Consider the following 56819-nt stretch of genomic DNA (forward strand, 5'->3'; position numbering starts at 1 on the left):
CCTTCTGAATTTCATGGTTAGTCGTCCAACGGCAAGCAGAGCACCGTCATCACCGCTTCGCCGTTGTCGCCCGGGCCGATTGTCGCCACGCACCGGACCTTTTCGATAATCCGTGGACGCATCAAGAAAACGCAGTCGACCTCTATCCTCATGCCATCCCAGCGTTTTACGGCGGCTGCCTGCACCATCTTCAGCAGGTCATGCAATCAGCCTTAAATTCATATACAGATACAAAGGTTACCGACTTGTGCGGTGATGCTCCGTAGTCATTTCCCTAAAACCCTTCACATATCCCAAGGAGATGCAATGCTCCTCGACTACCTGAAGGCGGGCGCCCCGCCTTGTGCATCGTCACGTCCGACCCCGACCGGGACGAAGGCGTCATCAAATGTCCTGGCTGGAAATTCTTCAGCTGGGACTGCCGCGGCGGCATCCGCGAGACTGCGAACCTCAAACCCATCGAAAAGGTCCGTGATCCCGTGGAAGCCATTCGGTGGCTCGAAGGTTACAAGGACTCGGTCCTTGTCTACATTAGCCTTCAGCTGTCTCTGGACATCCCGGAGAGGCAAGTCAACTCCGAAAAACAGATTTACAACGCCCCTCCATGTGGCATAGTGTAGCCACACGCAGGAGGCAGCATGCAGGAAACCATCCGGGCGCGCGTCGATACCGCCCTCAAGAACAAGTTCGAGGCCATCGCCAAAAGCCAGGGCAAGAACTCCAGCCATCTATTACGCGAATTCATGGTCGATTTCATCAACAGACACGAAGAACGGGAGAAGCGCCGCACCGAGACCCTGCTGGCCATCGAGAGCATTGAGGCTGGCCGGTACATTGACGGCGAGGAGGTCTTCGCCTGGCTGGACAGCTGGGGATCAGAAACAGAGTCGGATGCGCCTGAATGCGGATAAGGTTCTCGCCGGAGTCAGTTGAGGATCTGAAACGGCTGCACGACTTTCTGGCGCTGCATGATCCAGAGATGGCCCGTTCCACGGTGCTGAACCTCAAATCGGCCATCATCCGCTTTGCTGAAATGCCCCACATCGGGCGTCCTCTTGAAGACATTGAAGGCGTGCGGGAGTTCGTGTTCGGTCGCTATGTAGTCCGTTACCTCGTCAAACCCGAGGTGGTCTATATCCTGCGGTTCTGGCACTCGAAAGAGTCACGATAACTGTCGTTTCGCACAAACACAGGGGCGGATCGCCATGGCGGGTCTAGCAAGTATGGTTCACAATCTGGACTGGACCCAACTGTTTGCCGACACGTTATGCCTCAGGCTCTGGATAAATTGAAAACGAGATTGGACTGTTTCAGAAATTCGACTCAATAATTCTTCCGAAGTAGAGCTGCAAGGCATCCATTCGCATCAACACTCCCTCCTCAGACAATTTGAACAGGGCATAACACGCTGACTCTTCTCCCTCTCGTCGCTCGTTTTACTGTTTCTGCACAGCTTCTGAGAGCTTTAGAAAGCCTCCCTGGAGCACTCTGGGGAGGCTTTTTTATATTCTGCGTCAAACGCACAGTCGACATGCTGCTCAGATCAAATCGAAATAACTTTCGATTTTCTCTCTTCTGTAAATTAAAGCCAGCTTGATGTGTTGCAGAACAGAACTTTTTCAAATCCAAGGAGTAGACTCGGTGCTATTAGGTAATATCAAATACTCAAATATAACAATCAATCCCAATTCATAGTATGGACACAGCAAGTTACTTTTAATTTTATTCAACATATTATGAATAAAAGGGAGGCTTCAAGTGAACTATAAGCAAACGACAAATGGAAATCACTACTCGGAACAACCAATCAACACGGGTGTTTTTGGTCAGTATTACTGCTACAATGATATCCTACAAAAGCTCTACGAACGGATGAATTTCATGACCAGCAAGCATGCAAGGGTTCTGTTTGTTCGGTTTGATATCCGATTTCCTCATGGGTACGAAACGTCTGGGCGGAACGTGGAAATTGGCTGGCTTTTCAAAGTATTACAAGAGAATGCCAACAACAATGGCATTCATCTGGCCTATGTCTGGGTTCGAGAATGCAAATCAAGCAGCCTCCCCCACTACCATGCCGTCCTGATGGTCGATGGCCGAAAAGTTCGGAATTACCGGAACCTTCTTATGGAGGTTGAACGCATCTGGGGACGAGTGCTTGGAACAAACGCCAAAGGCCTGATCGACTGGTGCGACAAGCCGCATGGCATCCACTCAGGAGAAAACGGCGTCATGCTTCAGCAGCCATTACGAGATGCTACCCGGATTGAACAGGATCACCAGCAACAGGAATTTGATCATAATTACAAGCGTTGTTTCGAAAGGGCCAGCTACTTGGCCAAAGTCAGCCAAAAGGAAGACACCCCGCATGGGGTTCGTCGCTTCGGATGTTCTCAACTCCGCTAGGGCAGGAGCTGTAAAGGGTAAGGGCTGAGCGAGATGCCCAGCCCTTATTCAGAAGCTACACGAGAAGTGGTTGCATCAGGTGAGGTGGCATCGTAGCCACCTTCGCGGTAAAGCCTCTAATCAATCTGTCCCATCCACCAGTCCACAAATAAATCCCGAACAACTAGTACCTTGCGGCTCCCCTGGCGCACAAAACACTCTCCGGGAATTTTCTTTTGGGATCGAAGATTCTGAATGGTTCGCCAGCGGAGGGCATCACCGGTCAATCTATCCAAGGACGTACCAGCAAATAATGGCGGAAGATGCTTAATCAATTCTTGTCTAATATTTTCCATAGGGACCTCCAACTTTGCCTTGTAGCTTCATAGGATGTCACCTGTCGGTAAAAAATGTCTACATTTCGTTCGTTCAGGGATAAAAACGTTGCCACGCCCGTTGCGTGAGTTTATTTGTGATGATCCCTTGAGATCGGAGACCAAGACATGACCTCCAATGCAAGATTTCGATATGCGCTTATGGATGACAATAGTATCATATGGTTCACACCCTTCTCCAATGACAATTACGATCGCCGCAACACACCTTGGTTAGGAGTTTCAGCTCTGAGCGTGCACTCCTATTCGCAAAAATTGAAATACTATCCGAAGCCAACACGAATATGGGGAGATCTCCAGCTAATATTTCATTGCCGACATGAAATGCAACCAGAAGAAATCGGAAGCCTGGACCGTTATCCCGACATCCCTCTCCCGTTGAAAGCAACTAATTTTTTCCGTTATTATCGAATACCATTGAACTGTCTGACTGCTTATTTCCAACCTGGAAAGGTGACAATTCTCATTCCTGAAAAGCTGTTTCGGGGAGATATCGGTGCACCCTGGCGGCTTGATTTTGACCGTGCCATTCAACGACGCCTTGGTGCTGTCGAAGATGTAGAAAACCACATGAATCCGTCTTCTATCCTCTTCAGCAAGGCAGCTTTATTGGCCCAAAAGCTTCAGCATCCTAAAGTGCCAATATCTCCTATGGCTGAACTATACTTTGATTGGATCCAAAAAGCCCAAGGGAGAAGCGACTATTTCCTGCCGGCGCCAGCTTTCATATTGAAATGTAGCGTGTTTTCATCCCTCGTCTCCCAACATTCCGTAACGGAGGAAGATCTCGCCAAAGTTTGCACGCTGTCCGGGATGGAGCCAGACCTCTTTCTGAAGCTGATTGTACAATGCGGGAGCTCCCATCTGTTGAGCAGTCTCGACAGAACACGCTTCAATACGGCCCTGCAAGCCCTCACGACACTTCACTCATGTGCCGATATCATGAAACTCCTGACGCAATTCGACAAGAAATATCCATGTAAGGAGAATTGTGGGGTAACGAGTCCACACGCTCTCGCATACACGTGCGCGTACGATCTGACGCAAGCGACTTCGCATTTGAATCTATACTTCGATCTACATCGTGATGGGGTATATTCGTTTGGCAGGACAAGAAAACGGGTACGGGTTATGGACCCGATCTGGGCAGAGGATGTCTTGGGTGCGGACTCTGATTTGGTTCAGGCAAAACGAATTCATTGTTATGACAGAGTGGGGTTCAAGAAAGCTGTCACTATCAGCGTCGAAGGCATTCGTTCGCCGCAATTGTTCAACATTCTCAGCCGCCATGACATTCATCTCCCCTCTGACAAATACGAGAAGGGACTGTTACGAAGATACTTGCTGAGCCTTCTTGGCAATCGGAACAAATCAGAAACCCCGCCCAGGTTTTCCGTGTCCAGAGGCTGGCAGGCTGACGGTAGCTTTGTCTTCCCTTGTCAGGACAACGATTCATCAAACCGATCTCTTGCTTCAAGTTTAACGCTCCCGAAAGGCGAGAATCTCCTATGCCGGATACCCCCTTTTGGCGACATGAGTTCGACAGCTGATCCCTATGTCTTATTAGCTATCACCGCAGCTCTGGCCGCCCCATTTCTAAAGCCGCACAAACTATCCGGCGTGGCGGTCCATTTCTATGGAGGAACGCAAGCTAAGCGACTGTCCGCTGTGCTTGCCGCAAGTTCTGTTTGGTCCGGAACCGCCTATTCTTTCCGACAAGCTCATGACCATCTGCGCGAACTCAAGCAACACTACAAGGACACGGCGCTGTGTATATACGAAGTGCCGCAACCGGACATAAAGTCCATGCGGAGTCTGGTTCGCCGATTTTTCAATGGCAGAAAGGGGGCGGAGGAAGGAGTTGTTGCCGTTATCGTGTCCAGCGGAGAATCACCGCTGGGACAAACAAAGAACCACCAAGAAAGCGCATCCACGTTCGTTGATCGCGACAAACTTCTTGGGATTGACATCAAAATCACTGACAGATTCATTCAGGCTTTTATCTTTGATGCTCATTTAACAAATTCGCTCGTAGAAAGTGCAAAAGGACAGCAGGGAGAGTCGACCAAGGCCATCCAAGCCTATTTAGAGGAAGGCAAAACCTATTGGCCGAGCGCGCCAAACCCTACCCCCATAAAACAGGCTCAAAAATTCCTGTCTCTTTGCTTTGCAATCGGTCGTCTTGCCCAAGCAAAACAGCCCGATTGGTGGCACGGAGGTCCTCTTTCGGAGATTTTTAATGATTTCATGATAGACATCAGCCATCATCATTTTAACATGCTGAATATGCTTCAAAAACTAAAGATGCATTTCCCCTCGAACCTGCTGTCACCTAAAATCGAATCCCGCATTGCAAGGCCATTAATCCAACTTTCCAAGAGATTCTTCCTTGTTCGTACCGACATAATGACACAAATAGCACAGGCCAAATCCACACGCTTGGAATTCACTCGTTGGCTTGAAAAAGAGAAGATCCTCCTTCCAAAGCGCTCTGGAATTTTGTGCGGCGAGTACTATTCCCCGAAACACAAGAAGACCATACGGGCTTACAAAGTAGACCGCAGCCGCCTATACAAGGTTCTTGCTCAGTTAGACAAATACCACGTCAAAAGGCGATAATCTTATCTTAAAAAAGAAGCGTAAGCGTAATATGTTATTATAGATATAGCAAGCATGTTTCAAACTTTGAACTCTGCCTGATGGACCTATTCTGCGGATACGCTCGCCAAGAGAGTTCATCCGCCTGTCATTAACGGCAGTATGTCCGGTTTTATAGGGGCAACTCCAGGCGTCGAAAACTCGGCCTGCTGGGCGTCCGACGGCTGGTGGATTCGGCCACGGCCCTGGCCCAAGGATCCCTGCCTATTCGACGCCCCCTGGACCCTGCCTTCGCCACCTGGGAACCGGCCCTCACCCGGATCACCCTGGCCACGCGCGCACGCGCTTAGAAGCCTCCGTGCCAACTAAAAACGGGGGACCCGGCGTTTCTCATGTCAGGTGACCCGTTTTCTCAACTTACGTTTCTGGATTACAGCCGCATAGCTACTGTTCGTTGCACAATTCGCCTGCTTGCTGAAGTGGGGAGTGTCATCCTGAAAAGTTGTACAGGGGTTGTACAGAATGGCAAAAAAGAAAAACCCTTTCGGCTAACTAGCTGAAAGGGCTTTGTGTTCTTGGTGGAGACGAAGAGATTTGAACTCTCGACTTCTGCCTTGCGAAGGCAGCGCTCTCCCAACTGAGCTACGTCCCCACGTGGTAAGGGCGATTGATTACCGTTTTTCGTTCCGGGGCACAAGTGTTTTTTCGCGTTATCCGCAGCGGCTTGCCGTTGCCGGATTTCCCGCCAAGAAATGCCCGCAGGAAAGCGCCCGCGACTCATGCCTTCTGCCTTGCGAAGGCAGCGCTCGTCAGTTTGATGGACAGAAGTCGCGTTTTTTCTCTCCAAACGGCATGAACCGGGCCAAAGCACCTTGCGCAGCCGCGGCTCGCCTGCGCAGGTGCCGTGGCGCAATCCCGCTTAATGTAAGTTCATTGTTCACCAATTTGACAACCAGAACCCGTAGCTCTATTGATCCGTCACGGCTTGACGCGAGCCGCCGCACGAACGGCCGGCGCGAGCGGCAGCAGGCGGATGCGCCCCAGCCGCGCAACCGACGAACCGGCAGTGCGGATTGCGACAACCAGACCGGCGCATCCCCCCTCCATTCCGCGCAAGCGCAGCATCGCGCCGCAGAACGCGCAATATGCAACATACGCCGCCCTGGCGAAGGCATCCCGCAGATGAAGATCACAAAACGAATTGTCGTCGCCGTATTGGGACTGTTTTGCATGGCGCTGGGCGTGGCCCTATCCGTCAAAGCAAATCTCGGCGTCTCGCCGATCTCCTGCATTCCCTACATCTACAGTTTGAGCTTTGATTTCACCCTGGGCCAGTTGACGATCCTCATGAACACGCTGTTCGTCATCGCCGAGTTCCTAATTCTGCGGAAGCGATTCACGCTTCTGCATCTCTCGCAGCTCGCCGCAGTTTCCGTGTTCGGGTTCTGCATCGACCTCGCCATGTATCTGCTCCAGGGGCTCAACGTCTCGTCCTATGTCTGGCAGGTGTCCTGGTGTCTGCTCAGTTGCGCGGTCATTGCCTTTGGAATTTTCCTGCTGGTCAAGGCGAATCTGACGTATCTTCCCGGCGATGGGCTGGTGGTCGTCCTCGCCGATACCTTCAAGAAGGAATTCGGCAAGCTGAAGGTCGGGCTCGACAGCTCCATGGTCATCATCGGCGTGGCCAGCTCGTTCATCCTCCTGAACCGATTGGAAGGCGTGCGCGAAGGAACCGTCTTCGCCGCCCTGCTGGTCGGCATGCTCGTCAAGTTCTACAACAGCAGATTGCCCTGGCTCGGCTCCTGGTTGAGCGCCGGGATTCCGGAAGAAGTAGGGCGCGAGCTCCAGCCGGACGCCCAGAACAAATTCCTCGTGGTCACGATCTCCCGCGAATACGGCAGCGGCGGGCATCGGATCGGCCAGGCCATGGCCAGAAAACTGGGCATCGCTTTTTATGACAAGGAAATCATCGACATCACCGCGAAGGAAAGCGGATTCACCGAGGAGTACATTCAGGAAAACGAGCAAAAGCTGGCGGGAACGCTGCTCAATGAACTGTTCATGCAGAACTATGCCTATGTGAACGACCAGCTTCCTCCGTCCGACATCCTCTTCCTGGTCCAAAGCAAGATCATCCGCGACATCAGCAGCAAAGGGCCCTGCGTCATTGTGGGCCGCTGCGCGAATTTCATTCTGAAGGACCACCCGCACTGCTTCAGCGTCTTCATCCATGCCGGCGAGGAATACCGCAAGGCGAAGATCGCCGAGGAATACGGCGTTGAATCCGCTGTTTCGTCCGAGGAAATACAGAAGCTCGACCGCGAGCGGGCCTATTATTGCCGGAAGTACACCGGCGCGGACTGGAAGGATTCCGGCAATTATCACATCACGATAGACAGTTCGCTGTATGCCGAAAGCGAGCAACTGGCCGATGCGCTGATCGGGATTCTGCGGGGCGCCGCATTGCAGCCGTGAACCTGCTGCGGCTGCGGCCTGCGCCCGATAGCCCTCACAGCCCCTTACAGCCCCACAGTTTTGAGCACCTTGCGCACGCGCTGGGTGTAGGTGTGTTCCGCGAGGATCAGGTCGCGCCAGGCACGGGCCAGTCCGGAGCGGGCCGCTGCCGAGCGGTGCCGCGCGAACAGCGCCGGGATTTCCGAAGGCTTGTGGAAGGACACCTCGCGCACCAGCTCGGTCGGAAAGATCTTCAGTCCGGGCGTGTCGTCCGTGAGCAGGAACCCGCCCACGGCCCAGACGTCGAAGTGCCGCTGGGTCAGGCCGCTGGGCAGAAGCGGGCTGGTCATGTTCAAGCAGGCCGAGGCCCTGGCGTAGATCGAGGGCAGCGCGCCGTAGTAGTCCACCGGAGGCCGCACGTCCACGCCGCTTTCCAGCAGCGCCCGCCAGTTCGCGTCTCCGTAGACCACGATGCCGCTCCCCGCCGCGATGAGGCAGAGGGAGCGCCAGCGGCGCCCGGTCTCCTCGGCCATGAACCCGGCGCGGCGCACGTCGTTGCCCGGCCAGGGCGGGTCGATGCCCAGACGCTTCAGCCACCAGCCGAAGTCGGGCCGCTCGCCCTGCGCGAGCTTGGCGCGCGCCTCGGGCCAGAGCGTCTCGTCGCGGCGGATGCCCGCGAAAAATTCCTTTTTCTGCGGGAATTCGGAGCGCCCCACGAACACAAGCCTGTCTTCCAGCCCGTGGGCCGAGGGGGCGTCCTTGTCCTTGAACAGCGCGGGGCTGGCGGCCAGCGGCAGATGGTGCACGCTCTTCGCGCCCAGCCGCCTCAGCGGCTCGATGAACCAGTCGTCCGTGACGAAGAGGTCCAGCTCCGTCCAGTAGCGCGACTTGATGCCCGTGAGCAGGTGGAAGGGGTTGTCCACGCACCAGACCGCCACCCGCGCCCCGGCTTGGCGCAGCAGGTAATACAGGCCGCCGAAGGAATCGAGTCCCTTGAAATTGACGGAAAAAAACAGGTGTGGCCGCTCCTTGGTCAGACGCCAGGGCAGGTCCATGCTGCTGGCCTCGCGGTCGAGCCGGGGCCGGACCACCTCGTAGCCTTCGGAACGGAAGGCGAGGTCCAGCTCGCGCATGAGCAGGTCCGAGCCCTCGCCCGGCAGCCAGACAACGTCCTTTTCCGGCCGGGGCATTCCCTCGAGGTGGGGCAGGCCGCAAAGCGCCCAGAGCGGCCCCCAGAACGAGGGGAACAGCCGGATGTTGCGCAGGTAGCGCCGGGTGGTGCAGGACCGGGCCAGGGCCGGGGTCAGCTCCTGCGGCCTAATGCGCGTAAACCCTTCGGGAATGGATTTTTTCCAGTCCGGCGGCATCTGCCGCTCGAATTCCGGACATTCCACATAAAGCGCCTCCTTGACGGAGGGAAAATATTCGGACAGTTTGCCGGGCTCCGGGCCGAGTCCGAGGAAGAGTTCCTTGCGGCCCTGGCCCAGGCGGTCGAAGTGGGCCGGACCGGACGGCAGGCTTTGCGTCAGCCCGATCTCCGTGACCACCTGAACGCGGCGCGGCCGGATTTGCATGCTTCCTCCATGTGACGTAGAATGTTCGCCGGGCTGTATCACCTTCTTTTCGACGGTTTATGAAAAAATATCAAGACTACTACTTCAAGCGCGCCAAGCAGGAAAACTACCCTGCCCGCAGCGTCTACAAGCTCCAGGAAATCGAAAAGAAATTCTGCGTGTTCCGGCGCGGGCAAAACGTGCTGGAACTGGGCGCGGCTCCCGGCTCCTGGAGCCTTTTCGCCGCCAAGAAGGTCGGCCCGGAGGGCCATGTGCTCGGCGTCGACCTCCAGACCACGGACACGGAATTCCCGCCCAACGTGGAATTCTTCCACGGCGACGCCTTCGAGGAGGACGGCCCCTTTGCCGCGCGCCGGGCCGAGCTCGCCCCCTACGACATGGTCATCTCGGACATGGCCCCCAAGACCACGGGGGTGAAATTCGCGGACCAGGCCCGCAGCCTGGACCTCTGCGAGATGGCCCGCGACCTGGCAGTACAGGTTCTCAAGCCGGGCGGGCACTTCGTCATCAAGATTTTCGACGGGCCGGACATGCGCGCCTATACGGATTCGCTGCGGCCCCTGTTCGACAAGGTCAAAACGTGCAAGCCGAAAAGCTCCAGGGCCGAGTCCAAGGAAATGTTCGTTGTGGGACTTGGCTTTCGGGACACGGCACGGTAAATACGCTCCACATCGCCGACAACAACACTTTCGCCATATACGGAGGTTTCCATGGCCGGACACAGTAAATGGGCCAACATCCAGCACCGCAAGGGTCGCCAGGATGCCAAAAAGGCCAAGTTCTTCACCAAAGCCGCCAAAGACATCATCCTCGCCGCCAAGGCGGGCGGCGGCAACCCTGAGGACAACTCCACGCTGCGCCTCGCCATCCAGAAGGCCAAGGCCGTGAACCTGCCCAAGGACAAGATCGAGAACGCGATCAAGAAAGGCACGGGCGAGCTGGCCGGCGGCGACATCTGGGAATTCATGTATGAAGGATACGCGCCCGGCGGCGTGGCCGTGCTCATCGAAGTGGCCACGGACAACAAGAACCGCACCGTGGCCGAGGTGCGCCACATCCTCGGCAAGCACGGCGGCAGCATGGGCGAGGCCGGATGCGTGGCCTGGATGTTCGACAAGAAGGGCGTGCTCGTCTTCAACGGCGAGAAATACACCGAGGACGACGTCATGGAGATCGGTCTGGAGGCCGGAGCCGAGGACGTGCTCGACGAGGACGGCACCCTGACCGTGCACACCGCCCCCAGCGACTTCATGGCCGTGCAGAAGGCCTTCGAGGACGCGGGCTACGAATTCGAGAGCGCCGAAGTGACCTGGGTTCCGCAAAACCTCATCGAGGTGGACGTGGATACGGCCCGCAAGGTCATCCGGCTCATGGACGCCCTGGAAGACAACGAGGACGTGCAGAACATCCACGTCACCGCCGACTTCCCGGACGAAGCCCTGGAAGGGATGGACTAGCGCGTGGTCGTGGTTCTCGGCCTCGATCCCGGCTCCCGCGTCACCGGGTACGGCATCGTGGCCGAGACTTCGGGCTGCCTCAGCCTCGTGGAGGCGGGCACCATCCGCCCCCCCGCCAAAAAAGACATGCCCTTTCGTCTGGGCGTGATCTACACGGACCTCGCGGAAATCATCCGCCGCCATGCGCCGGACGAGAGCGCCTTCGAGAACGTCTTCGTCTCCAAGAACGCGCTCAGCGCGCTCAAGCTGGGCCAGGCGCGCGGCGCGGCCCTGGCCGCGTGCAGCGTGGCCGGGCTCAGCGTGGCCGAATACGAGCCGAGCAAGGTCAAGAAGAGCATCGTGGGCGTGGGCAACGCGCCCAAGGACCAAGTCGCCTTCATGGTCGCCCAGGTGCTGGGCATGAAGAATCCCGGCTGGGCCGAGGACGCCTCCGACGCCCTGGCCGTGGCCATCTGCCACCTGAACCAGCGGCGCATGAAACGATTGGCGGGACTCTGATCGTTTGCCTTGCCTTGCGGGCGGCTGCGCGGGTAAGGTGCCCGAAATCGGCGGCCCCCCGAATCGCAACCCGGCCCAAGGAAGCAGCATGATCGCCTACCTCAAGGGAACCCTGGTCGAGAAGGACGAAGCGAGCCTGACCCTGCTCACTGCGGGCGGCGTGGGCTACCATGTGGCCGCGCCCACCTCGGTGATCGCTGCCCTGCCCGGTTCCGGCGGCGAGGCGGAACTCTTCGTGCACACCATCGTGGGCGAAAAGGCCATCGATCTCTACGGCTTTCTCGACGCCGAGGAACGCCGCCTCTTCCGCACGCTCATCTCCATCGACAAGCTCGGCCCCAAAAAGGCCCTGGCCATCCTCTCGCACTTCGACGCGGAGCGCCTGCGCGAGATCGCCTTCCGCGAGGACGACAAGGCCCTGGCCACGGTGCCGGGCATCGGTCCCAAGTCGGCCAAGCAGATTCTCTGGTTTCTCAAGGACAAGGTGGGCGGCCTGGGCGAATTCAAGGCCCGCGTGGGCGCGCCCGAAGGCGTTTCCGGTTCGGAGTTCATGGACGCCCTTGCGGGCCTGGGCAACCTGGGCTACTCCGACGAGGAGGCCCGTCCCCTGCTCAAGGAGATCTTCGAGGCCGAGCCCGACCTGGACGCGGCGGGAGCCATCCGCCAGACACTGCGGCGCATTGCCTCGGCGCGCTGACGAGAAGCCATGACCACATGCACCGTTGACGAAAACGTACGCCCCCGACGCCTCGCGGACTTCATCGGCCAGGACGAGCTGCGCGCCAACCTGGAAGTTTTTCTGCGCGCGGCGCGCGAGCGCCGAAGAGCCGCCGACCATACCCTCTTCTACGGCAACCCCGGCCTGGGCAAAACCACCCTGGCCAAGATCATCGCCTCGGAAATGGGCGTGAACCTCGTGTCCACCTCCGGCCCGGTCATGGAACGGTCCGGCGACCTCGCGGCCATTCTGACCAATCTCCAGGCCCACGACATCCTCTTCATCGACGAGATCCACCGCATGCCCGCCAACGTGGAGGAAGTGCTCTACCCCGCGCTGGAGGACTTCAAGCTCGACCTGATCATCGGCCAGGGACCGGGCGCCCGCACGGTCAAGATCGACCTGGAGCCCTTCACCCTCGTGGGCGCGACCACCCGCCTCGGCCTGCTGACCTCGCCCCTGCGCGACCGCTTCGGCTGCATCTTCCGCATCGACTTCTACTCGCCCGAGGAACTCGCCCGCATCGTCCAGCGCGCGAGCGGCATCCTCGGCGTGACGCTCACGGACGAAGGCGCCCTGGCCATCGGACGCCGCTCGCGGGGCACCCCGCGCATCGCCAACCGGCTGCTGCGGCGCGTGCGCGACTACATGGTCGTGGCCGGAAAAGAGGAAGTAGACATGGAACTGGCGGAAATGGCGCTGGAGCGGCTGGACGTGGACCCGCACGGCCTGGACCAGATGGACCGCAAGATCCTCGACGTGGTGGTCAACCAGTTCGGCGGCGGCCCCGTGGGCGTGAAGACCCTGGCCGTGGCCTGCGCCGAGGAGGTCCGGACCATAGAGGACATCTACGAACCCTACCTGATCCAGTGCGGCTTTCTCAAGCGCACCTCCCGCGGCCGGGTGGCCACTGCCAAGGCCTACCGCCATCTCAAGGCCGACCCGGCGGATTCCGTCCTGCTGTAGACCGCGCGCCCCGCGGCGACCGAACTCCTGCCCGTCTCGCCCGGTCTTGCCATTGGGCACGTTGCATGCGAAAAATAGAAATCATGAATCGAGTTCTTCTTGTAGACAATTCGAAAAGCCTGCTCATGGCGCTTTCGGAGATGATCCGCTCGCGCCTCGGCATGGAGGTGGTCTGTAGCCTGAGCCTTGCGGACGCGATGCACGCCGTGAAGGAGGAAGGCCCCTTTCTCGCGGGGATTTTCGGGACGGTGCTCGTGGACGCGGAAGCCGAGGAAATCGTGCGGACCGCCGCACAGCGCGTGCCCACCGTGATCTTCACGGCGCGGCTCGACGCCGCCACCCAGATCATGCTCTGGGAGCGCGGGATCGTGGACTACGTGGCCAAGGAGAGCATGGAGAGCTTCGAGCACGTCGTGTCGCTGCTGGACCGCCTTGAACGCAACCCCGGCGTGGGCGTGCTCGTGGCCCACAACGACGCCGCGTTTCGCCGACGGGTCGCGGGCTTGCTCGCCCGACACAACTTCGCCGTGCACGAGGCCGCCTCGCCCGACGAAATGCTCCTGGCGGTGCAAAACGTTCCCGACCTGCGGCTGATCCTGCTGGACGCCCGGCTGGACGGCGCCGCCACCACCAAACGGCTCAACCAGGTCCGCAAGATCCGCTCCAAGGAAGAACTGGCCGTGATCGTCCTGGCCAAGCCGGAGGATCGCCACAGCGTCGCCCGCCTGATCAAGTTCGGAGCCAGCGGATCCATGTCCGACGATTTTTCCCTGGAGGAATTCTACAGCCGCGTGGCCCTGAACCTGGAAAACATCGAAACCCTGAACCGCCTGCGGGAGAGCGCCATTCGGGACTTGCTCACCGGAGCCTACAACCGCCGCCACCTTCTGGAACGGGGCGGCGAGGAATTCTCGCAACACCAGCGCGGCAATCAGCGCCTTTCCCTGATCATGCTCGACGCGGACCATTTCAAGGCCGTGAACGACAATTACGGGCACGAAACCGGCGATGAAGTGCTGCGCCGCATTTCGGACACGGTGCGCAAGGCGCTGCGCCAGAGCGACCTCTTCGCCCGCATCGGCGGCGAGGAATTCGTCGTTCTCGCCCCTGGAACGGATGGTCGCGGCGCGCAGGAACTGGCCGAACGCATCCGCGAGGCCATTGAAGACCTCCGCATCCCCCTGAACAAGGGGGAACTGCGCGTGACCGCGAGCCTGGGAGTCGCCGAGGCGGCAAGCTCGGACAGGAGCGTGGAAGACCTGCTCCGGCGCGCGGACCTCGCCCTGTACGAGGCCAAGCAGCAAGGCCGCAACCGGGTCCGCTCGGCCTGATCCTGCCCGGACGCCCCTGTCCGTCCGGTTTTTCCCGGCTTCCTTTCCGGAAACCACCTCTTCCCATGTCCGCGCAGGCTTGTTCTGCTTGCCCGTCCGCCCCCTGTCTTCCCGTATTCCCTCCTGCCCCTCTTGATTTCCCATGCCGGACGCGCCGGCGCATCCTGAGCGCGCCGCCCCCCTTCTCCCAGCAGGCGCACCCGGCGCTGTCATTTCCCCGTCACCACGCTTCCCATCGGCTGAAAATCCTTTTTTTCAAGATGGTTACAGCAAGAACCGCTCGCCACGCCGAAACCGCGAAAAACGATGCTTTTTTGAGAAAATCGACAGAAAACAGAGAAAAACAAAGGATGAACCTCACAAGGGACTCCAATCGCCGGAGAACGTCTCCAAATATCTTCAATATCTTGCAATGAAAAAATAATAGCGTAGTTGACAAAATGAATTCATTTATGTAGGACAATTAAAGAATAACAGCTTCAGCAAAATGATGTTGCGGCCATTTCACGCCTTTTTTTTATTCAAATGTAATACATGACTCAACAGTATCGATTTACATCCTGTTCACAAGATAGATCGGTTATTGTTCTTGTACTACATCTTTGACTTTGTTTTACTGCTATGAAAATTTATTGCATTTTGGGATATTGTATTTTTAAAAATCTGCACTCCTTTTGCGCGGCGGCCGCTTCAGGCCCCCCCAATCCAGCGACGATCTCCGCTTTGCCCTGCGGATTGCGCGACCGCTACCCTCTCCTCCCGAACTGACCCTCTCGCACACGTTGCGAGCAGCTCGTTCTCGCGGTCCGGCCCGCGACGGCCAGGCGCAATTCCCGAAAGCGGATTTTCCTTTCACCCTTCAATGAGACCGGCTCTGCCCCGGAGGAAACATGGCAAAAATCGAGGTCGAGAACCTCTACAAAATCTTCGGCCCCCACCCGAAACGCACTCTTGAATTCGTCAAGAAGGGGGCCTCCAAAGCGGAAGTGATGGAGAAGCACAAGCACGGCATCGGCGTGAACAACGCCTCCTTCCAGGTGGAAGAGGGCGAAATCGTCGTGGTCATGGGTCTTTCCGGATCCGGAAAGTCCACCCTTGTGCGCTGCATCAACAGGCTCATCGAGCCCACGGCGGGCAGCGTGCGCATCGACGGCCAGGACGTGACCAAACTGGACCCCAAGGCCCTGCGCGAACTGCGGCTGAGCAAGCTGGGCATGGTCTTCCAGAACTTCGCGCTCTTCCCCCACCGCAGCGTGGCGGACAACGCGGCCTACGGCCTTGAAATCAAGGGCGTGGACCTCCAGACCAGGCGCAAGAAAGCCCAGGAAGCGCTGGAACTCGTCGGACTCGGCGGCTGGGAGAATTCCAGCCCCGGCCAGCTTTCCGGCGGCATGCAGCAGCGCGTCGGCCTGGCCCGCGCCCTGGCCCTCGACGCGGACATCCTGCTCATGGACGAAGCCTTCTCCGCTCTGGACCCGCTGATCCGATCGGACATGCAGGACGAGCTGATCAATCTCCAGGAGCGCATGCAGAAGACCATCCTCTTCATCAGCCACGACCTGGACGAGGCCATCAAGCTCGGCGACCGCATCGTGCTCATGAAGGACGGGGCCATCGTGCAGATCGGCACGGCCGAGGACATCCTGACCAACCCCGCCAACGACTACGTGGCCAGGTTCGTGGAAAACGTGGACATCACCAAGGTGCTCACCGCGGACAGCGTCATGAAGAAGGCCAAGGCCCTCGGCTACATCGACACGGACGGCCCGCGCGCCTCCCTGCGCAAGATGAAGAAGGAAGGCATTTCCAGCCTCTTCGTCATCAACAAGGGGCACCGACTCCAGGGCATCATCTACGCGGAAGACGCCTCCGAGGCCGCCGGACGAGGCGAACGGGACATCAAGTCCATCCTCAAGTCCGACATTGAAACCGTGCGCGCGGACACCCCCGCCATGGACCTCATCAACCTGCTGCACAACCTGCCCTACCCGCTCGCCGTGGTGGACGATGAAAACCGCATCCTGGGCGTCATCAACCGAGGCGCGCTCCTGGGCGCCATCGCTGAAAGGGGAGGCAACTAACCAATGAATATTCCTCGCATACCTCTCGGACAGGGCATCGAAGCCCTGATCGGCTGGCTCGTGGACCACTTCGCGTTCGCCACCAAAGCATTTTCAAAAGTCATGGAGACCGGGCTCACCGGGCTGCAAACCGCCTTGCAGTTTCCGCCGCCGTGGCTCTTCATCATCGTCGCGGCCGGCCTGACCTGGTGGCTGACGCGCAAACGCGGCGTCACCCTGCTGACCCTGTTCGGCCTTGCCCTGGTCTGGAACATGGAACTCTGGGCCGCGACCACGAGCACCATCGCCCTGGTGATCATCTCCACGCTGGTGGCCATCCTCATCGGCGTGCCGGTGGGCATCATGGCCGCCATGTACAAGCCCGTGGACAAGACCGTGACGCCCATTCTGGACGTGATGCAGACCATGCCCGCATTCGTCTATCTCATCCCGGCCATTCCCTTTTTCGGTCTGGGCAAGGTGGCTGCCATCTTCTCGACCGTGGTCTTCGCCGTGCCCCCGGCGATCCGCCTGACCAGCCTGGGCATCAAGCAGGTGCCGCGCGAGCTGGTGGAATGCGCCGAGGCCTTCGGCTCGAACCGCTGGCAGCGGCTGATCAAGCTGGAGCTGCCCCTGGCCACCCCGACCATCATGGCCGGAGTGAACCAGACCGTCATGCTGGCCCTGTCCATGGTCGTCATCGCGGCCATGATCGGCGCAAAGGGCCTTGGCGGCGAAGTCTGGAAGGCCATCCAGCGCCTTGAGATGGGCAACGGGTTCGAGGCCGGCATCGGCATCGTCATCGTGGCAATGATTCTGGACCGCGTGCTCCAGAAAGTCGGATCTAGAAGCAAACGTAAATAACCCAAGGAGGAAATGTAATGAAACGTACCTTAACATTGTTGGCGGTTCTGGCCCTGTGCCTGTCCCTGGCCGTTCCCGCGTTCGCGGGCAAGGGCAAGGTCCGCCTCGCCTATGTCGAGTGGGATTGCGCCGTGGCCAGCACCAACGTGGTCAAGGCCGTGCTCCAGGAAAAGATGGGCTACGAGGTGGAGGTTCTGCCCGTGGCCGCCGCGGCCATGTGGCAGGCGACCGCCACCGGCGACGTTGACGGCTTCGTCACCGCCTGGCTGCCCGTGACCCACGCCGACTACCTCAAGAAGGTCGAAGGCAAAGTCGAAAACCTCGGCCCCATCACCGGCGGCGCGCGCCTCGGCTGGGCCGTTCCTTCCTACGTGACCATCGACTCCATCGCCGAACTGAACCAGTACAAGGACAAGTTCGACGGCAAGATCATCGGCATCGACCCCGGCGCGGGCCTGATGAAGCTCTCCGAGCAGGCCGTCAAGGACTACGGTCTGGACCTCGAGCTGATGGAAGGCTCCGGCGCGACCATGACCGCCGCGCTCCAGAACGCCATCAAGAACAAGGAATGGGTCGTGGTCACCGCCTGGTCCCCGCACTGGATGTTCGGCAAGTGGGACCTCAAGTACCTCAAGGATCCCAAGGGCGTCCTCGGCGGCGAGGAAACCATCAACACCATCGTGCGCAAGGGCCTCAAGGCCGACATGCCCGACGTCTACAAGTTCCTGGACAACTTCTCCTGGAAGGACGCGAACCAGCTCCAGATGGTCATGGCCTGGAACCAGGACAACGGCAAAGTCTACGAGAACGCCGTGAAGTTCATCAACGAGAACCCCGAGCAGGTCGCCGGCTGGCTGAAATAGCCGCCCGACCCGCAGAATTGAAAAGGCCGCCTTCCGGAAACGGAGGGCGGCCTTGCCGTTTTATTCTCCTTCCGCCTTGCGGACCTTCTTGATCTTCCGGTCCACCTCCGAGCCGACATACGGGCAATAATCCATGCCCCCGAACCACGGCGAGCAGCGCACGGTGATCAGCAGCCCGTCGTCGCGGTAGCGAATCTCGTGCATGTCCTGGCGGTCGCCGCGCACCAGAATGTAGCCGCCCTGGCCGAAATCGAAATCCTGGATGCGCCTGATGCCGGACAGCTCTCCGGTCTTGTCGCCGGCCTCGAACCGCGCTTCCAGCTCGGCCCGGTGCGCGGCGAAGTCCCGCTCGATGGCCGCGGCGTCTCCCCGCGCGATGCTGATGTAGGTTTCATAAAGATCCTTGCCTTCCTCGTCGATGGTCCCCTCCACGAGCGCGGTGTATTTCCAGGTCAGGGTTTCAAGGCCCGTCTTCGGATTGCGCGCCTCGAAGAGCGGGTAGCGCTCATCGTCGGTCACGCTCCAGACGCGGGGATTGTCCCCCCGGAACATGGGCAGGGGAAACTCGCCGCGCAAGGGCATGAACCGCTCCAGATAGGCGGAATCGCCCCCTCTGAACGGCGGGGGAGGCGGTGTTTTGCGCTGGCCCGGCATCGGCGCGGACGCCGGTGCGGACGCCGATGCGGATGTCGATGCGGACGCCGGTGCGGATGTCGGTGCGGCTGCGGCTGGCGCGTCCTTTTTCGGCGCGGCCGCCGCGCCGCCGGTTCCCGCAGCTGGGTCGGAAGACGCTTGCGGCATGGCCGCCGGTTGCGGTTCGGCGGCTGCCTGGCCCGCCGGTTCCGTGGCCGCGACGCTTTTCGGAGCCTGAGCGGCCTCCGCCTGGTTTTGCTGCGCGCCCAGGTCCGCATCCAGGGGCAACACGCTCAGCCTGCGCCCCGTAAAGGCCGTGGGCACATCGCCGCACGCGCTCCAGGAGCCGCTGAGCTCGCCCGCCCCGAAATGAATCTCCACCTCGCCCCAATAGGCCTTGCCCTCGTGTGACGAGGCACAGGGCTTGCCGTCCTTTGGCGTCGCGCTCCAGATGGCGTTCAGCCGCGTCCCCTCCAGCCTGCCCTGAAAGCTGCCGTGACCGCCCGCGCCGAACGCGCCGCGCACGGTCCCGTCCGCGCCCTGGCGGAGCAGCATGTCCACCCAGTTCGTGCGCCAGACCCCGCCCACATTGCCGTCGGCGTCCCCGGCAAACGCGCCGCGCACCCCCATGAGACAGCCCGCCGACCACAACGAAACCGCAACAAGAAGCAACAGGCGCCCGGCGCGGGGGCGATCCTTGGTTCCGACCATACGGCGCACTCCATCTCGTTCCATATGAATCTCCGGCAACAGCGCTGTTCGTTTTCGATGCACGGGGGACAACCGACCGGCAATCCCGCCTACTTGAGCTTCGCGGCCACGGCGGCGGCGGCCTTCTTGCCCACGTCCAGCCCCCCTGCCCAGGGCGAGGAGCGAATCTCGACCATGATCCCGCCCTTGTAGAAGATGATCGAGTGGTTCATTCCCCCGCTGCGCTTCGCGGCCATGACATGGCCCCCCTGCCCCAGCTTGAGGTCCGCTATGGTTTCGTAGTCGTTCAGGTTTCCGGCCTGCTGCATCTGCGTGATGAAGGCGCGGTTCTGCTCGTAGGACGTGCGGATCGCCTCGGGCGTGCCCCGATACAGATGCACGTAGACGTCGTAGCTGTATTCCTGCTCCGGATCCGTGGTCTGGCTCACGTGTGTATAATAGCTGTAGGTCAGTTCCTCGAATCCGGTATACTTGTCATGGGCATTGTAGTGCGGGAAAGGTTGCCCCCCGTCCGAAATAGTCCATTGCTTGTTGGGTTCGCCCGCCGCGTTCTTGGAGGGCGGCATGGGAATTTCTCCGGCTCCGGGCATGAGGCTCTCCAGGTAGGCCCGGTCGCCCCCGGCTGCCGGGGAAGCGGGCTTCGGGATCTGCTCCTCCAGCTTGGCGGCCACCTCCAGCAAGGTCCGACGCTGCTCGCGCAGGGAGGCCAGCTCCCGGTCCATGACTGCCACGAGCTTCTCGCTGAGATTCTTGACCACGTTCAGCTTGCGGGTCACCAACTCGATCTCGTCGTCCGCCTTGCCGTCGCCGGGATACCGCCACCAGCCCTTGGCCGAGCGCATCGGCGGCTGGTCGTCGTCGAACCGGCTCAGGGGCGCGCGCATGATCGCGCCCAGGTCGCCGAGATAGAGGCTGATGCGCCCGCCGGAGCGCAGGGCGTCGGCGTTCAGCCCGGCGAGCCTTGCCCGTTCCGTGGAGTTCGGCTGCCGCAGCATGGAGCCGTAAAGCCCCGGATCGACCCAGAGGTTCTGCACGGTTTCCAGCGCGAGGTTGACCCCGTCCACCCAGCCGCCGGGCGCGCTGACCCTGCCGTACACGTCCACGATGCCCTTCATGTAGACCTTGTAGGCGTTGTTCTGAAAATTGACCGTGCTCACGTGCCGGACGTTCTCGACCTCGTCGCGCATGGCCTGGAGTTCGTCGTGGGCCGCGCGCAGCTCTTCCGCGGCCTTGCGCAGGCGCAGCGCGGATTCCTTGTCCCCGTCCGGATTGAGCGAGGCCGCCGAAACGGGCAGCGCGGCGAGGCAAAGCAGCGCCAAGATGGTGATGATGCGTATCTTCATGCTTCCCCCAGCGTCATCGGGCCTGAAGGACCAGTTTCGCAAGCTGGTCCGCGAGCCCGGCTTCCGGCGCGGAAACCCGCACCAGGGCCTGCGCCGTGCGGAACCAGAGCACGGAGCGGCCGTTCTCCCGCCCCCGGATCGCTCCGGGAGCCAAGTCCGGAGCCGGGGAAACCCCTTCCAGCCCCTCGCCCGCGGAGCTCTCCAGCATCTTCAGGGCGGGCTCCTGCCCGGTGAACACGCGCACGTCCAGCAGGGGGCCGCTTTCGTTCAGGGGCAGATAGGAGGCATAGGCCGTGCGGTAGGTCCAGCCCACGGGCAGGGCCTTTTCCGGGGCGCGGTCCAGCAGGGCGTCCGTTTCCCAGACCTTGCCGAGCAAGACGTTGTCCAGGGCCGTGTCCGGCGGAAGCAGGCTCGCGGGGTCCGCATGGGCGCTGCCGACCTGGAAGGAATTGGGCATTTTCGGGAAGTCGGTCGGCGGCGATTCCGGGCCGGGGTCCACTGCGGGCTGCGCTCCGGGCGCTGATCCGGGGAGTGCGTCTTGCGCCGCGTCCGCCCGCAGGCCCGGCGCGGAAGGGTCCGGGGCGGAGGGAAGGGTCTTCCCGGCGGGCATGCCGATCTCCGCGTTCATGTCCAGCGGGCTCAGGCGGCGGCCCGTGAACGGTTTGTCCGGAGCCTGTCCGCAGGCCCCCCAGACGCCGCTGAGCTGCCCGGCTCCGTCGGCGAAATCCATGACCACCTCGCCCCAATAGGGGCTGCCCCAGCGGGGCTCGGCGCAACGGGTCTCTCCCTGGTCCGCGGCCCAGTTCGCCCGCAGCCGCTGCACCCGGACCGTGCCCGCGAAGCGGCCGTTCATTCCCGGACCATACACGCCGCGCACGCCCCCCTCGTAATCCATGCTGAACATCACGTCCTCCCAGCCTGTACGCCAGATGCCCCCGTAATTGTCCTCGTAGGGCGGCGACTCCGCATGGGCGGAAGCGGCCGGAAAAAGACAGAGAATGCCCGTCAGGACAAAGGACATGAAACGATTCTGCATGGATGCGGAAAACACATGTAGCACGAAGCCCCCTCCCACCCCGGCGCACAACAATGCGGATAGCCCGCATTCCATTCGGCGCAACAGTGGTTCTCGCCTTGGCTCATACCAGAAGCAGGGATTCGCGTACAGGATTATGGAGCCCTTCGGAACGCAACAGTCCAGCCGGAAATAACGGCTTCGAACCTTGCCAAAATCGATTTCGGCGATTACCCAACGGGGAGGAACACGATGATCAACAAGGAATATACATATTCGGTCTGGTGGAACCTGCTGCTGCTGACGACGGGCAGCGTGGTCTTCGCCATCGGGGCCCAGGGTGTGGCCGTGCACCACGAATTCATCACCGGCGGGCTGTTCGGCCTGGCGCTGTTCATCAGCTACTCCGCCAAAGCCCTGAGCGCGGGAATCTGGTACGCGCTGCTCAGCATTCCCCTGTTCGTGCTCGGCTGGGTCTACGTCAGCCGCCGTTTTTTCTGGTACTCGCTCTACTCGACCGTCATCACCATCCTCGCCTTCGACTTCATCAAGCTGGATTTCGGAGTGCACAACCAGCTGTATGCGGCCGTGGCCGCGGGGGTGATCTGCGGCACGGGGGGCGGCATCATGCTGCGGTCCCTGGGCTCGGCGGGCGGCCTGGACGTGCTCGCGGTGCTCCTGAACCGCAAGTACAACATCGGCGTGGGCAAGACCTACATCTTCTTCAACGGCCTGCTCTTCATGCTCATGCTCACGCGCATGGAGGCCGACCTGGTCATCGCCTCGCTGATCCTGGTCTTCATCTCCTCGCTGACCGTGGAGTACGTGCTTTCCATGTTCTCGCAGCGAAAGATCGTCTTCATCATCGCGAAGGAGCCGGAAGAGCTGGCCCAGACCATCCTCAAGAAGCTGCGCATCGGCGCGACCTTCCTGCGGGGGCGCGGAGCCTACACGGGCTGCGACCGCGACATCCTCATGTCCGTGATCAACAACATCCAGCTCAAGCGCCTGGAAGAGATCGTCTTCACGCACGACGCCGGAGCCCTGTTCATCGTGGAGAACACCTTCAACGTGCTCGGAGCCAGCTTCTCGCGCCGCAAGATCTACTAGTCGGCCCTGTTCGCCTCAGCGCAGCAGGAAGTAGTAGAGATACCCGGCGGCGAAGACCACGGACGCGGGCAGCACGAGGCGTCGCCAGACCCCGCCCAGATCCGTGGCGAAATACTGGCAGGTGAGCACGAGGCAGATGTGCAGGGGCGAGGCCAGCACGCCCGCGTAGCCGGAAAACATCCCCAGGACCACGCAGGGCAGCGGATCCACTCCCGCATTGGCGGCCATGCCCAATATCAGCGGGAAGGTCGCGCCCACGAAGGCCACGGTGATGCCGGTGACGAGCCCCACCAGGAGCGGCAGCAGGCCCGTGGTCAGCGCCAGGGCCGCCGCGCCGCCCGTCAGCTCCGCGATGCGGGCCACGGCTCCGGACTGCTCCAGCACGTCCTGATATCCGAAGATGCCCACGATGACGAAGAGCATGGACAGGAAGGCGCGGCCCGTAAGCGCGGCCAGGAGCAGCCGGAACCCGCCCGGATTCTGGGCCAGGGCCACGGCGATGGAAAGCGCCAGCGCCGCGCACATGCCCGCCTCGAAAGGCAGCTCCGGCCAGAGCGCGCCGATGAGCATCTCCAGCCCCACCGCCCCCAGAATGGCCACGAGAAGCGGCAGGCCCTCGCGCAGGATGTCCCGCCAGCAGGCCTTTCCCGCGACCTCGGCCACGAGCCGGGGCAAAGGCAGCACGCCGGGCCGCAGGATCAGCAGCCAGCCCAGCCCCAGGCTCAGGAGCAGCCCCGGGAAGGTCAGGGCGATCAGGGAGCTGATGGGCAGGCCGGCCAGCGATGCCGCGAGGATCACGCCGGGATACAGCGGCCAGGCCACCTCCCAGACATGGCGGAACCAATAGTTCACCAGGGAAAGCTGGCCCGGCGTCGCGTCCAGCCCTTCGGCCGCGCCCTTGACCAGCGGCGCGGAAAAAATCGCCCCTCCCGGCATGGGCAACAGCCCGATCAGCGAGGTGAAGAAAGCCATGCGCAGGCGCGGATTGGTGATCAGCCCGGCCACCGCGCGCATCAATCGGCGGGTCTGCCCGCTTTTCTCCAGAAGATGGCTCAAAGCCATGATCAGAGCGATGATGGCCGTGAGGAAGAGCGGTTTTTCCTTGAACGGGGCGGCCAGCACCGCCGCGCCCCAGTCGGGCAGAGGCAGTCCGAAGAGCAGCCCCAGGGCCAGGCTGCCCGCGAGGATGGCCGCTCCCAGGGGAGCGCGCAGGCGCACCAGCAGCAGCATGGCCCCGAAGGAGAGGAGCACCTTGCCAAGAGGAATGGCGGAGGGGGAAATGAGCGTCATCGACGGGCAGTTACATCATTTCCGATGCGCTGAGAAGCGCTTTGACGGGGTCCGTCTCCGGCGGATTCCGCAATAAACCGCGAGCTTCAGGATTCTTGCCCGGCGGACGTACGCCCGGACAGGAAGCCTCCGCAGGTCTTGGCCTCCGCAAGGGTTTCCTCCAGGCGGGCGGGCAGGGTCTGCGCGTCGTCGTCCAGGGCCAGCATGCGCACTCCCACGAGGACGGAAACGCGGATGCCGCCGTGAAAACGGTTGGCCTGAATCAGACAGGCGAGCTTGTCCGCGAGGGCCGTTGCTCCCGCGCGGTCCGTGCTCGGCGCCAGGACGGCGAAGCGGCTGCCGTCGTAGCGGAAAACGTAATCAGAAATCCTCACGTTGTTCAGCAGCAATTGGGCGACTTCTTCGAGGAGGCGGTCCCCGGAGGGCGCGCCCCGGTCCCGGTTGACCTCCGCCAGCCCCTGAATGTCGAGCAGCAGCGCGGAAAGCGGATTGCCGTGCCGCCGGGAAAAGGCGAGCTCGCGCGCGACCAGCTCGCCGAACATGCGTCTGTTGAGCACGTGGGTCAGAGGATCGCGCGATGCGGAATCCTCCAGCTCGCGGCGCAGGCCGGACATTTCCTCGGCATCGCTGCGGACCCGGCGCAGCAGCGGACGGAAGACCAGCAAGCCGTCCAGGGCCAGCAGCAGGTAGATGGCCCCCAGGATGCCGAGCCTGAGGTATTGCAGCCAGCGCAGACGCCCGGCCACTTCCTTCTGGTATTCCTTGACCGCCAGGGCCAGTCCCTCGGTGAAGTTGCCCTGGGACAGACGCAGCAGGTTCTGCTCGTAGCTGGCGCGGGCGTGATCGTCCTTGGCCGCGAGCAGGTTCTCCGCATCCTGGAGATATTTCCTGATCCGCACGTCCAGATGGTACGGCGCGGCGAAATAAAGGCGTTGGAGGGTTTCCGAGTCGCGGAAGAGGTCGGCCAGGGGGCCTCGGCTGGAGGTCAGCAGGGAATGCGAGTTGCGCATCACGTCCACGGACTGGCGCAGCAGGGCCGCTGCCGAGGTGCGGTTCTCCGGCAGGTCCGCGTCCACCAGGGCGACGGCGGATGTCGCTATGCGCTGGGCGTGCAGAAGCTGGCTGCCGCTGATGCCCACGACCTCGGCCATGTCCTCCTGGGCCACGATGAGCCGCTGCACCGCGAAGTACGCGCCGGTGCTGAGAATGGCCAGCAGGCTCACGAGTATGAAAAAGCGGGCGGTCAGGCTTTGCGCCATGGTTCGTCTCCGGTAAAAAGGGCCGGAGCCACGCTACCCGATCAACGGGGAAACGACAACGTCCCGGTCTTGCCCCGGCCCAAGGCTTCGGCTACCTTGCGCCCAAAACATGAACCGGAGGAAGCATGGCCGACAGGAATCTATTGCGGGAACAGCTGTACGGAGTGATCATGGAGCGCGTGGACCAGGACGCGGAGCGCCGCAAGGAAGCCCTGACCGAGTATCTGCTGGTCACGGGCTCCGCCGCCGAGGGAGCGGCCGAGCAGGTCGCCGAGCTGGTGCCCCCGGTTCTGCCGGAGCTGTACGCCAAGTGGGTGAACATGTTCCTGGACCGGCTCTTCGAGACCGTGCCCGTGGAACAGATCGAAATACTCGCGGACGGCAGCGAGCAGAACAACGCCGCCGCGATCATGGCCTACCTGATGTTTCTGGAGTCCGAACGCATGGAAAAGCAGGTGGCCGAGGATCTCGCAGGCTGCGGCCTGAGCGCGGGCGGCCAGGGGCAGGACGGCGCGGGCGGCATTTCCGCGGAGTTCATCCGCACCCGCATGGCCGAAGTCGCCGAGGACATGCACCGCAAGCGGGTGGCCAAGGCCGAGGAATACAAGCGGCGCAAGGCCAACTGAGGCGCTCAGCCCGCCTGTCGGGCGCTCCATTCCTCCATGGCGGCCTCCACGGCGTCGGCCATGGCGTTCCCGTCCGGCGCGTCCAGGTCGTCGGATTCGAGGAAGGCGAGCTGGACGTTGATTTCGCGCTGCACGGGAATGGCTTCCGGGTCGAAGTACATCTGCCAGATCACGGCGGCCTTGCCCGGCTTGTTCAGGCGGGCCAGGGCAAGTCCCAGGAAGAGCATGGCCTGCTTGTCGTCCCGGCGCTCGCGCAGCACCCGCTCGAACTCGACCTTGGCCTGGATGTGCTTGCCGAGCTTGTAGAGGCAGCGGCCCAGGCGAAGGCGGGCGTCCGCGTTTCGGGTCTCCGTGGCGAGGAATTCCTTGTACAGGGCGTGGGCCTTTTCGTAGTCTTGGTCCCGGAAGGCGAGGTTGGCGTCCCGAAGCACGTTGAACGTCTCGTCCAGGGAGGCCTGGGGGGCCTTGTCCTCTTCGGGTTCCTTCTTCACGATGCGGCGAAAGCCCGTCAGGAAATTGCGGCGGGAAAGGTCGATGCGGTCTTCTTTCTTGGCCATGCTGCTCTGGTGCTCCCCTGTTTTGCTCCGGCGCGGCGGGCGGCTGCCCCCGGTCCGAAGGATTGGGGCAAGATGTAGACAAGATCGGGGTGCGGCGTCAACCGGCGACCGCACATCGGACGGGGACATGCGCGAATCGAACGATTTTTTCGGCTGGACGGGCCGCCTGCTCCATGTGGACCTGACCAGGGGCCGCTGCGAAGCCCGCGCTCTCGACGCGGAGACTCTGCGCGCCTGGCTGGGCGGGCGCGGCCTGGGCGGCCATTTCCTGCGCCCGGCCTGCACCCTGGCCTGGAACGATCCGGAAATGCCCGTGGCCCTCTGCGCAGGGCCGCTGGTGGGAACGGTCTCGCCCACGTCGGGCCGCGCGCACCTGACCAGCCGCTCGCCCCTGACCGGGGCCGTGGGCGACTCGTCCGTGGGCGGCAGGCTCGGCACCCAGCTCAAGCGCGCCGGGTGGGACGCGGTGCTCGTCACGGGCCGGAGCGCGCAGCCCTGCGGACTGGAAATCACGGACAGCGACGCCCGCATCGTGGCCGCCGGCGCGCTTTCCGGCCTGCGCACGGGCGAGGTCTTTTCCCGGCTCGCGCACTTCCGCTCCGTGGCCTGCGTCGGCCCGGCCGCGGAAAACGGCTCGGCCCTGGCCTGCGTGGCCGTGGACAGCCACCACGCGGCCGGGCGCACGGGCCTGGGGCTGGTTCTTGCCGCGAAGAATCTCAAATACCTGGCCGTGCGCGGCTCCGGCAAGGTCCGCGTCGCGGACAAGCCCGCCCTGCTCAGGGCGCGCGAGTCCATCATCCGGCTGACCAACGCCTCGCCCGTGCTCATGGGCCAGCAGGGCATCGGCTGCTTCGGCACGGCCTCGCTCTACGACCTCATGGACGCCCGGCGCATGATGCCCACGGACAACTTCCGGCGCACCCGCTTCGAGCGCGCGTCCGAGCTGAACGCCTTCGCCTACCGCGAACGCTACCATCCGGAGCGGCACGGCTGCGCGGGCTGCCACGTGCAGTGCAAGAAGACGGCGCACGGCTCCGCCCTGCCGGAATTCGAAGCCATGAGCCATTTCACCGCCCTGATCGGCAACGCCGACCTGGATCTCGTGGTCCGGGCCAACGCGCTCTGCAACGCTCTCGGCCTGGATTCCATTTCCGCCGCCTCGACCCTGGCCTGCCTGCGCGAGCTGCGCGGCCGCGACTTCGCTCCCGGCGAGGTCGAGAGGCTCCTGGAGGACATGGGCGAGGGCAAGGGCGCCCTGGCCCAGGGAGCCTCGGCCCTGGCCGGCGAAGCGAGCCGACCGGAGCTGGCCATGACCGCCAAGAACCTGGAGCTGGCCGCCTACGACCCGCGCGGAGCCTACGGCATGGCCCTGGCCTATGCCGTGTCCACGCGGGGAGGCTGCCACCTGCGGGCCTACCCGGTGAGCCATGAGATTTTGCGCAAGCCCGTGGCCACGGACCGTTTTTCGTTCTCCGGCAAGGCGCGCATGGTCAAGCTCGCCGAGGACCAGAACGCGGCTGTGGACTCGCTGACGGCCTGCAAATTCCTCTTTTTCGCCGCGACCCTGGAGGAATACGCCAGGGCCTATGCGGCGGCGACGGGCCTGGACGGGGCCGAAGCCACGGCCCAGGGGCTGATGCGCGCGGGCGAACGCATCGTCTACAACGAACGGATCATGAACGCGCTGAACGGATTCGCCGCCGGGGACGACGACCTACCCGACCGCTTTTTCCGGGAAGCGGGCACGGGCGGCGAAGGCATCGACGTGCCGCCCCTGGACCGGGCCGCCTTTCTTGAAGCGCGGGCGCGCTACTACCGCATTCGCGGACTGGACGAAAACGGCCTGCCCACGCGGGAAAAAACCTTGGAGCTGGGACTGGAATGCAGCGACTCGTAGCCAAATACGAAGCCAAGCTCCTGCGCGCCGGACTGGCCGACCCCGAACGCCCACCGCTCGTCGCGGGCCTGGACGACGAACTTGTCTGGAACCCCGCCGCCCTGGCTCCGGACGCCGCTCCGCTGCGCGCCGCGCTGGAACCCCTTTTCGATGCGCTGAGCATCAACTCCCTGGTCCTTCTGCGGCCTGCCGAACCCTACGCCACGATCATGGACCTGCTGGCCCGCGAGGCGCTGGACGGACCAGGAGCCGCAGAGAAGGCGTGCATCACCCCGGAAGACTGCGAAACGCGGACCTTCCTGCACGATCTGCCCGTGCGCGCCAAGACGGACGCCATCCCCCTGGCGCAGGCGCTCGGCACCCGCAAATGCTGCGTCGTTCCCGGCCTGGGCGTGCTGGCCACGGGCACGGTCAGCCCGGAACAAGGCTTCGTCACGGTCAGCTCGGCCTGCTTCGCCTGTTTCGTGCTCTTCTTCTCCCGCTATCTGCGCGACCTGCGCGCCGATTCCCTCCGGCCCGGCTGGCGCTCCGCGTTTTCGCGGGTCCGCGCCCTGCTCCCCCCCCTGCGCACGGTCTTGCCCGACCTCGCCCCCGGTCCCTTCGACGACCGCGAAAGCGCGCTGGCCGCCATGGCCGAGGCAGGGCGAGCCACCGTGGACTACGGGCTGGTGGATTCCTATTTCGGCAACGTCTCCTGCCTGCTCCCGCAGGACAGCGGCGGACTGCTGCTCATCTCCCAGACCGGCAGCTCCCTGGACGAACTGGAAGGCCACATCGATCCCTGCCCCCTGGACGGCTCGTCCACGGCCTGCCTGACCGCCTCCAGCGAACTCTCGGCCCACCAGCGCAGCTATGCGGCGGATGCGGCGATCCGCACCATCCTGCACGGCCATCCCCGCTTCGCGGTGATCCTTTCCATGGACTGCGCCCGCGCGGATGCGGACGACTGCGCGGTGCGCCGGGCCGGGCAGTGCCACATCCGCTGCCCGGAGCCCCGGACGCTGGACGCCCCGGACGCAATGGGTGTACGCATAGTACCGGGCGAAGTGGGCACCGGCCCCACCGGACTCTGCAACACCCTGCCCCCGGCCCTGGCCGGGCGCGGCAGCGCCGTTGTCCACGGCCACGGCGTGTTCGCAGCGGGCAAGATCGACTTCCGGGAAGCCTTCGCCGGCCTGCTGCACATCGAAAACGCCTGCCGCCGCGCGTACTTCGCAAAGATCGAAACCGCCCTGGCAACGCGGCCCAGCAAGGAAGACACATGAAGATCAAAACCCTGATGCACGTTCCCTTCGAAGGCCCGGCAGCCATAGCCGACTGGGCCGCCGAGGGCGGACACTCCCTGGACGAGACGCACCTCTTCGACGGGGCGCGCCTGCCGGAACAAGGCGAATTCGACCTGCTCGTGTGCATGGGCGGCCCCATGGGCGCTGCGGACGACGAGCAATACCCCTTTTTGCCGCCGGAGCGCGCCCTCCTGGCCGAAACGGTCCGCCTGGGCAAGCCCGTGCTCGGCATCTGCCTGGGCGCGCAGCTGCTCTCCCTGGCGCTGGGCGGCGCGCTCAGCCGCAACCGCATGCCGGAAATCGGGGTCTTCCCAGTGCAGCTCAGCGAAAAAGCGCAGGAACTGGAACTCTTCAAAGGCTTTCCGGAATCCTTCGACGTCCTGCACTGGCACGGCGACACCTTTTCCATTCCGGCAGGGGCCACGCTGGCGGCCTCTTCCGTGGCCTGCGCCCACCAGGCGTTCGTCCACGGCAAAAACGCCGTGGGGCTGCAATTTCACATCGAGGCCACCCCGGCCAGTCTGGAACGCATGATCGAGCACTGCTGCGACGAGCTGCAGGAAGCGGACTTCGTGCAGAGCGCCGAAACCCTGCGAGCCCACGCACCGGCCCTGGCCGCCATGAACCCGCTGCTCTTCGGCCTGCTCGACCGGCTGGCCGCCACGGCGAAACAGGGCTGATCCGACGGGCCGCGCCGCGCCCCATTCCAACGGCAGTTTCAGACCGCGGCCCCGGCGGGCGACGCTTCGCCCGCCGGACCGAATTTCCCCCGGCCCCGCCGCCCTGTTCGGCGGTCCGCCGCACACAGCAACCCACGGACTCCCATGACCGAATCCCATATCAACCGCATGGCCGGGGAGCTTTCGCTTCCCGAAGCCGGGGTGCGCGCCGTTCTCCGCCTGCTGGAGGACAGAGCCACCATCCCGTTCATCGCCCGCTACCGCAAGGAGGCCACTGGCTCGCTGGACGAGGTGGCCGTAGCCGCCGTGCGCGACCGCAACGAGCAGCTCGTGGAGCTGGATAAACGCCGCGCCGCCGTGCTCAAATCCCTGGACGAGCGCGAACTGCTCACGGACGAGCTGCGCGGAGCCGTGGAAGCCGCGCCGGACCTGCCCGCGCTGGAAGACATCTACCTGCCCTACCGCCCCAAACGGCGCACCCGCGCTACCATGGCCCGCGAACGCGGCCTGGAACCGCTGGCCGCGCGCCTCTTCCGGCAGGAGGAGTTCGACCCCGCGGCAGAGGCCGAAAAGCATGTCTCCCCGGACCGGGACGTGCCCGACGTCGAGGCCGCCCTGGCCGGAGCGCGGGACATCGTGGCCGAATGGCTCAGCGAAGACGCCCGCGTGCGCAAGGCGCTGCGCGCCCTGTATGAACGCCGGGCCGCCCTGCGCACGGCCCTGGCGCGCGGAAAAAAGGCCGAAGACCCGGAATGCGCCCGCTTTCGCGATTATTTCGAATACGAGGAGCCGCTTTCGCGCATTCCCTCGCACCGCGCCCTGGCGGCCTTTCGCGGCGAGGCCGAAGGCGCGCTCTCGCTGAGCCTGCGGCCCGGCGACGAGGAAGCCGTGGAACTGCTGCGCCGGGGCGTGCTCAAGAAGCGCAACAAGGCCGCCGCCCAGGTGGACGCGGCCATTGCCGACGCCTGGAAGCGTCTGCTCGGCCCCTCCCTGGAAAACGAGTTTCGCAAGGAACTCAAGGAACGCGCGGACCGCCAGGCCATCGCGGTGTTCGCCTCCAACCTGCGCGAGCTGCTCCTGGCCGCGCCCCTGGGACCGCGCCGCGTGCTGGCCCTGGACCCCGGCTTCCGCACGGGAGCCAAGGTCGCCGCGCTCGACGCGCAAGGCTCGCTGCTGGAACACGCCACAGTCTACCCCACGCGGGGCCGGGCCGACGCCGAACGCGCCGCCGAGGCCCTGCGCGCCCTCGCGGCCAGGTGCCGCATCGACGCGGTGGCCATCGGCAACGGCACGGCCTCGCGCGAGACCGAGGAATTCGTGCGCGGACTGGACCTGCGCACCCCGGAAGGCCGCGCCGTGGACGTCATCGTGGTCAACGAGGCGGGCGCGTCCGTCTATTCCGCGTCCGAAACCGCCCGCAAGGAATTTCCGGACCTGGACCTGACCGTGCGCGGCGCCGTGTCCATCGGCAGGCGGCTCATGGATCCGCTCGCCGAGCTGGTCAAGATCGACCCCAAGTCCATCGGCGTGGGCCAGTATCAGCACGACGTGGACCAGCCCGCCCTGCGCCGCGCCCTGGACGAGGTGGTCCAGAGCTGCGTCGGCGCCGTGGGCGCGGAAGCCAACACGGCCAGCCCGGACCTGCTGCGGGCCGTGCCCGGCATCGGCCCGGCCGTGGCCGACAACATCGTGGCCCACCGCGAGGCGAACGGCCCCTTCAAGACACGCCGCGAGCTGCTCAAGGTCAAGGGCCTCGGCCCCAAGGCGTTCGAGCAGTGCGCGGGCTTCGTGCGCGTTGGCGGCGGACCGGAACCGCTGGACGCCAGCGCCGTGCACCCGGAGCGCTACGGCCTGGTGCGGGAGATGGCCGCGCGCCTGGGCTGCACTGTTGAACAATTGATGAACAATGCTGAACAACGAAAAAAGATCCGCATCGAGGATTTCGTGGACGGCGACGTGGGCCTGCCCACCCTGCGCGACATCCTGGCCGAGCTGGAAAAGCCGGGCCGCGACCCCCGCGCGAGCTTCGAGGTGTTCCGCTTTGCGGACGTGCACGAGCTTTCCGACCTGGAACCGGGCATGGTCCTTCCCGGCATCGTGACCAACGTCACGGCCTTTGGCGCGTTCGTGGACGTGGGCGTGCACCAGGACGGCCTCGTGCACGTCAGCCAGCTCGCGGACCGCTTCGTGCGCGACCCCGCCGAGGTGGTCCGCGCCGGGCAGCAGGTCCGGGCGCGCGTGCTGGAAGTGGACCCGGCCCGCAAGAGAATCGCGCTGAGCATGAAGGGACTGGGAAAATAGTCCGTAACGCCTGAAGAAGCCGGGCTGTCGGCGCACCACGTTGCAATTCCGTACAGATACGGAAGGCCCGTGCGGAACTCCGCACGGGCCTTGTCGCATGAATGCGGCAACGGCCTGTCCCTTTCCGTCTACCGGATTTCCTGGCCGCCTTCCGCGACTACGGGTGCAGGCGGCGGAATACCTCCACGGCTTCCGGCGACGGCTGGAGTTCGACCCGCCGATACTCCCGGCCGTCAGGGGTTCTGGTCATGAGTCCGTGGTCCACAAGAAAGCGCCGGAGCAGCGCGGCATCGCCGAAGAGGTGCTCCTTTCCGAGCAGCCCGTTAAGCTCGCTCTCCGTGTACGCCGTGCGGGCGGCAATGCGCGACCAGATCACCCAGAGGCAGATGACCCGCTCGCTGTGCTTCTTGGGCCAGTGCACAAGGCGGGCTTCCCCGTCGTACAGACGTAGGAATCGCTTCACGAGCTTGTAATTGATTTCCGCGGGCAATGGCCGGGGGGCATCCAGTTCGGCGCGGGCATCGTGCTGCGCCTTGAAATGCTGGAAATTCCTATAGCCGCCGGCCTTGACCAGCAGATTCAGCATCTCGACATGGCCGGGAAGGCGCTCGGCTTCCTGCAATTGCTGCCGAAGGCTGCGGGCCAGAGCGGAAACGTCGCCCACGAAATAAGGCATGAGTGTTTTCGACACGACTTGTCCTCGCGTTCGCGCCTACCGAAATAACGGATTGCCGGTGGTCGCCGACTTCCGACTCGGCACGCATACAAGGTGTCGGGTGGGGTGAGGAAAGCGCAGGTTTAGCTCCCCGGATGGGGCGGCGACGCCTCGGTGAACTGCGGACCGGAGCGTTCTCGCTACCACAACGCCGCGCGACCGGCAAGAGCGCGCCGGAAGCTCGGCTATTGACCGCCACGCCTGAATTCAGCTAACCAGACGGAACGGAAACCACCATATTTCCCGACCTGTTACCTACCCAACCCCAGCACGAGGCAACCATGTCAGACTTTCCCAATGTGACAATCACCAAGAAGGCCAACGTCTATTTTGACGGCCGGGTCACCAGCCGCAAGATCACCTTTGCCGACGGCTCGTACAAGACGTTGGGGATCATGCTTCCCGGCGAATACGAATTCGGAACGAACCAGGCCGAAGTGATGGAAATCATGCAGGGAACCCTGAAGGTGCTCCTGCCCGGAGCCTGGGACTGGAAGAGCGTGTCCGCCGGCGAGAGCTTCGAGGTTCCCTCGGAATCGCGGTTCAAGCTGGTGGTGGAATCCCTGGTGGACTACTGCTGCTCCTACGTGGACTGACGCGCTTCCCCCTTTCCGAAAGCGCCCCGCCTTTCCGGCGCAGCGCCAAAAGCCCCTGCAAGCTTCTGCGGGGGCTTTTCGTTTATCGCGCGAGGACAACGCCGCGCGGACGGAACGCTCTTCCCTACCGGCTCTTGGCCAACAATTCCTCGACCTTGAGCGGAGCGCCCTTTTCCGGCGCAAGCACAAGCGAGAGCGCGTCCTTGGGGCATTTCGACACGCAGATGCCGCAGCCCATGCAGCGTTTCGGCCGGATGCGCAGCACCTTGCGCCCGTCCTTTTCCTGCACGCGCATGGCGTTGAACTGGCAATACTTGGCGCAATTCCCGCAGCCCACGCATTTGTCATGATCCACCACGGCCACGTAGCCCGACGAGCAAAGCATGGGCACGCCCGACTTGTGCGCCTGGATGGCCCCGCAGCAGCAGGAGCAGCAGTTGCAGATGGCATAGAAGCGGCCCAGCACCGCCTCCTTGAAGAACGCATGGTGCACGTGGCCGCGCTCGTCCGTCTCCTTGAGCACGCGCACGGCCTCCTCCACGCCGATCTTGCGCGCCCGCTTGGGCTGGTGGTCGAGAATGAACTGGGCCACGGGGTCGCCGATGATCAGGCAGACGTCGAGAGGCAGGCAGGGATTGGGCCGCACGGCCCGGCAGGGGCAATCCAGGAGCACGATGTTTTCCGGGTTGCGCAGCACGATCTCGCGGGCCTGCCGGTAGGGCACGACGTGTTCCAGGTCCGGCACGTGCACGGGCCGGTTCAGGGTCACGATCCTTTTGGCCTCTTCCAGGGGCACGGCCTTGCCGTGGTAGGAGTCGGCGAAGCTGACCCGTTCATCCCCGGCCTTCAGGCGCATGGGATTGTGCTTGTTGATCCAGTAGAGCATGGGAAAAAGCAGCAGGGCCGCGAGCTTCTTCTCGCCAGTGGCGATGCCGATGTACGTATAGGGCCAGCGGCCATATAAATAGCCGTGGACCTTCTCGTAAAACCCTTTTCCCGCCCTGTCCGCCTCCTCGAAGAAGGCGCGGGTGGAAGGCCGCATGAACCGCCGCAAAAACTTCATCGCGCAACTCTCCTTGTTTATACCGCAACCAGCATAACAAACACCTTCTCCGGAGTGAACAGGCAATTCCCCCGTGCGCAGCGGGCCTCGCGTCGGGTCCGGCAGCTGCGCCGGCTTCTTGTGTGTTGCACGGTCGGCAGGACGCGGCAATGCAACAAAGCGGCCTGCGCTGCCCGCCGGACGCATTGCAATGCTTCTTTCGTATTGAAGGCCTGTTTACACTGTGCTAATTTTTCGCACCGTTTACAAAGAGATGGCATGTGGCTTCGTCATCTCCCGCCTGGTCGAGAACCGTACAACGCAGCACGAGGACATCATGCATCCGCAATTCGCTTTCGCAACCATCGCCTTGTTTTTCCTGTTCTGTTCCACTCCGGCCTTTGCCAGCTGCGAAGCTGATTTCGCGGCCGGCGTTTTTCTCACGGACCAGGCGGAAGAAGCGGTGGAGCAGTCGGATTGGAGCGTGGCCGCCGACTATTTTGATCGCGCTGCATCCCAATTCGACAGCGCGGCCAAATCCTGCACGGGTGAAGACGCCAGGACCAGCAGCAAAAACGCGCAGACCGTCCGCAACAACGCCGAGGTCGCGCGAAGCAAGATGCGCTCCGGGAAGAGCATGAGCGCCAGGGACAAGGCCTATGCCGATTCCCAGCGCGCCGCCGAGCTGTTCAAGGATGGCGTTGCGTTGACGAAGCGCAACGATTTCGCCGCCGCGCTCCCGCTGTTCCGGGAGGCGGAAAAGCTCTGGCAGGGTTCCGTCGCCGGACTGGACGAGAAAGACAAGCCCAAGGCCCGCGAAAACGCGAAGACCGCCGCCAGCAATGCGGGCGTCTGCGAGCGGAAAAGTTCCGGAAAATCCGCCGCGCAGCAGCCCGATCAGAAGGAAATGGATCAGCTCATGACCCTGGCCCTGGCCGAGCTGGCCAAGGACAAGGCCCGGGAGGCCGAAGAGGCCGGCGACCTGGAAACCGCCAAGGAAGGGTATTCCAGCGCTGCCGAGGCGTTCCGCAAGCTGCTCCCCGCCCTGCGCGACCCCGAGCTCAAGACCATGGCCAAGGATTCGCTCGCCGAGGCCGAAAGCGGCCTGCAACGGGTCACGGGCGAAGCCGCCTCTCCCGAGGACAAGCTCATGGCGGAAATGGTTCTGTATGCCATGGCGGAAACCATCTTCGACCAGGCTCAGGAAGCCTATGACAGGCGGGATTGGGGCACGGCGCTCCAGGGCTTCAACGACTTCCGGGAAGCCTTTGCCAAGCTCCGCCCCAAGATGAGCGACCCCGACCTGCTCGAACGCGGAAACAGCTACGACGCCACGGCCAAGGACAGGATCTCGGAATGCCGCAAAAAAATGATCTAGGCCTTCCGGCTTCGCACGTCCGTCCAGCCCCGGAAAGAGCAGCAGCACTGCCGAAGCGGATGTCCCGATACGGCTTTCCGTTGCTCTTGCTGTGGCTGCTCATCGGGCTTGCCGCCCCTCCCGCGGCGGAATCCTGCCAGGAGGACTTCGAGTGGGGGGTGAACCGCATGGACAACGCCGAAGCCGCCGCAGACCGCAAGGACTGGGCGGCTGCGGAAGAATATTACAAGGAAGCCGTCTACGGTTTCGAGCGGGCCGCCCAGGTCTGCGACGCGGACAACGCGGCCCAAGCCCGCGAGAACGCCGATCTGGCGAGAAAGAACGTCAGGCTTTGCGAGGAGAACCAGGTTCTCGCCCAGGGGAATGAGCTTTCCCAGCAGGCAAGCGACGCCTTCCATCGTGGGGTGGAACAATTCGGCAACGGGAAATACCCGGAGGCGGCGAACTCCTTTGCCGAGGCCGAACGCCTTTACCGTTCCGCCTCGACAAAGCTGAAGGACGGCAGCTCCGCACTCAAGAACGCGGACACGGCGGCTGAAAACGCGGAAAAATCGCGCCGCAAGCAGGCGTCGCAGGAAGTAGCGGCGACAAAGGCCACCAACGACGCCCTCGATGAAGCCATCGACGACGCGAGCAAAAAAGCGAGCAAAGAGGCGGGCGAAAAAGAGGGTGAAAAAGAGGGCGAAAAAGCCTTTGCCCGGAAAGTGCTCCGCATCAAGGCGAATACGTACTACGAACTCGGCCTGAAACTGTTCGGAGACAACCGGCTGCCCGAAAGCCAAAAGCAGTTCGAGTACGCTCTGGCAGCGTACTCCAAGCTGCTGCCCGAGCTGAAGGACAAGGAACGGGAGGAGGCCGCGGACAGGATCCAGACCTGCGAGGCGAAACTTGCCCTCATCCGCGAACGGCTCGAAAGGAAGGCGGATGCGGCTACGGTCGGGAAGACGCCCCCTCCTGCGGACTGCATGACAGCCATGCGCAGGGGCATGGAGCTGCGGACGCAGTGCGGCAATGCTGGAAAATGCCCCGCTGCCGCCGAGGCGTTCGAAGCTGCCGCCGCCGTCTGCACCTCGGCACGGGCCAAACTGGCCCGCGACCTTGCCGAGCAGCTGCGCTAGGCGAGACGATCGCGAAGTCCCCGACATGAAAAAGGCGGTCCTTTCGGGCCGCCTTTTCGTTGTGTCGGGGTTGGATCGCGCCGAAGGCCTAGATGCCCTTTTTGCGCTTCTCGGCCAGCCGCCTGTCGTGCGGGTTGAGCGCCTGCTTGCGCAGCCGGATGGACTGGGGAGTGACCTCCACCAGCTCGTCCTCGCTGATGAAGTGGATGGCCCGCTCCAGGCTCATGGGCCGCACCGGGGTCAGGGTCAGGGCTTCGTCCTTGCCGGAGGCGCGCATGTTCGTGAGCTTCTTTTCCTTGCAGGGGTTGACTTCGATGTCGCCCGCCTTGTTGCGCTCGCCCACGATCATGCCGTCGTAGATGGGGTCGCCGGGAACCACGAAAAGCTCGCCGCGCGGCTCCAGGTGGAAGAGGCCGTAGGCGACGGCGCTGCCCGCGCGGTCCGCCACGATGGAGCCGGTGCGCCGGGTCGGAAACTCGCCCCGATGCTCGCCGTAGCCCTCCAGGTAGGAGTTCAGCAGGCCCGTGCCCTTGGTATCCGTGAGGAATTCGTCGCGGTAGCCGATCAGGGAGCGGGACGGCACGGAAAACTCCATGCGCACCCGGCCCGAACCGTTGTTGGTCATGTTGACCATGCGGCCTTTGCGGGCGGAAATCTTTTCCGTGACCACGCCGGTGAATTCGTCGCCGCAGTCCACGAAAAGACGCTCGATGGGTTCAAGCACCTTGTCGTCCACCTTCTTGAGGATGACCTCGGGCCGCCCCACGGTGAGCTCGAAGCCCTCGCGGCGCATGGTTTCCACGAGAATGGCCATCTGGAACTCGCCGCGTCCCTTGACGATGAAGCTGTCGCGCTCCGCGCCGTCCTCGACGCGGATGGCCACGTTCATCAGGGCTTCCTTTTCCAGGCGCTCGCGGATCTTGTTGGCCTGGACCAGCTTGCCCTCGCGCCCCGCCAGCGGCGAGGTGTTGATGGCGAAGCGCATGGACACCGTGGGCTCGTCCACGCTGATGCGCGGCAGGGCCTTGGGCTGCTCCTTGGTGCAGATGGTGTCGCCGATCTTCACGGCCTCGATGCCGGAGAGCACGACGATGTCGCCGGGCTCGACGCTTTCCACGGGCACGACGCGCGGCCCCTGGTAGGTCTGAAGACGCGTCACGCGCAGGGGCGCGGCATCGCCTCCGGCCTTGATGCAGACCAGGGCGTCGTTGGCGTGGACGTGTCCGTTGAAGACCTTGCCGATGGCCAGGCGGCCCAGATAGTCCGAATAACCCAGGTCCGAGACGAGCATCTGGAACGGGGCCTCGGTGTCGAAGCCGGGACCGGGAATTTCTTTCAGGATGAGTTCGAAGAGCGGGGTCAGGTCCGTGCCCTTGGTCTCCGGGTTCGTCATGGCCACGCCCTCGCGGCCGATGGCGTAGAGCAGCGGGAATTCCAGCTGCTCCTCGTTGGCGTCCAGGTCGATGAAGAGGTCGTAGATTTCGTCCAGAACCTCGGCCACGCGGGCGTCCGGACGGTCGACCTTGTTGACCACCACGATGATGGGCAGGCCGCGTCCCAGCGCCTTCTGGAGCACGAAGCGCGTCTGGGGCAGCGGCCCCTCGGACGCATCCACAAGCAGCACGGCGCCGTCGGCCATGGACAACGACCGCTCCACCTCGCCGCCGAAGTCGGCGTGGCCGGGCGTGTCGATGATGTTGATCTTGATGCCCTTCCACTGCACGGAGCAGTTCTTGGCGGCGATGGTGATGCCCCGTTCCCGCTCCAGGTCCATGCTGTCCATGAGCCGATCCTGGACTTCCTGGTTCTCCCGGAACAGGCCGGACTGCCGAAACATGGCGTCCACGAGGGTGGTCTTGCCATGGTCGACGTGCGCAATGATTGCGATATTGCGCAGATTCTCGTTTCTCGAGCTGATATTCATATTGGTTTCCTCCCGCCGGGGGCGCCCCGGCCATGCGGGCTATACGCCAACGGGACACGGGCCGCAAGTGTCCGGGCACGGGCGTTGCAAATTGGTAACCGAGGCGGAACTTCTTTCCGCATGCACCGCCGGGGAGGGACCCGGCAGGGAAATCGATTCCGGAGGATTCCATGTACCGAACCACTGTCCTGACCGTCCTCACCGCCGCGCTGCTGCTTTCCGGCTGCGCGTCCATGGACGGGATCTTCGGCAGGCCCGCTCCCTCGCGCCCGAACTACGGAGGCTACTCGGCCCCCGGTTCGAGCGTCGCACCAGGCCGCCAGTACGACCCCAAGACCCAGCCGTACACCGTCATGGGCAAGCGCTACTATCCGATGCAAAGCGCCGCCGGATACGACGAAGTCGGCACCGCCTCCTGGTACGGCGCGGACTTTGACGGCAAGCCCACGGCCAGCGGCGACATTTATAACATGAACGCCATGACCGCCGCGCACAAGACCCTGCCCCTGGGCACCATCGTCCAGGTCACGAACCTGGACAATGGACGCCGGGTCGATCTCCTGGTCAACGACCGGGGGCCGTTCGTGGGCACGCGGGTCATCGACCTCTCCTACGCCGCGGCCCGCGCCCTGGGCAGCGCCCAGGCGGGACTGGCGCGCGTGCGCATCCAGGCCGTGGGCACGGCCACGGCACGCGGCGCAGTGCCGATCCGGCAAGCGGCGAACGAGACTCCGCGCCCGGCTCCGCGCCGCAGCGCTCCCGAACGAGTCGCTTCGGCTGCTTCGGGCTGTGACGTGCAGGTGGGCGCCTTCCGCGATCCGGCCAACGCGGAGAAGGTCGTGCAACACCTGCGCAGCAAGGGTTTCGACAGCGCCCACATCGCCCGCGTGAACTCCGGCGGCGGCACGCTCAACCTCGTCCGGGTGCGCATGCCGGACAAGAGCCGCGCGCAGCAGGCCCTGCAACAGGTCCGGCTCTACTACCCGTCGAGCTTCATCTCGTCCTGATGAGAAAAGGCCCCCGCATCGGGGGCCTTTCTTCGCATGCTGGCAGGCAGGGCAACGGTCCCGGTGCGGTTCGGACTAGGCCGGCAGCAGCCCGGCCAGAGCCTCCGGCAAATCCTGCATGTCCGCCTTGGAAATCTGGGCGTCCGCGCCCACGGATTCGCCCTTGTGCGCGAGCGTGCTCGAAACGATGGACGAGCAGAGCACCACGGGCAGACCGCGCAGCACCGCGTCCTCCTTGATCCGCAAGGTCAGGCTGTGGCCGTCCATGACCGGCATTTCCACGTCCGAGACCACCGCGTTCACGAAGTCCGTTATGGGCCGTCCCGACTCCACGGCCTCGCGTTTCCAGCCCTGAAGCGTCTCCAGCGCCTCCCGGCCGTTGGTGGCCAGGGTCACGCGCGCGCCCACGTCCACCAGCAGGTCGCGGACAACGTTGCGGGCCAGGGCGGAATCGTCCACCACGAGGAGCTTCGGCCGCTTGCTCAGCAGCCGCGCGCGCAGCTCCTCGTCGGCGAACGAGGAGGAAAGATGCTGCGGGCTCAGCTCGGCCACGATCTTTTCCATGTCCAGGATGTAGATGATCCGGTCCTCGATCTTGACCACCCCGGTGATGGAATTGGCGGCAAGGCTGGAAACGTAGAAATTCGGCGATTCCACGTTGCCCCAGCTGACGCGGTGGATGCGGGTCACGCCGGAAACCCGGAAGGCGGTGGTGACCTTGTTGAACTCGGTGACGATGATCTTGGGCGCCTCGGCCTCGACGATTTTCTTGCGCAGCCAGACACCGAGATCCACGAGGGGAATGATCCGGTTGCGCAGGTTGAACGCGCCGAGAACGGCCGGGTGGGAAATTTCCGGAAGCTCCGTCAGATCGGGCATGCGAAGGATTTCGAGCACCTTGGCCACGTTGATGCCGTAATAGCTGCGCTCGAAGCCTTCTCCGCCCTTGCGGGGAGCCTCGTTCATGTAGAACTCGACGATTTCGAGCTCGTTGGTTCCGGATTCGAGAAGAATATTGTTATGCGGCATGCGGCTCTCCAGCGGGTCTTGGGCCGAGGCCCGTTGCCAACCATTCGCCGCCGGGGGGCGGTTTGTCAAGAATATCCGGCGGAAATCCTATTTGCCGAGCAAGCGTCGCATGAGCTGCACCAGCGCGTCCAGGTCCACGGGCTTGGACAGGTAATCGTCCATGCCCGCTTCCAGGAAACGGTCCCTGTCCCCGGCCATGGCGTGGGCCGTGAGCGCGGCGATGGGCACGTCCCGGTTCCGCGCGCCCGCCTCCCCGGCCCGGATGCGGCGGGTGGCCTCGATGCCGTCCATGACCGGCATCTGCACATCCATGAGCACCATGTCGAAACGCCCGTCTACAAGGGCGTCCAGCGCGCTGCGACCGTTTTCCGCGGCCACGGCCTCGGCCCCCAGCTTCTGCAGGAACCGCTGGAGCATGATCCGGTTGACCCGGTTGTCCTCGACCACGAGCACGCGCGCTTCCGAGGTCGGCAGCTGAATGCCGTTTTTTTGGATATGGGCTCTGGAACGCCGCAGGTCCAGCGGCACGCAGATGTATATTGTGGTTCCCTGGCCGCGTCTGCTGGCAACGGCGACCTCGCCGCCCATGATCTGCAGGAGGCGGCGCACGATGGCCAGCCCCAGGCCTGTGCCCTGGTAGTCCCGCGTGTAGGATCCGTCCGCCTGGGTGAAGGTCTCGAAAATCTGCTCCAGCTTTTCCTCGGGGATGCCGATGCCCGTGTCGGACACGGCGATCAGCAGCCGGGCGCGGCGGGAATCGCCCGGCGATTCCGCCGGGTAGATCTCCAAACGCACCTCGCCCTCGTGGGTGAACTTGACCGCATTGCCGAGCACATTGAACAGCACCTGCCGCAGCCTGCCCGGATCGCCGGAAAGTCCCTCCGGCACGTCCTCATGGATGTCCACCTGGAAATCGATGCCGCGCGCCCGGGCCTGTTCCCGGAACATGATCACCACGGGCTGGATGTATTCGCGCAGACGGAAGGGCTCGCGCCGCAGCACCAGCTTACCGGATTCGATCAACGAGAAATCGAGAATGTCGTTGAGCACGCTCATCAGCCCGCGGCTCGACTCCAGGGCCGTGCTCACGTACTCGCTCTGCTCCGGCTCCAGACTCGTGATGCCGAGCAATTGCAGCATGCCCATGATTCCGTTCAGCGGAGTGCGGATCTCGTGGCTCATGTTGGCCACGAATTCGCCCTTGGCCCGGCTGGCGACCTCGGCGGCGTCCCTGGCGCGTTCCAGCTCCCGCACGAAGCGGTTGCGCTCGGTGATGTCCAGGGCCGAAAAAATCAGCCCCGCGTCGAAATCGCCCTGGGACATGAAGGAAGAACTGAGCAGGATGTCGATTTCGTAGCCGTCCCGATGCACGAACCGGGTTTCCACGGAGCCCATGCCATCTTCCCGAACCTGCCTGTACAGCCGCGTGCCTATCCGCTCGAACTCCTCGGCGGCGGCATAGAGCCGCCTTGCAGGCAGGCCGTTGAGTTCCTCGCGGGTATAGCCGAGCATGCGCGCGAGGTGCTCGTTGGTCCAGCCCACGACCCTGTCGCGGACCATGCCGATGCCGATGGGCGCGGCCCGCAGGATGCCCCGGACCAGCGCCTCGCGTTCGCGCAATTCCTGCTCGATGAGCTTGCGTCGCTCTATCTCGTTCTGCAGGTCGCGGTTGGAGGCCAGGAGCTGCTCGTTCATGGCCGCCATCTGCTGGTTGGCAGCGTCCACTTCGCGCTCGGCCATCTTGCGGTCGGAAATGTCCGTGGAAATGCCGCAAACACCGAGAATGCGCCCCCGCTCGTCGCGCAGCGGGAACTTGGTCACCAGCCAGTGGTACTCCCGCTCCCGGTGGTTGACGCAGACCTCGTGGTTCGAGGCTTGCCCGCTTTCGAGCACCTTCAGATCCCACTTGCGGTGTTCGCGCGCCCGCTCCCGCGAAAAAAGCTGGGCGTCGGTCTTTCCCAGAATCTCTTCCGGGGCCAGGCCGAGATATTCGCAAAGGCGCACGTTGCAATACAGGTATTTGCCGCCCCGGTCCTTGGCGTAGATCATGGGCGCGGAATTCGCCATGATCCCGGCGAGCAGGGCCGTGTATTCCCGCAGGCGGCGCTCGGCCACGCGCTCTTCCGAGGCGTCGCGCACCACGGAGCAAACGTACTTGCGCCCCTGGATCTCAAGAGGCCCGCTGAAGACGTTCACATCCCTGCGTTCGCCGCTCTTGAGCTTGTGGCGGAAGCGGAAATGGGAACGGCTCCCCTCGCTGGCCCGGCTCACGGCCCGATACAGCCCCTTTTTGGCGATGGGGTTGATGCGTTGCAGGGGCAGCCCGCAGAACTCCTCCCTGGAATACCCGTAAAACTCGCAGGCGGCGTTGTTGGCGTCCACGACGACCATCGCCTCCGGGTCGAGAAGCAGCCGGATGGCGGGATCATTGATGAACAGCGAGCGGAAATGCGAAGCTTCCTGAAGAACATGCAGGGATTCCGAATCGCCCTGCGCAGGCCGGAGCAGACAGGTGTACGTCGTTTTCCGCCCGTACCGGACATGCACTGCGTCCACAAGCAGGCGCAGCGGCTCGCCTCCGGGAGCCTGGAGCAGCCAGTCCCCGCCCTGCATCCTGCCGTTGACGGCCACTCTTTTCAGAATGGCCCGCAGCGCCTTCAGAGAAACGTTCGTGAGGCAGGAATCCACGAGCTTTCCGACGAGCGCTTCCGGCGTGGTGCCCAGAGCGCCGGCAAAAGAACCGTTGCACCGTTCCACGCGCAGCTCGGAATCGAACTCGACGCACCCCAACGGGGAGAGCGTGCAAAGCCGATACAGCCCTTCCAGGCGCTTCTCGGTTTCCCGCAGACGCCCGTGCAACTCTTCATACGCGTTGCGCAGAGCCGCCTCATCCATGCCGGACGTTCTGCCGTCGGTGTTTCGCCGTTCCGAATCAGACACTCTGGTTCACCTCGGTGCAGATTGATGCGAATGTGGTCTCATCCAGGGCCGGGAATCCGTTTTCAGCCGGGCCGCATGCGAAGGCCGTTCACGGGCGGGGCCGACGGAACCATGCATATTCTCTTTCCGTTTAGAAAGGCGCAAGGTCAAGCAGTGCGACAGGCCCGGATCGATCCGTCTTTCCCCGGTCTTGTTGCGGCCAGGAGGAACTGCTATGAAAAACGGCAAACAGAAGGAGTCCGCCATGCGCTTTTCCGGCCTCATCGGCACCTGCCTCGCGCTCATCGCCATCCTGGGAAACCTCTTGCTCTACGATCAGTTGGCGGCCTTCATATATATACCCGCCCTGACCTTCTGCGTCTTCCTCTGCCTGGGGCTGAGCTATCTTTCCTACGGAGCGCTGGATTCGTTGCGCGCCCTGAGCGCCCTGCGCCTGCTGCTGCTCCGCTCGAGCGGCCTGGACGCCCCTGCCCGACGGGCCGAAGTCCTGGCCGGAAACATCGCGCACATGTATGCGGCCGGAGCGGCCGGGACGCTCATCGGCCTGCTCAAGATGCTCCACCACGCCTCCCAGACCACGCCCCCGGAATGGAGCCTCGCGTCCACCCTGGTCGTCCTTCTGCCTTTGTTCTACGCGCTCTGCCTGGCCGAGCTGCTCCTGCGGCCCGGCGCGCGCAGGCTGGCCGCGCTGGCGAGCATTCCGCGCGGAGAACCCGAAGACTTCTAGCCCCGGCCGAGCAGGTCCAGAAACGCCGGGCAGAACACGGGCAGATCGTCCGGCGTGCGGCTAGAAACCAGATTTCCGTCCACCACCACGGGCTCGTCCACCCAGTTGGCTCCCGCGTTGACCATGTCGTCGCGGATGGAGGAAAACGAGGTCACGGTCCGTCCCCGGAGAATGCCCGCCGAGATCGGAACCCAGCCCGCATGGCAGATGAAGCCCAGGGGACGGCCCAGCTCGTGCACTCTCCGCACCAGCTCAAGCGCGGCCTTGCTGCGCCGGATGCGGTCCGGGGCATATCCGCCCGGAATCACCAGACCGTCGAGGGCGTCCGCGTCCACGTCCCCGAAGGCCACGTCGGCTTTCGCGGGCAGCCCCACCTTGCTCTTGCAGGTCGCCCCGGCTTCCGGTCCGGCCACGACCACATCGGCTCCAGCCTCCGCCAGGCGCAGCTTGGGATACCAAAACTCCAGCTCATTGTAAAAATCATCCAACAAAATCAGAACTTTTTTACCATTCACACCGGCCATGTCACCTCCTGGCGAATTTCAAATTCAAGATATAGACATGTAGCACGAGAGCCTCCCCGAGCCAAGGGGGGAGATGAAAATTTGGGTGTTCGCTGTTGCATTGAAGCTTCGCGCAAGAACAGGAACGCACAAAAAACAACATGTGTTCTTGACAAGATTTATAATCAAAAATAGAGACATTACAACATTCATTGTATTGCGTGACAACAAGGCATCGCGCAGCAGAACACTCGTGGAGGGACAATGGAAATCGTACTCTGGTTGGTCATCACCGTCGCCATCATCGCCGGATACTGGAAAACTTTCGAAAAAGCCGGCCAGCCGGGTTGGGCCGCCGTCATTCCCATATACAACCTCATCGTGATGCTGCGCATCGTACACCGTCCGCTCTGGTGGATTCTGCTTTTGTTCGTCCCGCTGCTGAACATCGTCATCTTCATCGTCATCGGCATCGACCTCGCCAAGCGCTTCGGCAAGAGCGCGCTGTACGGCGTGGGCATCGCGCTGCTCGGCTTCATCTTCGTTCCGATGCTCGGATTCGGGAACGCACGCTATCTGGGCTGAGCGCACTGCATGGACCCAACGGCAACGGCAGCGCCTCTTTCGGGAGGCGCTTTTTTTATGCCAATGCAAACATATTTTCGCCAGACCATAAACATCTCTACATATTCACCGATAAGTCTTGAGAAACATCAAGGAGGCGACATGAGCATCCCAAAGCTCTCCAACGCGCTGCACATCAATACGGATTCTCTCGTCAGCGAGGCGAAAAACGCGGAACAGTCCGCTCGGCAGGGCCTGACACTGAAAATGGGGGATACCGGGAAGGACGGCGACCGCATCACGCTCTCCAAGGACGCCGTGAGCATGTCCAAGGCCATGCAGGCCGCCAAGGGCGACGAATCCGACTCCAAGACGGCCGTGGAACAGCAAATCGACCGCCTGAAAGAACAAATCGAAAAATTGAAGGAAGAAATCCGGGAAAAACAGCAGAGCGACCTGCCGGACGAGCAGAAGCAGCAGGAAATCGCCCAGCTTCAGCAGCAGATGATGCAGTACCAGAGCCAACTCGCGGAACTGAATAAGCAGCAGAACGGCGGAGGCGTCACCGTGGGGGGCACCGACGCCCAGGGCTTCGCCAACAGCCTGACCTAGCCCGCCCGCCGGGTCCATCTGGCGGGGAGGGCCAAAGCGTGCTACCTCCCCGCCATGCAGACCCACATCGACTTCCGGCGCATCGACGCCCTCTTTCATTCCGTGGCCGAGGAAGGGCGCGACCAGCTCTTCGAATACGAGACGTACGAACTGCTGCGGCTGTCCGGGGCGGAATCCGTGCCCCGCGCGCTTATGCTGTCCAAGGGCTCCCGCCCGTCCAACGAAGAGCTGGCCGCCCTGCCCGGCGACCGCGCCGTGCTCAAGATCGTCTCGCCCTGCATCGTGCACAAGACCGACGTGGGCGGTGTGCGCATCGTGGAAAAGCAGCCCGGAAAAATCCGCTCGGCCTGGCGGCGCATGCTCGACGAAGTGCCGGAGAACTATGCGGCCTTCCTGGAGCGGCGTCCGGAGCTGACCCCGGAACGCTATGCCGGGCTCGCGGGCAGGGAGCTGCGCCGCGCCATCTCCGCGGACACGCGCGGGGTGCTGCTCGTGGAATTCATGCCCCCGGACTCTCTCGCCTTCGGCAATGAACTGCTCGTCAGCCTGCGCCGCACGCGCGAGTTCGGCACGGTGCTCACCGCCGGGCTCGGCGGCACGGACACGGAAATCTACGCGGCCCGCTTCCGGCCCGGCCAGGCCGTGGTTTCCGCGTCCACGCGCATGACCACCCCGGAGCAATTCTTCCGGCTCTTCCGCTCCACCATCGCCTATGAAAAGCTCGCGGGACGCAGCCGGGGACAGGCCCGCATCGTTTCCGACGACCAGCTCGTGGAATGCTTCGCCTCGTTCATCGAAATGGCGGACCGCTACTGCCCGGACAACCCGGACGCGCCCGCGATCATCGAGGAGCTGGAGGTCAACCCCTTCGCCTTCACCGACTACCAGATGGTTCCCCTGGACGGGCTCTGCCGCATTTCCCGGCCCCAGGCCCTGCCCGCGCCGCGCCCCGTGCACAAGATCCGCAACCTGCTCCAGCCGGAGCGCATCGGCATCGCGGGGGTTTCCGCCTCCCGGCCCAACTTCGGGCGCATCATCCTGAAAAACATCCTGGCCGCAGGCTTCGACCCGGAAAACGTGGCCGTGATCCGTCCCGGCGCGCGTCCGGAAGAACGCGTGGACGGCGCGCCCTGCGTACCCGACCTGGAAAGCATGGGCCGCGTGGATCTCTTCGTGGTGGCCGTGGGCGCGGAGCACGTTCCGGCCCTGGCCGAGGAGATCATGGACAAGGATCTGGCCGCGTCCGTGCTGCTCATTCCCGGCGGCCTGGGCGAGACGGCCGAAAGCGCCGAACGCGGCCGCGCCCTGCGCGAACGCATCGACCGCGCGCACGCGGACGGCGGCGGCCCGGTCTTCCTCGGCGGCAACAGCCTGGGCGTGCTCTCCCGGCCTGGAAGGTACGACACCATCTTCATTCCCGGCGAAAAGCTGGAAAAGCCGGCAGGGCCGGGCGGCAGGACGGCCTTCGTGAGCCAGTCCGGCGCCTTTCTCGTGACCCGCGCCAGCAAGCTCGCCCTGCTCGACCCGGCCTATCTCGTCTCCATCGGCAACCAGTCCGATCTCACCGCGGGCGACTTCCTGCGCTACTTCCAGGACGCGGACGACATCGACGTGATCGCGCTCTACATGGAAGGATTCAAGGATCTGGACGGGCTGGCGCTTTGCCGGGCCGTGCGCGCCGCGGTGCGCGCGGGCAAGGAGGTGGTCTTCTACAAGGCCGGGCGCACCCCGGAAGGCATGCACGCCACGGCCGGGCACACCGCCTCGGTCGCCGGGGACTACATGGTCTGCGCCTCGTGCGTCCGGCAGGCCGGGGCCATGGTCGCGGACACCCTGACCCAGTTCGAGGATCTGGCCCAGCTCGCGGCCCTGCTGCACGACAAGGACGTGCCGGGCAACCGCCTCGCCGCCATGAGCGGCGCGGGCTTCGAGGCCGTGGCCATGGCCGACTCCATCCAGGGCGACGGCTTTGCCATGCGCATGGCCGATTTCTCGGAGCAGACCCGCGCCGAGGCGGCCCGGCTCCTGGCGGCGCAGGGCCTGGACCGGCTCGTGGAGGTGCGCAACCCGCTGGACATCAACCCCGCGGCCGACGACCGCCTGCACGCGGACATGGCCCGGCTCCTGGCCGCCGATGCCCGCGTGGACGGCGTGGTCGTGGGCCTTGATCCGCTTTCCCCGTCCATGAAGACCCTGCCGGCGGGCCAGCGCGCGGGCGAATCCCTGGACGATCCCCAGGGCATCGCCGCGCTCTTTCCGGCCGTGGTCGCGGAAACCAGGAAACCCATGGTGGGTGTGGTGGACGGCGGTCCCCTTTTCGATCCCCTGGCAAAGCGGCTGCTGGACCGGGGCGTGCCCGTGTTCCGCTCCTGCGACAGGGCCGTGGCCGCCCTGGCCAAATACATGGAAGGCAGGCTCCACGCGCAGCGGCTGCGGGATTCGGATTGATTCCACGCAAACGGCCCGGAATCCCGCTCAGGACGGAATTCCGGGCCGCGTAGTCCCGCCGGATGCGCAGGGCCGCTACATCACGCCCATCTGCTTGAGCAGCATGCGCGTGGCCACCACGATGAGCAGCAGGGCGAAGATGCGCTTGAGCTTGTTCGTGTCCAGGCTGTGGGCCAGCTTCGCGCCCAGCGGCGCGGTGAACACGCTCACGCAGACGATGCCCAGCAGCACCGGGATGAACACGTAGCCCAGGGACGGGCCGGGAATTCCGGTCACGCCCCAGCCGCCGAGGATATAGCCCAGGGTGCCGGACACCGCGATGAAGAAGCCGATGGCCGAGGCCGTGCCGATGGCCGCGTGGATGGTGGTGTTGCACCAGAGCAGGAAGGGCACGGAGAGCGTGCCGCCCCCGATGCCGACCCAGCTGGAGATCAGGCCGATGAAGTTGCCCGCGCCGAACATGCCCGCGCTGCCGGGCAGGGTCCGCGACGCCGGGGGCTTCTTGCCGGTGAGCATCTGCCAGGCCACGTAATACAGGAAGACGATGAAGAAGATGCGCAGGAAGTCCGTGGGCAGCCAGTGGGCCGAGTAGGCCCCCAGGAAGGTGCCGATGAGGATGCCCGGCGCGATGCCGAAGACGACCTTCCAGAGCACGGCCCCGCGCTTGTTGTGGGCCAGGGTGCTGGAAACGGAAGTGAAGATGATCGTGGCCAGGGACGTGCCAAGGGCCACCTTCATGATCAGGTTCGGGTCCATGCCCTGCCACTCGAAGGCCAGCACGAGCATGGGCACGATGACCAGCCCGCCGCCGATCCCGAACAATCCCGCCAGAATACCCGCCACGCCGCCGAGCAGCGCATAGGTGATGAGAAGTTGCAACATCCCGCTCTATCCTTTGTCCGTTGTGGGTTGGTTTTCGCCGAGAGCCGCTGTTTCCACGGCCAGCAGATGCCGCTCCATGGCGGCGGCCGCGGCTGCGTCGTCGCGCGCCTCCAGCGCGTCGATGATCCGCAAGTGCGCTTCCACCGCGAGCCTTCGCCGCTCCTGCGTCTGCAAAAAGCTGGACCGCGTTTCCGACAAGATTTCATGCAGTGCGGCCAGCGCTTCCGTCACGACCCGGTTGCCCGACGCGCGGGCCAGCTCCAGGTGAAAGGCCGCGTCCAGGTCCGCGTCGCCCTCGCCCGCGAGCAGGCGGCGCTGCTGATCGCAGACGATGATCTTGAGCCTGTCGATGCGCTCCGTGGAGGCGTTCTTCGCGGCCAGGGCCGCTATGGGCGGCTCGATCATCCTGCGGAACTGGAAGATGTCCGCGATGCGGCTGCGCTGCGCCTCGAAGCTCGCGGCAAAGGCCGAAGCCAGGGACTCGCCGTCCGGCTCGCGGACATAGGTGCCGTCGCCCCTGCGGCTTTCCAGCACGCCCTGCTCCGCCAGCGAACGGATCGCCTCGCGCAGGCTGTTGCGGGATACGCCAAAACGTTCGGCCAGGCTTCGCTCCGCCGGGAGCCTGTCGCCGGGGCGAAGCGCTCCGGAAAGAAGCATCTCCCGGATACGGGCCGTGATTTCCTCGTAGCGGCGCAGATCGCTCTGCGCGTTTCCCGGAACCTTCGCGGTCTGACCAATTTCATTTGCGCTCATATTGGTTGGACCAATACGCCTGTTCTCCAAAGTCCGTCAAGCGGAAACATGCTCCCCGACATCCGTCCCGGCGTCCCTGGCCCGGCGCAACGGCAAAAGGCCCGGAGAGCAGTCTCTCCGGGCCTTCTTATGGACGGGGCCGCAGCCCCCGAAGCGTCTTTGCGGTTCTGAACCTGTGCCTAGAAACGATCCCGGGGGTAGATTTCCGCCTGCTCCAGCCTGCGGCACGCGGAGTGCATCAGGGTGTAGCGGACGCTGTTCATGGATCCCCGGAGCTTATTCAAAATGCGCTTGGCCATGTTGGTCTCCTCGGTTGTCGTATCCGTTTCGGAATCCGACGCCGCGAGCCATGGGCCGCCGATGTCCGCGCAATGACGGACACATCCCGCAGCCTGGGCCGCGACGCCGCCGACGCGAACGGAGCGCTCTCTTCCGGCACGCTTTCATGCCGGGGTCGCTCCCGTTGTCATCAAAAAGTTGCCGCCTTGAGGCGCCGCCGGCGAGACCTTGGGTATCCGGCTGACGCGCCCGCCCGGAAGACCGGGAACCTGGGCCGAGCTATGGTCTCTTGCCCGCGGAAAAATCGGCGCGATTTCTCCGCTTCGCGAAATTCGAGTTCAATATTCTGCGCGGAAGCCTTTTTCGCTTGCGCAAGATTCAGATAACAACCGGATTCGCGCTTGGCAAGCCTCTGAGCACAGGCGCGGGCGCGCGGAATTGTAACGCTTAACGTTTTGACAACATTGCTGAATGAACATAAAAAGTGCCCTCTATTTCTGCGGGGGGGGTCATGTTTAATGTTTCGGACGCTTCGCTTCCGGCCTTGGCCGGGTGCGGAATCATCTGCCCAAGGGCCTGAGCGTACCCTGGTTCCGGGATCGCGGCATCGGCCTCAAGATCGGCGTGGGCTTCGGCGTCATCCTGCTCTTCTTCCTTTCGGCCGGAGCGACCACCTACCACGCGCTCCAGAGCGCCTCGGACGGCTTCGTGGAATACCGGGCCATCGCCCGGAGCACCAACCTGCTCGACAAGGTCCAGACCGACCTCCTGAACATCCGGGACACGGTCAAGGACTACCTGATCACGGGCAGCGAGGACGCGCTCAAGAGCTACGACTCGCACATCACGGCCACGCGGGCCCGCCTCGCCTCCACCAAGTCCGAGATGGACGAGCCGGAGCGCATCGCCCGCCTCGCCGAGGTGGAAGCCAAGCTCGCCCGCTACGACGAGGCCTTCGGCCAGATCGTGGCCCTGCGCAAGAAGCGCGACCACCTCGTGGACGACGTGATCTACGTCCTGGGGTCGCAGATGGGCGAGCAGATCAACGACCTGTTCCAGCGCTTTCAGGCCACGGGAAACGCGGACGCGCTGTACCAGCTCGGCAACGCCTTGAAATACCTGAACACTGGCCGCCTGTACGTCAGCCGCTTTCTGGACACCGGGGATGCGGCCCAGGTCGATTCCGCCGATTCCGAGCTCTTTCTCTTCGAGGATTATCTGTTCGCGCTGGAACAGATTCTCGACGAATATTCGCTGAAGACCCTCGGGGAGATCAAGAAATCCCTGGCGAGCTACAAGGACGCGCTGGCCCAGGCCGTGGGCACGGTGCAGCGCCAGGACGTGCTCGCGGACGAGATCATCGAAAAGATCGGCCCGGACGTGGCCGCCGCCATCGGCGACCTGACCGACTCCATCCGCGTTCGCCAGGACAGCCTCGGCCCCAAGCTCGTGGCGCGCAACGCCTCGGCCACCGCCATGGTGGCCGGGTTGCTCGCCGCCGCCCTGATCCTGGGCACGCTCATCGCCCTCTCCCTCGCGCGGAGCATCGCCCTGCCCCTGCGCCGGGCCACCAGGGTCATGGAGCACATCCGGCTCGGCAGACTCGACCAGCGCGTGGGCATCGCGCAGAAGGACGAGGTCGGCCGCCTCGCCAGGGCCGTGGACGATTTCGCCGACACCCTGGCCGCCTTTTCGGAGCTGTTGCGGCGCATGGGCCAGGGGGATTTTTCCATGCAGGTGCCCCTGCAAAGCGCGGAAGACGAAATGGGCAGGGCCGCGCAACAGATGGTGGAGGGAGTCCGCGCCCTGGCCATGGGCGCGCGCCGCGCCGCGGAGCAGGTCAACGCGGGAGCCGAGGAAATGCTCGACTCCAGCCAGAGCCTCTCCCAGGCCGCCACGCAGCAGGCCGCGTCCGTGGAGGAAATCACCAGCACCATGCAGGTCATCGGCTCCCAGGCCAGAACCAACGCGGACAACGCGGCCAAGGCCCACGCCCTCGGCCAGGAGGCCGAAGCGTCGGCCCAGTCCGGCGTCCGAGAGATGGACGGCCTCGTGGGAGCCATGCACGACCTGAACGAATCCAGCAGGAACATCGCCAGGATCATCAAGGTCATCGACGAGATCGCCTTCCAGACCAACCTGCTGGCGCTCAACGCCGCTGTGGAGGCTGCCCGCGCGGGCAAGCACGGGCGCGGTTTCGCCGTGGTGGCCAACGAGGTCCGCAACCTGGCCTCGCGCAGCGCCAAGGCCGCCGAGGAGACCGAAACCCTCATCGAGGCCACCCTGGGCAAGGTCGCCCAGGGCACCAGGCAGGCCAACCGGACCGCCGAGATGTTGGATGAGATCGTGGACATCGGGCATCGCTCCGCGCTGCTCGTGGGCGAGATCGCCACGGCCTCGGAAGAGCAAGCCAAGGGCGCAGCCGAAGTGGGCATCGCCCTGGATCAGGTCCAGAGCGTCACCCAGGACAACACGGCCCAGGCCGAAGAGGTCGCGGCGGCGGCCACCGAGCTTTCCTCGCAGTCCCAGGCCCTGCGGCGGCTGATCAACAGATTCCGCATCGGCGACGGCAGGCTCCGCGAACTTTCCGCATCCTGCCCCGACGAATGCGCCGGGCCGGACGCGCCCGAAGCCGAGGCGCAGGACATTCCCCCCGCGGATGTGCCGCCCGTGAACCTGACTCCCGTTGATCCGGTCCTTGCGGACGTGCCCCCTGCGGAAGCCGATCCGCAAGCCGCGACGGCAGGACCGACGGAAGCCACGGAAGCGATGGAAGCGATGGAAGCGATGGAAGCGATGGAAGCGATGGAAAATGCGGCAATGCGGCATGCCGATGCGGACGCCCGGAAAGATTTCCTCCCCTCCGCAGAGGCGGAAAGCGATCCTGCCGCCGCAGCGCAAGACGCGAACACGGATACGGCGCGGAACGCACCGCAAGGGGAGAACCCTCCCCGCGAGAACATGGACGAATTCGTCCTTCCCGACCAGGTCATCGCCCTGGACGACGAAGAATTCGGCCGCTATTGATCCGGCCGCTGTTGATCCGGCGCAAAGACGGAACGGCCGGCCGTCACTCCTGGATTTCCCGCCCCAGGCAACGGAAGGAAATGCCCTGCTGGCCCTGGGTTCCGATCATCACCGTCTCGATGATCGGGGCGTTGACCGTCTTGTCCGCGCGCCAGCGCACCACGAAGTTGGCCCCGGAGCCGCCCGAGGAATCGCTCTCGTCCACGAGGATTTCCCGCGTGGCCAGCGGCCCCAGACGTTCCGGCTTGAGCAGGTGAACCTTCACCAGCTTGCCCTGCGTGTCGTAATAGTCCACGCTGGTGAGCATGACCGCGTTGCGGGGATCGGTGTTGCGAATGCTCAGCGTCACCGCGAGGGCGAAGGGCCGCGACTTGGAGCCGTGGTAAATGTGCGAATAGGCGGGCACGTACACGGTCTGTCCCGTGGATAGATCCTGCGCGAAGACGCTGCCCGGCCAGGCGGCCAGCAACAGCGCTGAGACGATCGCAAAACGCAAGACGCTCATCGATACCTCCTGTTCCTGATGTTCACGCTTTCTCCATTACGTTACGGCGCGCTCCCGCGCAACGAACTTCGGATTGTTTCGAACCCGTTTTTCCCGCGCCCCACTTGCCCCGGCCCGTCTGCGGCGGTATGAAGCGGCATGAACAAGAACGCCCCCAAGAAGATGAATGCGGACCCGCAGCTCCAGGAATCGGAACGCACCCTGATCAACGAGGCCCAGCTCCTGCTGGCCGAGAAGCGCACCTCCCTGGCGGCCATGCGCACGGGCATCGCCATCGTGGCCCTGCCCATGTCCATCGTCAGCGTGCTCGTGGCCACCTCCAAACTCTACAACCCGCTTGACGTCCTCTACCTCATCGGACCGCTCCTGCTGCTCTGCGGCGCGCTGATCCTCTTCGGCATCTTCCTGATGCTGCGCTCCCTGCTGCGCATCCGCCACCAGGACAGCCTGATCCTGCGCATCAAGCGCGCGCATCCGCGCCTCGCGGACCTCATCGACCCGGCCTGAGGCGCACGCCCCGGCGCGAGGCGTCCAAGCCCCTTGCCCGCCCCCGTTTTCCGGGGTTGACCGTCCGTGCCCGCCGGGAGTATTCAGGTCTTCCCTTCCCGCAAACCTCCCGAACCGGACGGAAATCCCGACGTGCCGAACCTTCTTCTGCTCGCCTTGCTGGCGACCTTTCCTTCGTTGTCCACGGACATGTACCTGCCCGCCATCCCGCTTTTGGAGCGGATCTGGGGAATTTCCCTGCCCCTGGCCAACCTTTCCCTCGTGGTCTTCTTCGCCAGCTTCAGCTTCTTCCTTCTGGTGCACGGCCCGCTCTCGGACCGCTTCGGCCGCAGGCCCGTGCTGCTCTGGGGCATCCTGCTCTTCATCGCGGGCAGCCTGAGCTGCGCCCTGTCCACGTCCATCGGCATGCTCATCGCGGCGCGCGCGGTCCAGGCCGCCGGAGCCGCAGCGGCTTCGTCCCTGTCCCTGGCCCTGTCCAAGGATCTCTATTCCGGCCAGGACCGCCAGCGCATCCTCGCCTATATCGCCGTGATCCTCTCGGTCTGCCCCATGCTCGCGCCGACCCTCGGCAGCTGGGTCATGCTCGTGGCCTCCTGGCGCTGGATCTTCGTCTGCCAGGCGGTGCTGGCCCTGGCCGGGCTCTACGGCTCCTTCCGGCTCAAGGAGCCGCTCGCGAACCGCACCAGGGGCGGCGTCCTGGCCGTGGCCGGACGCTATCTCGTGCTGCTGCGCAACGGCCGATTCCTGCTCGTGACCCTGGCCTTCTCGATCATGTCCATGCCCCACTTCGCCTACATCGGCGGCTCGTCGAGCATATTCATCTCGGATTTCGGCGTCAGCGAGCAGGCCTACGGCATCTATTTCGGAATCAACGCGCTTGGCCTGATGCTCGGCGCCATGCTCTGCTCGCGCATCGGCGCGGCCCGCGACGGCGGCTTCGTGCTGAACACGGCCCTGTTCGGGCTGCTCGCTTCGGGCTGCGCCCTGCTGCTCACGGGCGGCTCGACCCCGCTCCGACTGGTGCTGCCCATGTTCTGCTGCACCTTTTTCCTGGGCCTCTCCCGGCCCATCAGCAACAACATGGTTCTGGAGCAGGTCGAATCCGACGTGGGCGCAGCCTCTTCCGTGCTGACCTTCTGCATCTTCACCCTGGGCGCGTTCGGCATGTGGCTGATCTCGCTGGACTGGCACAGCAAGCCCATGCTCGTGGGCGTTCTTGCCGTGCTCGGCGCCCTGACCCCGCTGGCGGCCATGCGCCTCTTCCGGAGGATCGAACGCCGCGATGCGGAACGCAAAAGCGGCTGAGGTCCGCGCGGGGATTCCGGACTTCCCCTGCGGGGAAAAAGCGTGGTAGACGGGAGGAGCCGGAAGCGTTCGCCCGGCAAAGCCCAA

General features: G+C 63.6%; 51 protein-coding genes and 1 tRNA gene. 33 read left to right on the forward strand and 19 right to left on the reverse strand.

Annotation, left to right across the window (positions count from 1 at the left end; all coding sequences use genetic code 11):
* Positions 1–17 precede the first annotated feature (17 nt).
* Positions 18–206: a DUF6573 family protein gene (locus tag G452_RS17530; RefSeq protein ID WP_022660390.1), complete on the reverse strand. Its 189-nt coding sequence runs from the start codon at positions 204–206 to the stop codon at positions 18–20.
* Positions 207–341: 135 nt separating this feature from the next.
* Between G452_RS17530 and G452_RS0100960 the strand changes: the two genes are divergently transcribed.
* The 4 genes from G452_RS0100960 to G452_RS20950 all read left to right on the forward strand — a co-directional run bounded on the left by G452_RS0100960 (position 342) and on the right by G452_RS20950 (position 2406).
* Positions 342–620, forward strand: coding sequence for a hypothetical protein (locus tag G452_RS0100960; RefSeq protein ID WP_022660391.1), 279 nt, complete (start codon positions 342–344; stop codon positions 618–620).
* Between the two features lie 18 nt (positions 621–638).
* Positions 639–911: a CopG family ribbon-helix-helix protein gene (locus G452_RS0100965; protein WP_022660392.1), complete on the forward strand. Its 273-nt coding sequence runs from the start codon at positions 639–641 to the stop codon at positions 909–911.
* Complete coding sequence (locus tag G452_RS0100970) at positions 902–1171, forward strand: type II toxin-antitoxin system RelE/ParE family toxin (RefSeq protein ID WP_022660393.1); 270 nt, start codon at positions 902–904, stop codon at positions 1169–1171. Before G452_RS0100965 ends, G452_RS0100970 begins: the two co-directional genes overlap by 10 nt.
* Before the next feature lie 587 nt (positions 1172–1758).
* The gene (locus G452_RS20950; protein WP_081650414.1) at positions 1759–2406 is read left to right on the forward strand and encodes a YagK/YfjJ domain-containing protein; all 648 of its coding nucleotides are present in this window, start codon (positions 1759–1761) and stop codon (positions 2404–2406) included.
* A gap of 116 nt (positions 2407–2522) precedes the next feature.
* Here the strand turns inward: G452_RS20950 and G452_RS20955 are convergent, their stop codons facing one another.
* Positions 2523–2741, reverse strand: a complete 219-nt coding sequence (locus G452_RS20955; RefSeq protein WP_081650415.1) for a hypothetical protein — start codon at positions 2739–2741, stop codon at positions 2523–2525.
* 147 nt (positions 2742–2888) lie between these two features.
* Here G452_RS20955 and G452_RS21280 point away from each other — a divergent pair, with 147 nt between their 5' ends.
* Positions 2889–5399, forward strand: a complete 2511-nt coding sequence (locus tag G452_RS21280; RefSeq protein WP_155887453.1) for a DUF927 domain-containing protein — start codon at positions 2889–2891, stop codon at positions 5397–5399.
* Positions 5400–5954: 555 nt separating this feature from the next.
* On the opposite strand, the gene G452_RS0100990 is transcribed toward G452_RS21280, so the two are convergent.
* A tRNA-Ala gene (locus tag G452_RS0100990) sits at positions 5955–6030 on the reverse strand.
* A 2-nt stretch (positions 6031–6032) separates the two neighbouring features.
* On the opposite strand from G452_RS0100990, the gene G452_RS0100995 reads away from it, so the two are divergent.
* On the forward strand, positions 6033–7853 hold the full coding sequence (locus tag G452_RS0100995; protein ID WP_155887455.1) for a cytidylate kinase family protein: 1821 nt from the start codon (positions 6033–6035) through the stop codon (positions 7851–7853).
* 44 nt (positions 7854–7897) lie between these two features.
* Here G452_RS0100995 and G452_RS0101000 read toward each other — a convergent pair whose 3' ends face one another.
* Entirely contained in the window at positions 7898–9406 is a 1509-nt protein-coding gene (locus G452_RS0101000; RefSeq protein WP_022660398.1) for a glycosyltransferase family protein, read from the reverse strand.
* 59 nt (positions 9407–9465) lie between these two features.
* On the opposite strand from G452_RS0101000, the gene G452_RS0101005 reads away from it, so the two are divergent.
* From G452_RS0101005 to G452_RS0101045, 10 genes are all read left to right on the forward strand, one after another.
* Positions 9466–10065, forward strand: coding sequence for an RlmE family RNA methyltransferase (locus tag G452_RS0101005; protein ID WP_022660399.1), 600 nt, complete (start codon positions 9466–9468; stop codon positions 10063–10065).
* A gap of 51 nt (positions 10066–10116) precedes the next feature.
* Complete coding sequence (locus G452_RS0101010) at positions 10117–10863, forward strand: YebC/PmpR family DNA-binding transcriptional regulator (RefSeq protein WP_022660401.1); 747 nt, start codon at positions 10117–10119, stop codon at positions 10861–10863.
* A 3-nt stretch (positions 10864–10866) separates the two neighbouring features.
* On the forward strand, positions 10867–11361 hold the full coding sequence (gene ruvC / locus G452_RS0101015; protein WP_022660402.1) for a crossover junction endodeoxyribonuclease RuvC: 495 nt from the start codon (positions 10867–10869) through the stop codon (positions 11359–11361).
* A gap of 88 nt (positions 11362–11449) precedes the next feature.
* Positions 11450–12058, forward strand: a complete 609-nt coding sequence (gene ruvA / locus G452_RS0101020) for a Holliday junction branch migration protein RuvA (RefSeq protein ID WP_022660403.1) — start codon at positions 11450–11452, stop codon at positions 12056–12058.
* Between the two features lie 9 nt (positions 12059–12067).
* Positions 12068–13045 carry a Holliday junction branch migration DNA helicase RuvB gene (gene ruvB, locus G452_RS0101025; RefSeq protein WP_022660404.1) on the forward strand — a complete coding sequence of 326 codons (978 nt, stop codon included), beginning with the start codon at positions 12068–12070 and terminating at the stop codon, positions 13043–13045.
* An 83-nt stretch (positions 13046–13128) separates the two neighbouring features.
* Positions 13129–14376, forward strand: a complete 1248-nt coding sequence (locus G452_RS0101030; protein ID WP_162141259.1) for a GGDEF domain-containing response regulator — start codon at positions 13129–13131, stop codon at positions 14374–14376.
* Positions 14377–14518: 142 nt separating this feature from the next.
* Positions 14519–14800 carry a hypothetical protein gene (locus G452_RS21285; RefSeq protein ID WP_155887457.1) on the forward strand — a complete coding sequence of 94 codons (282 nt, stop codon included), beginning with the start codon at positions 14519–14521 and terminating at the stop codon, positions 14798–14800.
* Positions 14801–15266: 466 nt separating this feature from the next.
* Complete coding sequence (locus G452_RS0101035) at positions 15267–16457, forward strand: quaternary amine ABC transporter ATP-binding protein (RefSeq protein ID WP_022660406.1); 1191 nt, start codon at positions 15267–15269, stop codon at positions 16455–16457.
* A 3-nt stretch (positions 16458–16460) separates the two neighbouring features.
* Positions 16461–17300: an ABC transporter permease gene (locus G452_RS0101040; protein ID WP_022660407.1), complete on the forward strand. Its 840-nt coding sequence runs from the start codon at positions 16461–16463 to the stop codon at positions 17298–17300.
* Positions 17301–17317: 17 nt separating this feature from the next.
* Complete coding sequence (locus G452_RS0101045; protein WP_022660408.1) at positions 17318–18163, forward strand: glycine betaine ABC transporter substrate-binding protein; 846 nt, start codon at positions 17318–17320, stop codon at positions 18161–18163.
* A 60-nt stretch (positions 18164–18223) separates the two neighbouring features.
* Here the strand turns inward: G452_RS0101045 and G452_RS20315 are convergent, their stop codons facing one another.
* From G452_RS20315 to G452_RS0101060, 3 genes are all read right to left on the reverse strand, one after another.
* Positions 18224–19531, reverse strand: coding sequence for a hypothetical protein (locus G452_RS20315; RefSeq protein WP_155887459.1), 1308 nt, complete (start codon positions 19529–19531; stop codon positions 18224–18226).
* 65 nt (positions 19532–19596) lie between these two features.
* Entirely contained in the window at positions 19597–20850 is a 1254-nt protein-coding gene (locus tag G452_RS0101055) for a hypothetical protein (protein WP_022660410.1), read from the reverse strand.
* Positions 20851–20863: 13 nt separating this feature from the next.
* Positions 20864–21910, reverse strand: a complete 1047-nt coding sequence (locus G452_RS0101060; protein WP_162141260.1) for a hypothetical protein — start codon at positions 21908–21910, stop codon at positions 20864–20866.
* Positions 21911–22117: 207 nt separating this feature from the next.
* Between G452_RS0101060 and G452_RS0101065 the strand changes: the two genes are divergently transcribed.
* Positions 22118–22975, forward strand: a complete 858-nt coding sequence (locus tag G452_RS0101065) for a YitT family protein (protein ID WP_022660412.1) — start codon at positions 22118–22120, stop codon at positions 22973–22975.
* 15 nt (positions 22976–22990) lie between these two features.
* Here the strand turns inward: G452_RS0101065 and G452_RS0101070 are convergent, their stop codons facing one another.
* Together G452_RS0101070 and G452_RS0101075 are read right to left on the reverse strand one after the other, a co-directional pair.
* A complete protein-coding gene (locus G452_RS0101070) occupies positions 22991–24265 on the reverse strand; it encodes a DUF401 family protein (protein WP_022660413.1) in 1275 nt (424 codons plus the stop codon).
* Positions 24266–24351: 86 nt separating this feature from the next.
* Positions 24352–25524 (reverse strand): sensor domain-containing diguanylate cyclase, encoded by a 1173-nt coding sequence (locus G452_RS0101075; RefSeq protein ID WP_022660414.1) that lies wholly within the window; start codon positions 25522–25524, stop codon positions 24352–24354.
* A gap of 125 nt (positions 25525–25649) precedes the next feature.
* Between G452_RS0101075 and G452_RS17540 the strand changes: the two genes are divergently transcribed.
* Entirely contained in the window at positions 25650–26150 is a 501-nt protein-coding gene (locus tag G452_RS17540; protein ID WP_022660415.1) for a hypothetical protein, read from the forward strand.
* A 5-nt stretch (positions 26151–26155) separates the two neighbouring features.
* On the opposite strand, the gene G452_RS0101085 is transcribed toward G452_RS17540, so the two are convergent.
* On the reverse strand, positions 26156–26707 hold the full coding sequence (locus G452_RS0101085) for a tetratricopeptide repeat protein (RefSeq protein ID WP_022660416.1): 552 nt from the start codon (positions 26705–26707) through the stop codon (positions 26156–26158).
* 127 nt (positions 26708–26834) lie between these two features.
* Between G452_RS0101085 and G452_RS0101090 the strand changes: the two genes are divergently transcribed.
* From G452_RS0101090 to G452_RS0101105, 4 genes are all read left to right on the forward strand, one after another.
* On the forward strand, positions 26835–28604 hold the full coding sequence (locus G452_RS0101090) for an aldehyde ferredoxin oxidoreductase family protein (protein WP_022660417.1): 1770 nt from the start codon (positions 26835–26837) through the stop codon (positions 28602–28604).
* Entirely contained in the window at positions 28589–29869 is a 1281-nt protein-coding gene (locus G452_RS17545; RefSeq protein ID WP_022660419.1) for a class II aldolase/adducin family protein, read from the forward strand. Before G452_RS0101090 ends, G452_RS17545 begins: the two co-directional genes overlap by 16 nt.
* Entirely contained in the window at positions 29866–30570 is a 705-nt protein-coding gene (locus G452_RS0101100; RefSeq protein WP_022660420.1) for a type 1 glutamine amidotransferase, read from the forward strand. Before G452_RS17545 ends, G452_RS0101100 begins: the two co-directional genes overlap by 4 nt.
* A gap of 144 nt (positions 30571–30714) precedes the next feature.
* Entirely contained in the window at positions 30715–32871 is a 2157-nt protein-coding gene (locus G452_RS0101105; protein ID WP_022660421.1) for a Tex family protein, read from the forward strand.
* A 157-nt stretch (positions 32872–33028) separates the two neighbouring features.
* Here the strand turns inward: G452_RS0101105 and G452_RS0101110 are convergent, their stop codons facing one another.
* Entirely contained in the window at positions 33029–33562 is a 534-nt protein-coding gene (locus G452_RS0101110; protein ID WP_022660422.1) for a DUF2087 domain-containing protein, read from the reverse strand.
* A gap of 305 nt (positions 33563–33867) precedes the next feature.
* Between G452_RS0101110 and ppnP the strand changes: the two genes are divergently transcribed.
* On the forward strand, positions 33868–34182 hold the full coding sequence (ppnP, locus tag G452_RS0101115) for a pyrimidine/purine nucleoside phosphorylase (protein WP_022660423.1): 315 nt from the start codon (positions 33868–33870) through the stop codon (positions 34180–34182).
* Positions 34183–34306: 124 nt separating this feature from the next.
* Here the strand turns inward: ppnP and G452_RS0101120 are convergent, their stop codons facing one another.
* Positions 34307–35245 (reverse strand): 4Fe-4S binding protein, encoded by a 939-nt coding sequence (locus G452_RS0101120; protein ID WP_022660424.1) that lies wholly within the window; start codon positions 35243–35245, stop codon positions 34307–34309.
* A gap of 316 nt (positions 35246–35561) precedes the next feature.
* Here G452_RS0101120 and G452_RS0101125 point away from each other — a divergent pair, with 316 nt between their 5' ends.
* Positions 35562–36602, forward strand: coding sequence for a hypothetical protein (locus G452_RS0101125; RefSeq protein ID WP_162141261.1), 1041 nt, complete (start codon positions 35562–35564; stop codon positions 36600–36602).
* Positions 36603–36661: 59 nt separating this feature from the next.
* Positions 36662–37720: a PIN domain-containing protein gene (locus G452_RS0101130; RefSeq protein WP_022660426.1), complete on the forward strand. Its 1059-nt coding sequence runs from the start codon at positions 36662–36664 to the stop codon at positions 37718–37720.
* 88 nt (positions 37721–37808) lie between these two features.
* Here G452_RS0101130 and typA read toward each other — a convergent pair whose 3' ends face one another.
* Positions 37809–39644: a translational GTPase TypA gene (gene typA, locus G452_RS0101135; protein ID WP_022660427.1), complete on the reverse strand. Its 1836-nt coding sequence runs from the start codon at positions 39642–39644 to the stop codon at positions 37809–37811.
* Positions 39645–39814: 170 nt separating this feature from the next.
* Here typA and G452_RS0101140 point away from each other — a divergent pair, with 170 nt between their 5' ends.
* Positions 39815–40651 (forward strand): septal ring lytic transglycosylase RlpA family protein, encoded by an 837-nt coding sequence (locus G452_RS0101140; protein ID WP_022660428.1) that lies wholly within the window; start codon positions 39815–39817, stop codon positions 40649–40651.
* A gap of 75 nt (positions 40652–40726) precedes the next feature.
* Here the strand turns inward: G452_RS0101140 and G452_RS0101145 are convergent, their stop codons facing one another.
* Both G452_RS0101145 and G452_RS20320 read right to left on the reverse strand, forming a co-directional pair.
* Positions 40727–41680, reverse strand: a complete 954-nt coding sequence (locus tag G452_RS0101145; protein WP_022660429.1) for a chemotaxis protein — start codon at positions 41678–41680, stop codon at positions 40727–40729.
* Positions 41681–41767: 87 nt separating this feature from the next.
* Positions 41768–44620: a PAS domain S-box protein gene (locus G452_RS20320; protein ID WP_155887465.1), complete on the reverse strand. Its 2853-nt coding sequence runs from the start codon at positions 44618–44620 to the stop codon at positions 41768–41770.
* 214 nt (positions 44621–44834) lie between these two features.
* Between G452_RS20320 and G452_RS0101155 the strand changes: the two genes are divergently transcribed.
* Positions 44835–45347 carry a hypothetical protein gene (locus tag G452_RS0101155; RefSeq protein ID WP_022660431.1) on the forward strand — a complete coding sequence of 171 codons (513 nt, stop codon included), beginning with the start codon at positions 44835–44837 and terminating at the stop codon, positions 45345–45347.
* On the opposite strand, the gene G452_RS0101160 is transcribed toward G452_RS0101155, so the two are convergent.
* The gene (locus G452_RS0101160) at positions 45344–45871 is read right to left on the reverse strand and encodes a type 1 glutamine amidotransferase domain-containing protein (protein ID WP_022660432.1); all 528 of its coding nucleotides are present in this window, start codon (positions 45869–45871) and stop codon (positions 45344–45346) included. The genes G452_RS0101155 and G452_RS0101160 overlap by 4 nt on opposite strands.
* A 243-nt stretch (positions 45872–46114) precedes the next feature.
* Between G452_RS0101160 and G452_RS0101165 the strand changes: the two genes are divergently transcribed.
* From G452_RS0101165 to G452_RS0101175, 3 genes are all read left to right on the forward strand, one after another.
* Positions 46115–46435 (forward strand): DUF5684 domain-containing protein, encoded by a 321-nt coding sequence (locus G452_RS0101165; protein ID WP_027188911.1) that lies wholly within the window; start codon positions 46115–46117, stop codon positions 46433–46435.
* A gap of 141 nt (positions 46436–46576) precedes the next feature.
* Positions 46577–47026 carry a hypothetical protein gene (locus tag G452_RS17555; protein ID WP_051141961.1) on the forward strand — a complete coding sequence of 150 codons (450 nt, stop codon included), beginning with the start codon at positions 46577–46579 and terminating at the stop codon, positions 47024–47026.
* A gap of 54 nt (positions 47027–47080) precedes the next feature.
* Entirely contained in the window at positions 47081–49474 is a 2394-nt protein-coding gene (locus G452_RS0101175; protein ID WP_022660433.1) for an acetate--CoA ligase family protein, read from the forward strand.
* A 75-nt stretch (positions 49475–49549) separates the two neighbouring features.
* On the opposite strand, the gene G452_RS0101180 is transcribed toward G452_RS0101175, so the two are convergent.
* Positions 49550–50356 (reverse strand): sulfite exporter TauE/SafE family protein, encoded by an 807-nt coding sequence (locus G452_RS0101180; protein WP_022660434.1) that lies wholly within the window; start codon positions 50354–50356, stop codon positions 49550–49552.
* Positions 50357–50362: 6 nt separating this feature from the next.
* The gene (locus G452_RS0101185; protein WP_022660435.1) at positions 50363–51109 is read right to left on the reverse strand and encodes a FadR/GntR family transcriptional regulator; all 747 of its coding nucleotides are present in this window, start codon (positions 51107–51109) and stop codon (positions 50363–50365) included.
* Positions 51110–51940: 831 nt separating this feature from the next.
* On the opposite strand from G452_RS0101185, the gene G452_RS20325 reads away from it, so the two are divergent.
* A complete protein-coding gene (locus G452_RS20325) occupies positions 51941–54415 on the forward strand; it encodes a methyl-accepting chemotaxis protein (RefSeq protein WP_022660437.1) in 2475 nt (824 codons plus the stop codon).
* 43 nt (positions 54416–54458) lie between these two features.
* Here the strand turns inward: G452_RS20325 and G452_RS0101200 are convergent, their stop codons facing one another.
* Entirely contained in the window at positions 54459–54920 is a 462-nt protein-coding gene (locus tag G452_RS0101200) for a DUF3124 domain-containing protein (protein WP_022660438.1), read from the reverse strand.
* Between the two features lie 138 nt (positions 54921–55058).
* Between G452_RS0101200 and G452_RS0101205 the strand changes: the two genes are divergently transcribed.
* Both G452_RS0101205 and G452_RS0101210 read left to right on the forward strand, forming a co-directional pair.
* Entirely contained in the window at positions 55059–55427 is a 369-nt protein-coding gene (locus G452_RS0101205; protein ID WP_022660439.1) for a hypothetical protein, read from the forward strand.
* A gap of 132 nt (positions 55428–55559) precedes the next feature.
* A complete protein-coding gene (locus tag G452_RS0101210; RefSeq protein WP_022660440.1) occupies positions 55560–56732 on the forward strand; it encodes a Bcr/CflA family efflux MFS transporter in 1173 nt (390 codons plus the stop codon).
* Positions 56733–56819 lie beyond the last annotated feature (87 nt).

It is taken from the genome of Paucidesulfovibrio longus DSM 6739, from assembly GCF_000420485.1.
In the GTDB taxonomy this organism is placed as follows: Bacteria; Desulfobacterota; Desulfovibrionia; order Desulfovibrionales; family Desulfovibrionaceae; genus Paucidesulfovibrio; species Paucidesulfovibrio longus.

Bases quoted from the DNA above. Each gene is read 5' to 3' on its own strand.
- G452_RS0101160 (WP_022660432.1), bottom strand. From the start codon at position 45,871: ATGGCCGGTGTGAATGGTAAAAAAGTTCTGATTTTGTTGGATGATTTT.
- G452_RS0101010 (WP_022660401.1), top strand. From the start codon at position 10,117: ATGGCCGGACACAGTAAATGGGCCAACATCCAGCACCGCAAGGGTCGC.
- G452_RS0101005 (WP_022660399.1), top strand. From the start codon at position 9,466: ATGAAAAAATATCAAGACTACTACTTCAAGCGCGCCAAGCAGGAAAAC.
- G452_RS0101035 (WP_022660406.1), top strand. From the start codon at position 15,267: ATGGCAAAAATCGAGGTCGAGAACCTCTACAAAATCTTCGGCCCCCAC.
- G452_RS0101125 (WP_162141261.1), top strand. From the start codon at position 35,562: ATGCATCCGCAATTCGCTTTCGCAACCATCGCCTTGTTTTTCCTGTTC.
- G452_RS17555 (WP_051141961.1), top strand. From the start codon at position 46,577: ATGAGCATCCCAAAGCTCTCCAACGCGCTGCACATCAATACGGATTCT.
- G452_RS0101030 (WP_162141259.1), top strand. From the start codon at position 13,129: ATGAATCGAGTTCTTCTTGTAGACAATTCGAAAAGCCTGCTCATGGCG.
- G452_RS0101000 (WP_022660398.1), bottom strand. From the start codon at position 9,406: ATGCAAATCCGGCCGCGCCGCGTTCAGGTGGTCACGGAGATCGGGCTG.
- G452_RS0101040 (WP_022660407.1), top strand. From the start codon at position 16,461: ATGAATATTCCTCGCATACCTCTCGGACAGGGCATCGAAGCCCTGATC.
- G452_RS0101120 (WP_022660424.1), bottom strand. From the start codon at position 35,245: ATGAAGTTTTTGCGGCGGTTCATGCGGCCTTCCACCCGCGCCTTCTTC.
- G452_RS0101045 (WP_022660408.1), top strand. From the start codon at position 17,318: ATGAAACGTACCTTAACATTGTTGGCGGTTCTGGCCCTGTGCCTGTCC.
- G452_RS0101155 (WP_022660431.1), top strand. From the start codon at position 44,835: ATGAAAAACGGCAAACAGAAGGAGTCCGCCATGCGCTTTTCCGGCCTC.
- G452_RS0101185 (WP_022660435.1), bottom strand. From the start codon at position 51,109: ATGAGCGCAAATGAAATTGGTCAGACCGCGAAGGTTCCGGGAAACGCG.
- G452_RS0101075 (WP_022660414.1), bottom strand. From the start codon at position 25,524: ATGGCGCAAAGCCTGACCGCCCGCTTTTTCATACTCGTGAGCCTGCTG.
- G452_RS0101205 (WP_022660439.1), top strand. From the start codon at position 55,059: ATGAACAAGAACGCCCCCAAGAAGATGAATGCGGACCCGCAGCTCCAG.
- G452_RS0101140 (WP_022660428.1), top strand. From the start codon at position 39,815: ATGTACCGAACCACTGTCCTGACCGTCCTCACCGCCGCGCTGCTGCTT.
- G452_RS17540 (WP_022660415.1), top strand. From the start codon at position 25,650: ATGGCCGACAGGAATCTATTGCGGGAACAGCTGTACGGAGTGATCATG.
- G452_RS0101100 (WP_022660420.1), top strand. From the start codon at position 29,866: ATGAAGATCAAAACCCTGATGCACGTTCCCTTCGAAGGCCCGGCAGCC.
- G452_RS0101130 (WP_022660426.1), top strand. From the start codon at position 36,662: ATGTCCCGATACGGCTTTCCGTTGCTCTTGCTGTGGCTGCTCATCGGG.
- ruvA (WP_022660403.1), top strand. From the start codon at position 11,450: ATGATCGCCTACCTCAAGGGAACCCTGGTCGAGAAGGACGAAGCGAGC.
- G452_RS0101065 (WP_022660412.1), top strand. From the start codon at position 22,118: ATGATCAACAAGGAATATACATATTCGGTCTGGTGGAACCTGCTGCTG.
- G452_RS0101070 (WP_022660413.1), bottom strand. From the start codon at position 24,265: ATGACGCTCATTTCCCCCTCCGCCATTCCTCTTGGCAAGGTGCTCCTC.
- G452_RS0101145 (WP_022660429.1), bottom strand. From the start codon at position 41,680: ATGCCGCATAACAATATTCTTCTCGAATCCGGAACCAACGAGCTCGAA.
- typA (WP_022660427.1), bottom strand. From the start codon at position 39,644: ATGAATATCAGCTCGAGAAACGAGAATCTGCGCAATATCGCAATCATT.
- G452_RS0101200 (WP_022660438.1), bottom strand. From the start codon at position 54,920: ATGAGCGTCTTGCGTTTTGCGATCGTCTCAGCGCTGTTGCTGGCCGCC.
- G452_RS0101085 (WP_022660416.1), bottom strand. From the start codon at position 26,707: ATGGCCAAGAAAGAAGACCGCATCGACCTTTCCCGCCGCAATTTCCTG.
- G452_RS0101090 (WP_022660417.1), top strand. From the start codon at position 26,835: ATGCGCGAATCGAACGATTTTTTCGGCTGGACGGGCCGCCTGCTCCAT.
- ppnP (WP_022660423.1), top strand. From the start codon at position 33,868: ATGTCAGACTTTCCCAATGTGACAATCACCAAGAAGGCCAACGTCTAT.
- G452_RS0101105 (WP_022660421.1), top strand. From the start codon at position 30,715: ATGACCGAATCCCATATCAACCGCATGGCCGGGGAGCTTTCGCTTCCC.
- G452_RS0101175 (WP_022660433.1), top strand. From the start codon at position 47,081: ATGCAGACCCACATCGACTTCCGGCGCATCGACGCCCTCTTTCATTCC.
- G452_RS0101165 (WP_027188911.1), top strand. From the start codon at position 46,115: ATGGAAATCGTACTCTGGTTGGTCATCACCGTCGCCATCATCGCCGGA.
- G452_RS21285 (WP_155887457.1), top strand. From the start codon at position 14,519: ATGCCGGACGCGCCGGCGCATCCTGAGCGCGCCGCCCCCCTTCTCCCA.
- G452_RS17545 (WP_022660419.1), top strand. From the start codon at position 28,589: ATGCAGCGACTCGTAGCCAAATACGAAGCCAAGCTCCTGCGCGCCGGA.
- G452_RS20955 (WP_081650415.1), bottom strand. From the start codon at position 2,741: ATGGAAAATATTAGACAAGAATTGATTAAGCATCTTCCGCCATTATTT.
- ruvB (WP_022660404.1), top strand. From the start codon at position 12,068: ATGACCACATGCACCGTTGACGAAAACGTACGCCCCCGACGCCTCGCG.
- G452_RS21280 (WP_155887453.1), top strand. From the start codon at position 2,889: ATGACCTCCAATGCAAGATTTCGATATGCGCTTATGGATGACAATAGT.
- G452_RS0101055 (WP_022660410.1), bottom strand. From the start codon at position 20,850: ATGAAGATACGCATCATCACCATCTTGGCGCTGCTTTGCCTCGCCGCG.
- G452_RS0101180 (WP_022660434.1), bottom strand. From the start codon at position 50,356: ATGTTGCAACTTCTCATCACCTATGCGCTGCTCGGCGGCGTGGCGGGT.
- G452_RS20315 (WP_155887459.1), bottom strand. From the start codon at position 19,531: ATGGAACGAGATGGAGTGCGCCGTATGGTCGGAACCAAGGATCGCCCC.
- G452_RS0100965 (WP_022660392.1), top strand. From the start codon at position 639: ATGCAGGAAACCATCCGGGCGCGCGTCGATACCGCCCTCAAGAACAAG.
- G452_RS0100970 (WP_022660393.1), top strand. From the start codon at position 902: ATGCGGATAAGGTTCTCGCCGGAGTCAGTTGAGGATCTGAAACGGCTG.